We start from the raw sequence: 57671 nt of genomic DNA, 5'->3' as shown, positions 1-57671 counted from the left end.
ATCATGACGCGCTGGCGCTGCCCGCCGGAGAACTCGTGCGGATAACTGCGCATCCGCCGCGCCGGGACGCCCACCGACTCCAGCAGCTCGGCCGCGCGGGCGCGGGCCTGCTTCTCGGTGATCCGGCCGCCCTCCTCGCCGGCCCTGCGGCCGTGCAGCAGGATCGGCTCGACGATCTGGTCGCCGATGGTGTGCACCGGGTTGAGGGCGGTCATCGCACCCTGGAAGACCACGGAGGCCTCCGCCCAGCGCACCGCGCGCATCCGGCTCCAGTTGGCGGTGAGCAGGTCCTCGCCCTGGTAGAGCACCTGTCCTGTGACCTCGGCGGCGGCCGGCAGCAGCCGCAGCAGGCTCATCGCCAGGGTGGACTTGCCCGAGCCGGACTCGCCGGCCAGGCCGAGCGTCTGCCCGGCGTCCAGGGTGAGGTCCACCCCGCGCACGGCGGGCACCGTGCGCCCGCCACTGCGATACGTGACCTTGAGGTCCTTGACCTCCAGCATCGCGTTCAACGTGTCTTCACCGACCTCGGGTTGAGAAGGGTCTCCACGGCGCGGCCGGTCAGGGTGAAGCCGAGGACGACGATCAGGATGGCGATGCCCGGCGGGTACAGGTACCACCAGGCGCCGGCGGTGACGGCGCCGCCGCTCAGCGCCGAGTTGAGCATCGCGCCCCAGGAGATGCCGGTCGGGTCGCCGAGACCGAGGAAGGTCAGGGTCGCCTCGGACAGGATCGCCGAGGCCACCGTCAGGGTGGAGGAGACCAGGATCAGCGGGGTGACGTTCGGCAGGACGTGCCGCAGCATCACCTGCGGTCCGCCGGCGCCCAGCGCCCTGGCCCGCTCGATGAACGGCTTGGCCTCCACCGCGAGGGTCTGTGCCCGTACCAGCCGGGCCGTGGACGACCAGCTGGTCACCGCGATGGCGATGGTGATGGAGGCGGTGCCCTGCCCGATCACCGCCGACAGCGAGATGGCCAGCGGCAGGCTGGGCAGCGCGATGAACCAGTCGGTGAGGTGCATCAGCGCCTTGCCGATCCAGCCGCCGTAGTGCCCGGCGACCAGGCCGACGGCGCTGCCGAGCACCACCGTCAGCACCGTCGCCATCAGACCGATGGACAGCGAGGAGCGGGCTCCCCAGATGACCAGGAGGAGGATGGAGCGTCCCTCCTGGTCGGTGCCGAGCGGATAGCCGTCGGTGGGGGAGTGCAGCGAGGGGCCGTCCACCTTGATGACGTCGAGGTCGTCGCCGGAGATGAACAGCGGCGCGCACAGGGCGAGCAGGCCGAACACGACCAGGATGCCGAGGCCCGCCACGCCGGAGCGGATGCGGACGAAGGACCGGACGAAGCCGGCGAATCCGTTGCGGCGCGGTGTCGGTGCGACCGTCGCGACCGGCGGCGCGGGGTCGGCCCCCGCCTGCGGCGGGGAGACGGCTTCGGTGAGGGGTTCGTGGTGGGTCACTGGGCACGCACCCGGGGGTCGAGGAAGCGGTAGATCACGTCGGCGAGGAGGTTCATGAGGATCACCGACGCGCTGAAGACGATGAACGTGCCCTGCAGCAGCGGCAGATCGGGCACCTTCAGGGCCTGGTAGCTGAGCTGGCCCAGGCCCGGCCAGGAGTACACGGTCTCCACGGTGATGGCACCGCCGAGCACCGTGCCCAGGTGCATGAAGATCATCGTGACCGAGGGCAGCAGCGCGTTGGGCACCGCGTGCCTGCGCCGTACGACGTCGTCACGCAGCCCCTTGGCCCGCGCGGTGAGCAGGTACGGGCTGCCCAGCTCGTCGATGATCGACGAGCGCATGACGGCGACGTACTGGGCGAAGATCACCAGGACCATGGTCAGACAGGGCAGGACGAGGTGTTCGGCCACGTCGAGGACGTGGTCCAGGCCGCCGGTGATCGCCGGGTCGCTCATCCCGCCCGCGGGCAGGAAGCCGGGGATCGGGCCGATGCCGACGCTGAAGGTGATCAGCAGGATCATGCCCAGCCAGAAGGTCGGTACCGACCACAGCGTCAGGGAGGCGCCGGTGGCGATGCGGTCGAGCCAACTCCCGTGCCGCCAGCCGGATCTGACGCCGAGCCAGAGTCCGAGCACCACCGAGATGACGGTGGCCGTGCCCATCAGCAGCAGGGTCGGCCACAGCCGGTCGCCGATGAGGGAGCTGACCGGCTGCTGGAACTCCCAGGAGTCTCCCAGGTGACCGGTCAGGGTGTCGGTGACGAAGTGGAAGAAGCGTTCGGGCACCGACTGGTCCAGGCCGAGCTGCTGGCGCAGCTGGGCCATCTGCGCGTCGCTGGTCGGCCGGCCGCGGGTGATGGACTGCACCGGGTCGGCCGGCATCAGGCTGAACAGCACGAAGCCGATGACGAGGGTGGCCAGGAAGCTGACGGCCGCGGCCACCAGCTTCGTGACCAGGTAGCGTGCGAGTCCGGAGCCGGGCCGGCGCCCGCCGCTCGGGGCGGCGGGCGCGGCCGTGACGCCGGTGGCGTCGATGGTGTCGGCCACGGTCTACTCGCGGTCGTCGGAGGAGGAGCGGCGGCGTGCGATGAGCACTCCGCCCGCGGCCAGGACGACCACCCCGGCCGCCGAAGCGCCGATGAGCGTGCCGGAGTTGCCGCCCGAGGAGGAGGACGAGGCCTTGGCGGGGGTCGCGTTCAGGTACTGGTGGAAGGAGTCCTGCGCGGGGTAGGCGCCGGCGGAGTTCGCCTTGCCGGCCACGATGCCGCTCACGCGGTCGGTGCGGTACGCGGCGAGACCACTGGCGTTGTAGATCATGATGTTCTCGTTGGCCTTGTACAGGATGGCCTGCATCTGCCGCAGCAGATCCGCCCGCTCCGTGTCGTCGAAGGCGCTCTGCTGACGCAGGAACAGGTCGTCGTAGTTCTTGTCGCAGAAGAACGAGTCCGTGCTGCCGCCCTCGCCCTTGCTGTCGGGCAGCGCCGAGCAGGTCTGGATGCCCAGCAGGTACGTCGGGTCGGGACCGGTCGACCAGGAGTCCATCAGGATGTCCCAGTCGCCCTTGGCCAGGTCGGCGTTGAGCTTGGCGGAACTCATCGACTGGATGTCGACCTTGACGCCGATCTCCTTGAACCAGCCCGTGAGGTACGTGGACACCTTGGCGTCGCCGTCGTCGTCGGAGTGGATGCCCAGGCGGAACTCCAGCTTGCGCTTCGACTTCGGGTCGACGCGGATCCCGTCCGAGCCCTTCTTGTAACCCGCCTCGTCCAGCACGGAGTTGGCCTTGGCCGGGTCGAAGCCGAACTTCTCCGCGTCGGAGGGCTGCCACGCGTACTGCGGCAGCGACTGCGGCAGATAGCTGCCACCGACCTCCGCCAGGCCGTTGCGGACCTTCTTCACGATGGTCGCCCGGTCGATGGCGCGTGCCAGCGCCTCGCGCACCTTGACGTCGCCGAGCGCCGGGTGACCGGTGCCGATCTTCTTGCCGTCACGGGTACGGGCGCCGCCGTTGACCTCGATGCCGCTCCAGCGGTTGCCGACCTGCTCGTAGGCCTTGATGCCGGACTGGCCCTTGAGCGCCTGGTACTGGGTGGGGTTGAGACCGCTGACGTAGTCCAACTGCCCTGAGCGCAGGGCCGCCACCGCGGCGTCCGTGTTCTTGAACGACTGCTCGATCATGTGGTCGTACCGGGGCGCGCCGAGCACGAAGTCCTTGTTCGCGTCGAACTTGGCGTACTGCTCGGGCTTGTAGTCCGTCAGCGTCCACGGGCCGTAACCGACGATCGGGAAGCTGTCGTTCTTGTAGGTCTTCAGGTCTTTGACGTGGGATTCCCAGATGTGCTTCGGCACGATCGGGATGCCCGACACCGGGATGCTGACCGACAGCATGGTGGCCTGCGGCTTCTTGGTCTTCACGACCAGGGTGGCGTCGTCCGGCGCGGTGACCGACGCGAAGTTGCTCACCAGGGAGCCGTTGGCGGTGGCCGCCGTGGAGTTGCTCATGATCAGGTTGAACGTCCAGGCGGCGTCCTCGGCCGTGATCGGCTTGCCGTCGCTCCACTTCAGACCCTTGTGGATCTTGAAGGTCCAGGTGAGCTTGTCGCTGGAGGTCGTCCAGGAGTCCGCCAGATACGGCTTGACGGTGCCGTCCTGCTCCACCCTGTCCAGCGCCGGGTAGATGCCGGCGAACACGTCCAGGCTGCCCGCGAAGTAGGCCAGGAACGGGTTCAGGGAGTCGATGCCGATGCCGGTGATCGGCATCCGCAGCGTGCTGCCGCCGTCGTCGGCCACGGCGGCCGGCGCGAGGGCGAGGCCCGCGGCGGCGGTACCGAGCAGCAGTGACGTGGCCAGCGCGGCGGCCTTGCGGCCGATTCTGTGTACGGGGGCGGGCGTGGTCATCGTGAGCTTCTCCTGGAGGTGCCGGCGGCACGGGGCCGCGAAGGGACGGGAGGTGGGACGGGGCCGCTGCGCCGCGGACCCGGGGACGGGCCGTACGGCGCGACGATAAATGCATGCTGCACCTATTGGTCCATGCAGTGGTGTGTGCATTGGTTCATGCATTGGTGCATGCATGCATGTGAACGTGCGTGCGGTGGGACGGTGGGGCTCTGGTGGGTGGGGGAGGGGCCGGTCCGCGGCGCCGTTGCCGGCCCGCGCGGGGTTCAGCGGAGGTGCGCGGCGGTCATCGCTCCGCGGTCCGGGGGCCGGTGCCGGTGCGCAGGAAGTCCTCCAGCACCCGTACGCCGAACTCCAGGCTGCTGACGAGGACCTGCTCGTCGACGCCGTGCACATACCGCCACGCGTCGAAGCCGGGCGGGGTCAGGCCGGGGCCGAAGCCGTAGCACTGGATGCCCAGTCGGGCGAACGCCTTGGCGTCCGTGCCGCCCGACATGATGAACGGCAGCACCAGAGCCTGGGGATCGGCGCGGCGCAGCGCCGCCGCCATCTCCGCGAACTCGGCCGAGGTGTGGTCCGCGAAGACCGGCGCCGCGAAACTGTGGAAGGACCGCGAGACCTTCTCGCCGAGCAGGGCGTCCACGGTCGCGAAGAAGTCCTCCTCCGCGCCCGGCAGGATCCGGCCGTCCACGCCGGCCGTCGCCTCGCTCGGAATGACGTTGTGCTTGTAACCCGCCTTCATCATGGTCGGGTTGAGCGTGTTGGCGACGGTGGCCTCGACCAGCTTGGCCGCCTCGCCCAGCTGTGCGAGGGACGCGGGGTCCGCCGGGTCGATGGTGACGCCCAGACGGGCGGAGAGTCCCTCCAGCAGCGCGGCCACCGCCGGCACGATCCGCACCGGCCAGCGGTGCGCGGCCAGCGCCGTGAGGGTGGCCGCCAGGGTGGCGACGGCGTTGTCCGTGCCGGGCCGGGAGCCGTGGCCCGCCGCGCCGCGCGCCGTCAGGTCCATCCAGGCGCTGCCGCGCTCGCCGACGGCGATCGGGTAGAGCCGGGAGTCGTCCGGCAGATGGACCGAGTAGCCGCCGGACTCGCCGATCGCGGTGGTGACGCCCTCGAAGAGGTCCGCGTGCCGGTCGACGAGGAAGCCCGCCCCCAGCTCGCCGGTGTCCTCCTCGTCCGCGACGAACGCCATCACGATGTCGCGCGCCGGCCTCACCCCGCGGCGCGCCCAGGACCGGGCGGCCGCGAGCATCATCGCGTCCATGTCCTTCATGTCCAGCGCCCCGCGACCGAGGATCGTGCCGTCGCGTATCTCCCCGCAGAACGGGTCGAAGCTCCAGTCGGCGGGTTCGGCCGGAACCACGTCGAGGTGGCCGTGGACCAGCAGGGCCGGGGCGTCGCGGTCCTCGCCGGGGATACGGACCACCGTGCTGGCCCGGCCCGGCGCCGATTCCAGCACGACCGGCTCGTAGCCGGACTCGGCGAGCAGTCCGGCGGTCCACTCGGCCGCCTCCCGCTCACCGCGGGAGTCGCCACCGCCGTAGTTGCTGGTGTCGAAACGGATCAACTTGGCGCACAGCTCGGTGACTTCGGAGGTCAGTGCGGCGTCCTCGGCGGGGGAGAGAGTGCCGCCGTCCTGGTAGAGGGAGGGGTTGTTCATGGAGAGGAACCACGTGCTTTCCCGGCGGCAGGACGCGAGGACGAGGCCTCTGCCGTCGATGGCTCAGCGAGACAGGCTCGCGGAAACGGGGAACAGGCGGGACGGGGAAGGGATGGGGCGGTCACCGCGCGGGCGGGGACTCGTCCTCGGGTACGGCGGGTAAGCCGGACGGGTCCGTGGCGCGGGCGCCGGGAAGCCCGGCGGCGGGCTCCGGGAGATCCGGCGCGCCCCCCGCCTCGCCCGCGTCAGCGACCGACGGCGTCTGGCCCAGGCCGTAGCTGCCCAGGGAGCGGAAGAGCTCCGCCCGGCGTCGGGTGCGGCGGGCCGCCCCCTTGGCGCCCGCGGCGGCCAGAGCCGCCAGCACATGGGCGGCCGCCGCCACCGCCGTCGGCGAGTGGTGCGGCGACTCGCTGCGGGTGTCCACCGCCAGGACGTGCGTGGCGAAGGAACACACCGGACTGGTGTAGCTGTCGGTCAACGCGATCACCGAGGCGCCCAGCGCGTGGAACTCCCGGGCCACGTCCACCGTCAGCCGGCTGTAGTTGCGGAAGCTGAACACGACCAGGACGTCGTCCGCGTGCGCGTCGCTGATCGCGTTGACCGCCGCGCCCGTCGCCGGCGGCACGAGGAACACGTCCCGCATGCTGCTGGTGAGGTCGCTGGTCAGCAGCGACGCGTACCCGGCCGACTTCAGGTCGCCGAGCACCCACCGCCGCCGCGCCCGCAACAGGGCCGCGGCCGCCAGTTCCAGAGCGCCGTTGGCCTGGAGATCGGCCAGTGTGCGTCGGAGGTTGCCCTCCTCCGCGGTGATCATCCGGCGCAGTGCCGACCGCTCCCGCGGCTCGGACTCCGGATCGCGGCTGGTGAACCGCAGATCCGGCTCGGCCAGGCGCAGGCCGCTCTCCCGGGCCGCCAGCAGACGCAGGTCGTCCGTGGAGGCGACCCCGGCCGCGGCCAGCAGTCCGTCCAGATCCGCGGCGCTCGCGTCGGCCGCGCGCAACAACTGACCGGGACGGCGCTCCAGCGAGGCCGGATAGTCCTCCGCCAGCACCTCGAACAGGCGCTGCGCGGTGGGACCGCACAGCTCGGCCGCGGCACGCAGCAGTTCGAGGGTCGGCGTAGGCGCCAGAGGACCGGTCACTGCTCACCCCTCCCACTCAGGACAGCCCACACCCGGGAATCCGGGTCCTGAACTGCATCTCTGCTGACAGTTAAACGGCGGCGTCAGATTGCTTGATCTAAGCGATGCGTGAGTCTTACTGTCGCCGCATGACCTCGTCAAGAGCCACCGGCGCGGAAAACTCCTCGGCCGATCCCCCCGCCTCGCGGCAGAACTCGCGTCGCGCCGCGGACGGTTCCGTACAGCCCGACGACGAATCGGGCGGCAGGGCCGGAAAGACCGACCCCACGGACACCGGCCGAGGCGCGCCGCCCGACAGCGCGGACACCGGTCCTGGCGCCCCGCCCGACCGGGCGGACACCGGCGACGTGCTCGCCGCCTCCGTCGCCAGGGTCCGCCGCGCCGCCGGGCTCACGCTGAGCGCGGTGGCGACCCGGGCCGGCGTCTCACCGGCCTACGTCTCGCAGATGGAGTCCGGCGCCGCCAACCCCACGGTCCGCACCCTCTGCCAGATCGCCGACGCCCTCGGCTCCACCCCCGCCGAACTCCTCGGCGGAACCGGCCCGGTCACCGCCGCGGCCGCCCCGGCCTTCCCGCCGCGCTTCGCCCCGGCACCGCTGCTCGCCCAGGCCGACGGGCACCACGGCATCTGGGACCTCACGGCCCCCGGCGCGAGCCGGATCGGAGCCCGGCTGCTGCACGCAGACCTCGGCGACCACGACCACCCGACAGCCCACTCCGGCGAGGAGTTCGCGCTCGTCATCGCCGGCTCCTGCCGGGTGTCGGTGGGCGGCGTCGTACGGCTGCTGCGCCGCGCCGACAGCTGCCACTTCGCCGCCACCGACGAACACCACTTCACCGACCCCAGCGACGACCTGCTGATGCTGGTCGTCCTCACCGAGGAGTAGCCCCGTGTCCACCGCTCCCTCCCTGCCCGCACCACGCGCGGGGACCCCGCTGCCCGACGGACTGGCCGCGGCCGCCTCACCCGAGACGGCCCCCGAGGTGTGGCCGCTGACCGCCCGCACCGTCGAGGGCCGGCTGCACGTGGGCGGGGTCGCCCTGGACGACCTGGCCGACGCCTGCGGCACCGCGCTGTACGTGGTGGACGAGGCCGATTTCCGCCACCGGGCCCGGCTGTGGCGCGAGTCCGGCGCGGACCGGGTGCACTACGCCTCCAAGGCGTTCCTGTGCGCCGAGATGGTCCGCTGGGTCGACTCCGAGGGGCTGCACCTGGACGTGTGCAGCGGCGGCGAACTCCGGCTCGCCGTGGACACCGGCTTCGACGCCGCCCGGATCGTCTTCCACGGCAACAACAAGTCCGTGGCCGAACTGGAGGCCGCCGTCGCCCACGGTGTCGGCGTGGTGGTCGTCGACTGCCTGGAGGAGATCGACCGGCTCGCCGACGCCGCCGCGGCGGCCGACCGGGTCCAAGAGGTGTACGTCCGGATCGCCCCCGGCGTCGCCGCCGAGACCCACGACTACATGGCCACCGGTGGCGACGACGTCAAGTTCGGCTTCCCGGTCCGCGGCGGCCACGCCGAGCGGGCCGTGCTCGCCGTCGCGGCGCGCCCCTCGCTGCGGCTCGCGGGGGTGCACTCCCACATCGGCTCGCAGATCACCGCCACCGAGGGGCTGACGCTCGCCGCCGAACGGGTCGCCGCCTTCGTCGCCCTGCTCGCCGAGCGGCACGGCATCACGGTCGCGGAGATCGACCTCGGCGGCGGTGCAGGCATCCCCTATCTGCCGGGCCAACCCCGCCTGGACCCGGCCGCGTTCACGGCCGCCCTGCGCGATGGCCTGGAACGGGTGCTGCCCGGCTCGCCGATACGGCTCGCCGTCGAGCCCGGCCGGTCGATGATCGGCACCGCCGGGGTGACGCTCTACCGCGTCGGTGCCGTCAAGGACGGGCTGCGCCGCCGGTTCGTCTCCGTCGACGGCGGCATGAGCGACGCCCTGCGCCCCTCCCTCTACCTCGCCCGTTACACCGCGTGGACCGCCAACCGCCCCGCCGAGGGCGAGCCGGTGCACGCCGTGGTCGTCGGCCGCCACTGCGAGAGCGGGGACATGGTCGTGCCCGACATCGCCCTGCCGGAAGACATCGCCGCCGGGGACCTCCTCGCCGTCCCCGCCACCGGCGCCTACCACCACGCCATGGCCAGCAACTACAACGCCCAGCCCCGGCCCGCCGTCGTCGCCGTACGCGACGGCCGCGCCCGCCTCATGGTCCGCCGGGAGACCCCGGAGGACCTGCGCCGCCGCGACGCCCATGGCGAGCCGGTGCAGTTGACCGCCGGGTGACCCCGGCGGCGCTCGCGTCCGCCTGACCCCGGCCGCCCTCCGCCGGATCAGGCGCACCTGACGCTCACGCGGCGCGCGTACGCGGCTTACGCGGGCGCCGCCGAGCGTCACGCCGGACCAGGGGTCGTCTCCCGGGGGCGGGCGAGCCGTCACGCCGCCCCCGGGACCCTCCCCCAGTCCGGTGACCGGCACCCGCAGGCCCCGCTCACGGCGGCCCGCCGCCGGCACCTCCACCCAACTCCCCGTCCTCTCGTACGCCGCCGAGCCGCCCGGGGACCTTCCCCCGGGCCACCGGCCCTCTGGGACCTTCCCCAGCGGGCCGGTGACCGGCACCCCCAGTCCCCGCCCACGCCCACGGCGGCCCACCGCCCGCATCGCCGCCCAACTCCCCCTCCTCCCGTACTCGGAGTCACCCCATGTCCACCGCGCCCCACCTGCCCTACGGCACCTGGCCGTCCCCGATCACCGCCGAAGCGGTCGCCGAGGCCTCCGGATCCTCCTCCTGGCCTTCCGGGGCCGGCGAAGAGAACTGGTGGTGCGCCTCCGACCCGGCCACCGCGACCGTACGGCTGCTGCGCAACGCCCCGGGCCACGAGGACCCCGTCCCGGTGCTCGCCCCCGGCGTCTCCGTGCGCAACCGCTCCCTCGGCTACGGCGGCAAGCCGTACTGGGTACGCGCCGCGGCCCCGGCCACAGACAGCCATCTGCTGGTCTTCACCGACCACCGCGACCAGCGGCTCTACCGCGCCGAGGTGCCCCGCCTCCGGGTCGGCGAGGACAACGCGTTCCCGGTGCCCGTGCCGCTCACCCCGGCCGACCCGCCCGACCGGGAGACCTGCTGGGCCGACCCGGTGACCGGCCCGGACGGGACCGAGGTGTGGTGCGTGCGGGAGACCACCCGCGCCGCCACCGGACCGCACGACGCCGACCCGGCCCTCCGCACCGTGCGCGAGATCGTCGCCGTACCGCTGTCCGGTGCCGCCGCCGACGACCCCGAGGCGCTGCGCGTGGTGGCCCGCTCGCACCACTTCCTCTGCGGGCACCGGCTCTCCCCGGACGGCGGGCGGCTCGCCTGGATCGGCTGGGACCACCCGCATATGCCGTGGGACAGCTCGGAGTTGATGGTCGCCGAGCTGCACGACGGCGTCGCGGGCGAGCCCGTCCGGCTCCTCGGCGGCAGCCACGACGGCACCGAGGTCTCCGTCTCCCAGGCCGCGTGGGCGGGCCCCGACACCCTCTACGCCATGGCGGACCCGGACGGCTGGTGGAACCTGCACCGCGTCGAACTGGCCACCGGCCGGCCGAGGCCATCCGCGATCACCAACGTCCTTCCCCTCCGGGAGGATTGCGCCGGCCCCATCTGGCGCGTTGGCGCGAGCTGGTTCGCCGTGACGCCGTACGGCGTGGTGCTGCCGCACGGCAACGGCGCGCAACGGCTGTCCCGTTGGTCGCCCGAGGACGGCGAACTGACCGAACTCGCCGACGGCTGGAGCAGCTTCCAGGGCGACCTCTGGTCGGACGGCGAACGGATCCTGGTCCGGGCCGCCGACCCGGCCCTCGGCTCCGCCCTGCTGTCGGTGTCCGTGGCCCCCGGCTCCGGCCCGGCCCGGCGCACAAGGCCCAAGTCCCAGGACCCGCTGGGCCCTTGGCAGCCCCGGCCCGAACGCCGCACCGTCCACGACGCGCAGGGCCGCCCGGTCCACTTCGTGCTGCACCGGCCCACCCACCCCACCGCCTCCGCACCCGAGGGCGAACTGCCGCCCCTGCTGGTGCAGGTCCACGGCGGCCCGACGAATTCCACCGGCGTCACGGCCGACCTGGAGTACTCCTTCTTCACCAGCCGCGGCTTCACCGTCGCGGACGTCGACTACGGCGGCTCCACCGGCTACGGCAGGGCCTACCGCGACCGACTGCGCGGCGAGTGGGGAGTGGTGGACGTCGACGACAGTGTCACCGTCGCCCGCGCCCTGGCCGCCGAGGGCCTGGCGGATCCCGCCCGTACGGCGGTACGCGGTGGCTCGGCGGGCGGCTGGACCACGCTGGCCTGTCTGGTCCACACCGACGTCTTCTGCGCGGGCACGGTCCTCTACCCGATCAGCGACCCGGCACGATGGCGGTCCGAGCAGACCCACGACTTCGAGTCCCGCTACGTGGACACCCTCGTCGGCGTCCTCCCGCAGGACGGGGCTCGCTTCGACAAGATCTCACCCGCCGCGAACGCCGACCGCATCACCGCGCCACTGGTGATGCTCCAGGGCGCGGACGATTTCATCTGCCGCCCCGATCAGGCCACGTGCATCGTGGACAACCTGGCCGAACGCGGAGTGTGGCACCGCTTCCTGCTCTTCGAGGGCGAGGGACACGGCTTCCGCCGCGCCGACAGCGTTCGCCGCTCCCTGCTGGCCGAAGTCGCCCTCTACCGCGAGGTTCTCGGCGCCCACATCGCCCCCGACGTCCCCTTGGACGCCGACGCCCTGTGATCCGGCACGGCCGGGTGACACCCTGTGTGTCCCCGGCCGTAGGAGTGGCCGATGGTCTCCCGGCGGGGTGTGCGAGCCCCGGCCGCACCGGCCCGCGCCGAAGGGCCAGGCGCTCAGCGCTCCGGTCCGGACGGCGTCGACCGCCGGGCGGCGGACAGCCGGGACTCGGCGGTGGTGCGGATGCGGCGGGTGCGGCCGCTCGTGGTCAGAACGTCCAGAACGGACGTGACTGAGCACGTTTCGGCGGTGCGGAGCTGTAGCCAGTTGGAGGCCATGAGGAGGTTCTCGGCGTCCCACGGCTCGTTCAAGGTCATCGCCCGGAGCAAAGTCCACTCATCGAGGCGCCGTGTGGAGAAGTCGTCCATTTCAACGGCGCCAGTCATCTCCAGGCGCCAGGCAGGATAGCCGGGACCCGTGAGCAATTCAGCGGCTCGTCGGTCGAGGTACTCACAGACGGCGCTGTTCGCCATCCCCTTATCCGGATCGGTGAGCACTCGGGCGATGAGGGAAGCCGCATCCGCCGGGGCCACCTCGTCGAACGCTCTCCGGTAACGAGCAAGCCGCACATGTTCGTCCGGGTCCCCGCCAGGATCGTCCGCCGACACGGCGCCGCTCGACACCACCGTCACCCCTCTCAGCTGGTTGGGGAGGGAACCCTGCCACACCCCGATGCCTACCGGTGCCGCATCATGCAACGTCCGCTGCGGGGGTGGTCGGCGACTTCAGCCACGAGGGCCTGCGCATCCTGCTCCGCGAGGAAGGCGTCTCCTTTCAACGCCTGGAGACCTGGAAGGTCTCCCGCACGGATACCTCTCGCCTGCGGATACTGCTCAAGGGGGCCGGGATCAGCGGTCTGAACCCCAAGGCGCTCCTCCTGTACTTCTCACCGTTCCCGCAGTTCATCGACCCTGCCACGGGCTGGCCGGTCGCCGCGCAGACCGGGCTGCTCAGCATGGTGCACCTGACCGCGTGCGCCGTCGCCTACCTCGCCGTCGGCGTCCTGGCCCGCACCTTCTTGAGTACCCGGCCTTCGGCCGCCCGGGCCGTCACCTGTATCAGCGGTGCCATGATGATCGCCATCGGCGTCTTCCTACGGGTGGAACGCCGGGTCGGCTGAGGAACCCGACCCGCCCCGCCCGGCACGGAGCCGACGGAGAGCACGCAGGTGGAAGACCGGATGCAGCAGGAACAGGCGAGCCCCGCGGTGCAAAAGCGTGTCCAGGACAGCTTCGACCTTCAGGGCCTGATGTCCCACCTCGGCGCGCGACTCGCTCACATCGGCCCCGGCCGCGTCCACATCGTGCTCCCGGACCGCCCCGAGGTGACCCAGCAGCACGGCTACGTCCACGCCGGTGCCACCAGTGCCATCGCCGACAGCGCCGGCGGTTACGCCGCGCTCACCCTGTTCGACGCGGACTCCGAGGTCCTCACCGTCGAGTACAAGATCAACCTCCTCGCTCCCGCAGCCGGCGATCACCTCGAAGCGATCGGCACCGTTCTCAAGCCCGGACGCACCCTGACCGTCTGCCTGCTGGAGGTCTACGGAGTCCAGGCCGACGGCGCTCGGAAGCTCGTCGCGAACGGTCAGCAGACCCTGATCCGTGTCAATAAGCGCACCGAATGAGCCCACTACCCGTCTACTTCAGACCAGGTGCCCTGGCTGAAGCGCCGGCAACACCCTGACCGCTACTCCGTGCCGCGCGGCCTGGCCACCCACTACGAGATGACCGCCACGGTCTACCGCGCGAGCGTCCTCATTGCGGGCATCTTCCTCTGGTTCACTCACTGACCGAACAGGTAGCGCGCTCGCGGCCAACAGCGAGGGATGGCCATGTGACGGTGACCTCGCAGCAGCCGTCTACGCTCTGGGCATGCAGCGCAGCGATGTCACGCGGGGCGACGGTACGTGGGTGGGCCTTTCCCTGGACGTGCAGGACCGCCGTCGGCCGGGGTTGGGCGTGTTCACTGCCGGTGCGCGACTGCTGGTCTTCCAGATGTCGCAGACTGTGTTGCTCGCCGTCGTCGACAAGCAGCACGACGGCGTGGACTTCTGGCGCACCGACGGATACCGCTCCTTCGTCCCGCCGTTGCGTGCCGATGCGGGTCGCGCCCTGGCGGGCAGCCCGCGACGGTGGGCCCACCGCTTTGCGCAACACATCATCGACTCGCCGGGCAGCCCGTTGCATGACGGCCGGTGGCTGCTCTCGTGCGAGAGCCCGCTCCGACGCTGGCGCCACGCCGACACCTCGCACGCCGAGTACTGGGGCTCGATGCTTGTCGACGGCCATCCAAACGGATACATCGACTGGTTCCTCCATGGTCATTCGTGGGAGGTCCTGCCGCTGCGGCCGATGCCGGATGCCGACGACAGCCGGGTCAAGGCGTACCGCAAGCAAGCCCGTGAAGGGACGCTCCCGCCGGTCCTGTTGTGGTGGGTCAGTGGCCTGGACTGCCACCTGATCCTGGACGGTCACGCGCGGTTCGCCGCGGCAGTCGCCGAATCCGTCGAGCCTCCGCTGCTGCAGCTGCACCGTACGGTCCCGCGTGATGACCTGGCCATGCGCACCGAGGAAGCTGTGGGCTTCTACGAGGACGAACTGGCACGCTTCGCCGAACTCCGCGCCATCCACGGCCCCGCCGTCCCGGACGGCGCTGCCACCGCCGGCCCACAACTCGTCCGCCTCCTTCACGACCTGAACACCTCGGAACAGCCGACCTGGGCCTGGCCCCTGCCCGGCGGGGAAGAGCAGTGGCGTCGCATCGCCCGCGAGGTGACAGACAGCCAGAACTGGCCCTGCGCCTGACTCCTGCCGATCCTCCCGCCAACGAGTGCCACGACAGCCGCAGGCCGCCGGTCTCTGTCCACTCGCTTGCCCACCCCTCCCGCGATGTCCGGTCGAAGTGCCACCGGGGCACCCGCCAGATGATCGCCGGGACAGGGCTAAGGTTCGTTCCCGCGGATCAAGGCGTCATGGGCTCCAGCGCATGCACAGCACCTTGACGGAGCACGCCCGGTGCCTCTACGGAGACGAGTTCGCGCCGACGCCTGAGTGCGACCTCGACCACCAGGAGCACTACTTCGTCGAGGAACTGACCTTCGCCGACGCGGACTCGATCCTCGCCATGCTCCGCGAGCTCTGCCCGCATGTGGTCGACGGTCGTTTGCCGGTCTGGGTTCGCAACCTCTCCTACCGGTTGGTGCTCCTGCAGCGACCTGATGAGCCGGCGCTGATGCGCGAGGCTGCAGAGAACCTGTGGCTGCACGGTCCGGACTGGGATCGCGTCGCTGCGGACCTGACGACGCGGGCAGACGCCCTGGAGGCCGGCTGAGGTGGGACGCGGTGTTCATGGCGCGAGCCCGAGACTGATCAACGCCGGCCACCAGGCAGGAGTTGGCGGCGCGACGCGCCGTCCGAACGCTCCCCGTCATGTCTCCAGCGTCTGGCAGATGGGTCTTCCCATCGCTACTGGCCGCAAATCTACGACCGTGCGGGTTGGTTGGCGATCAGCAGGGTGACGTCGGCGGGGCGGAAGCCCAGGCGGCGGTAGATACGAGCGACGCTGTCCTCCGCATAGGCGAGAAAGACCGTGTGTACTCCGTGTTCGCGGGCGTGGGTGGCCAGGGCGGCCGTGACAGCTGCCGCCAGCCCTTGGCGGCGAGCGGTGGGGAGGGTACCAACGCCACCGATCTCGGTGGTGCCATCGGCCGGGTGGTAGTGGCCGACGGCGAGCGGCGTGCCGTCCGACGCGAGGGCCGCCATAAGTGTCTTGTGTCCGGCCCGGATGGTCGGGCGGACACTCTCGACTGTGCCGTCCGCGGTCGCTTCCTCAGCCGCCGCCGACAGTTCCGTACGGCCTGCGGAGCCCACAGAGGTTCCCTCCGCGGCGAATGCCAGTCGAGGCAGAGCAAGGACGGCAGGGAGTGCGGGGTCGTCGGCCGTCAGCTCTCGGATCGTGACGCCGTCCGGCAATGGCTGCGGGGGGACAAGGAAGTGCGCGTCGAGGGCCATCAGCGGGCGTTCTGCCACCGGCAGGCCGACGGCTGCCATACGGGCTCGCAGAGCCGGGGCTGCCTCGGCGAGCCACTCGAAGGCTTCCGGCACGCCGAGTTCGCGCTGCCGAGCACGCACCCGCGCGATGTCCGTTGCGGTGACGCTCCCGGCGCTCTCTGCGGTGGGTTGAGCGTGGCTCGGGCCGCCGTAGTACGGGCTTCCCGGCTCCTTTCGTACGAACAACCGTAGCGGTCCGAACTCTTCGGCGTCGGCGAACAGCAGGGGCACGGTGGCGTAGTACTGCTCGATACAAGCACGCAGCGGGTTGCTCATGTGGCGCATCCCACCATGGAGCAGGGGAACACCGCATCCGACGAGACCAGTTCTGGGATCCGGCGCGCGCGTTCAGTAGCATCGCGGCGCCTGGATGAGGTTTCCGTGCGGCGAATCGAGTGAGCCCATGCGTGACGATGTCCTCTCTGTCATTCCGACCGACCCTCACTGGCAGTCCGGGCAGGCGGACGCTGACCGTGCTGCGTCGATCGTGGAGGACCTGACCGCCAGCGGGGACGTGCTCGGACATCAAGCGCAGCAAGTCAGGGCCCACATCTGACGCACATCACCCGGCGAGGAACCCGACATCACGAACTCAAGCTCAGTGGCCTCCCGTTGTGGGCTTGCCGCGCCGACTGATTCATTCGAACCCCGCGGCGGCCGCGAGGACAAAATGTTCGTTCAGCAGATCCCCTCGGAATCAGGCTTGGGCTACCGTGTGGCACCTGACAGAAGGCCCATGTCGGGGGGTTCGAGCTGTGGGCGCAACGATCGACCATGCCGCGAACGAACCGTCCGGCTACGCCATGTCGCTCGCCGACGGTTCCTACGGCTGGTACCGGATGGCAGCGATCAAGGCTCGACGGTTCCATCGTGGCACGGAGACCTTGAACCTGCTGATCTCTTCCGCAGTGCCGGTCAGCGCGGTCGTGGAACCCGGTGACGCCAAGATTCCAGCAGTGCTGGGTGGCTTGGTAGTCGTTCTCACCGGGTTGCGGGCAATGTTCCACTGGCACGACGACTACATCCGTTTCAGCCAGGCACGTGAGGCGGTGGAGACGGAACGTCGGCTCTACCGGACAGGCGCGGAGCCGTATGACGATCCGGACCGTCGTGACCGGATCCTTGCCTCTGCCGTCACCCGCATAGAGCAGCAGGAAATGGGGACATGGGTTCAGCTGGCCGGAACGCGCAGAGAATCCACTGCCTCCACGACATCCGAGCAACCGCGACCAGTGGAATGAATATAACGGCCTTGGGTGGCAACGCAGGCAAACTGTGGAGGCGTTGAGCGCACGATGCACTTACTGGTCGACGGTGTCATCGGGATCGTGGACCTCGCTCTGTTGTTGAAGACCGTCGCATTCTTTCCTGACAACCTCTGGCTCTGGAGGAACGGGCCAGGAATTCTCGCCCACTTGCGACATGAGCAGACCTTCGACGTAGACCGAGTTGAAGCCCACGGTGTTAGATGCGATTTCTGCAAGGTGCGGATCTCGCCCAGACCGCGCACCTCTCTCCGCTACAGCCGCCGCGATATGCCGACCCGTGATTCATCCGGTATCCTGCGTCGTCGGCTGCGCAGCCTCGTGACCCTGATCTTCTGGACTCCGCTGCTCATCGCCTTCTCAGGATCCGCCCTGATCCTGCTGTCAGGTGCTGCTGCGCCATTGTTGCTCGCTCTGGGCACCGCCGAGATCGGAATGCTGGGCTTTCTCACTCTGCTGGCGTCGCTCGTCATCCGATACTCATTGGGTACTTATGATATCTACTATTCCGACATGGGGCGGTACTTAGGCTTCTTCTCCCGTCGTGCGCTCGCGCACGGATCCGCCGCTCAGGCGCACTCGGTCTATCTTGCTGCACTCCTGCTTTTGTCGGTTTCCTGTTATGCGGTCACTTACCATGGAATGTATGCGCTTCGGCCCGGTCTGTTCGCTGGATATTCGGCTGCCGGCTTCCCTACGTGGCTCTATTTCAGCGCCCTGACGGCTTCCACTACGGGCGACAGCGGGATTTACGCCGTCGGAACCTTGAGTCGACTTGTGGTGACGGCACAGACTTCGACGGGGCTGATAGTGCTTTGTTGGGCGATCGGAGTGTTGGCTTCCATCCGTCGCGCTCGCTGAGCACCTTCCCGTCTCCGGTGGGCGCGTGGCGGCGGAGGCGGCGTCCCGTAGTGAACGGAAGCGTTGGGAAGCGCCTCCCAGTGACGGAAGGCCGAAGTTTGGTACACCCGTCCAGGCATCGGTCACATCCGATATCCGCAGATGGCCAGTCCTCGCAGGGCGTAGCAGATCAGTCGAGTGGTGCTCCACCTACTACGGCCGGCCGCACGGGGCTGCCAGTCGTAGTCCACGTAGGCCGCCTCGAGCGCCAGACTTGAGAAGAGGCCGCGGAGATAGCCATGCTGGGCAGAACGGTCCAGGGCGATGGTGGCGACACGGCGTGACACGAGCCGGAAGTCGCCAGTTCCTTCCACCAGATCCACGTTGCAAAGGGTGCGAGCCAACAGGTGGAAGGTTTGGCTGCCGACCCGGCGCACAAGAGCGTCCGACCGCTTGGACCGCCGTCGTGCCACCACTTGTTCGTAGCCGCGAGTGTGGAGTTCGACCATCGGGCCGAGCAGTGTGGTCGGGTGCTGCAGGTCGGCGTCGACGAATACAGCGCAGTCGCCGGTGGACCGGCGAAGTCCTGCCACCATGGCCGCGTCCTTGCCTCGACGGCGATCGAACGACACGCAGATGACGCGAGGGTCGGTCGTTGCGAAGGCACGCAGTGCTTCCAGGGTGCTGTCACGGCTGCCGTCGTCGACATACACCAACTCCCAGTCCAACCCACTGGTACGCAGATCAGACAGGAGCGTGGCGTGGAATGCGGGCAAGACCGCGGCTTCGTCACGGCAGGCAACCACCACCGAGACACGCGGCTGGTGCCGAGTGGTTGGCTGAGGACCGGATGGTGCCGTCACCAAGCCGCTGACCGAATTGCCCCATGGGACCGATGGGGGCGCAGCAGCTTCTGGTGCCGAGGCGCACGCCGGGATCGAGGTCGAGCTGGTCATGTGGAGATGGCGCACAGGGTGCCGTTCTGGCCGCCGACGTAGACGGTCCGACCTGATGTCGTGGGACGGGTGAGAACAGCGCTGCCGGTGTCGAACCGCCAGCGAACACGGCCCGTCGCTGCGTCGAGAGCGCACAGACAGTGATCGTCGCTACCGACGTAAACGGTCGAACTGGCAACTGCGGGCGATGACTGCGCCCACTCGCCTGTGCGTGTTCGCCACCGCTCGCGTCCGGTCCGTGCGTCCAGGGCGTACAGATGGCCGTCGTGCGAACCGACGTAGACCGTGTCTTTGTCAGCGGCGGGTGATGAGCGGACGCGGTCTCCGGTGCGATAGCGCCATAGTTCCTGTCCTGTTGGCGCATCAATCGCATAGAGGCAGGAGTCGTCGCTGCCCACGTAAACCGTCTGGTTGTGCACCGTGGGAGAGGAACGGACGGCGCCGCCCGTACGCAACCGCCACAGCTCATGGCCGGATACGGTGTCGACCGCCCTGAGACACCGATCATCTGAGCCTACGAACACTGTGCCGTTGTGCACCGTGGGAGAGGAGTCCACATCACCGGTGGTGCGGAAACGCCAGCGCTCATGACCGTTGGCCGCACCGAGGGCATACAGGTGATGATCCCGGCTACCCACGTAGACGGTGCCGTCGGCGACCGTGGGTGAAGACCAGATGGCCCCTCCGGTGGTGATCCTCCAGCGCTCCTGGCCCTTGCTTGCGTCGAGAGCGTAGACGTTACGGTCCTGGCTCCCCACATAGACGGTGTGGTCGGCAACCGCGGGTGCGGACCACACTGCGCCTCCGGTTCGGAATGACCACTGCTCGGAGCCTGTCGCGGTGTCAAGCGCCCGCACGTGGCCGTCGCCGCTACCGAAGTAGACCATCTTGCCGAGTACGTGCGGCGAGGACTGCACCAGACCATCAGTCGTCGCCCGCCAGATCTCTTGACCCGGGATCGCGGTCCGTACTCTTACGGACGACGGAAGAGCTGTTGCTTCGTGGGCCTGGGGAGTTGCCGAGACCGGCTCAGGCGACCGCAGTCGCAGCTTTTCCAAGACCAGTTCCGCGAGCTGATCCGGCGTGGTGACGCTTGCGTCGATGTACCCGATGGTCGGGCGGAGCCCGGGCAGTGCAGTGTCGTCGAAACGGACCGGCAGCAGGTAGCCCTCTGGGTCAGCCAACGCCCGGGCCAGCGCACTGCGTCGCTCATGGGTGGTCCACCTCTTGACGGCATATGCTGCCGATACGAACAGCAAACAGAAGAGAGCGGATCTTTCGTAGATTTCATCGAGGTGTTCAGTTAGTTCTTTGCCCCACAGTGATGCTTCGACATTGTTTGCATAGTAATAACGCACCCTGAGGTTCTCCAGGGCGTGGGCAACCTGATCGACGTAGTCCCGCTGTTCGCTGGCGAAGGAAAGGCAGACGTCGTAGCGATAATCGTGCTTGGCTGTGGTGGCGCTCACAGGACCGATGATAGGGGCGATCGCGCCCGTGGATTTCCGGCACCTGGTGTTGCCGGCGCTTTGGTCAACTTCCCAGTTCGTCCTGGACACATCAGGACCATGGTGAAGATCGATCTCCAACAAGTAATAGGCCGGGGGTAGCCAGAGCCTGATCTCGGGTGCGCGATGGACTGGGTCCTCATGCCGGGCGCGGCGGCTTCGCGGTGGCGTCGGGGCAGGTTGTGGCTGGTCCGGCGCGGGTGGTGAGACGTGGGAACCCGCCGGCGGCGAGTCGCGGCGTTGACATCTTTGCGGGCGGTCGCTTTACTCCCGGACAACACCGGAGCCGTGCTCCGGTCCAGAGACACGCCCAGCCGGTATGCAGGCCTCGCGCCCGAGCCCGGCCCAAGTCGCCAGGACGTTCTTACGCGTCCGAGGCGGGGACGTGCCCTCTCCCCCCTTGGAGCTCATTCACATGGGCCGTTTCACCACTCCCTCCCGCAAACTCATGGGCACCGTCATCGGCGCGGCAGCGCTGGTCGGTGCTCTGGTCGTCCCGGCGACCACCGCGCAGGCCGCGTCCGTGCCCCTGCCGCCCCCACACGTCGGCTTCGACTATCAGATCGGCGGCGCCTACACCCCGCCGGCCGGAGTGAAGGTCGTCTCCCGGGACAACGCTGCCTCCCCGGCGGCAGGCCTGTACAACATCTGCTACATCAACGCCTTCCAGGCGCAGCCGGGTGCCGAGAACGAATGGGACTCCGACCTGCTGCTGCGCGACGCGTCCGGGAAGGTCGTGTACGACGAGGACTGGGGCGAGGCCTTCCTCGACATCGGCACCGACGGCAAGCGGCAGCGGATCGCCGGCAAGATCGGAAGCCTGATCGACGGCTGCAGGACCAAGGGCTTCCAGGCGATCGAGCCCGACAACTACGACAGTTACACCCGTTCCGGGAACCGGCTGACGGCAGCCAACGCGCAGGCGTTCATCAAGCTGCTCTCCGCCCGCGCCCACGCGGACAACCTGGCCATCGGCCAGAAGAACACTCCCGAGCTGGCGGGCAACCACACCGCCAACGGGCTGGACTTCGCCGTGGCCGAGGAGTGCGGCCAGTACGACGAGTGCGGCGACTACACCAGCGCCTTCGGAAACAACGTGATCGTGATCGAGTACACCAACTCCGGCAGGTCGAAGGCCTGCAACGGATGGGGCAGCAAGCTGAGCATCGTCCAGCGCGACGTGGACGTCAAACCCGCGGGCAGCAGCGGCTACGTGCGCAAGACCTGCTAGGCCGTGTCCGCAAAGTCGCGCCTGCCCGGCGGCGTCTGGCACGCTCCCCCAAGCTCTTCGAGCAGGGGGCACCCCCCGCCGCACCGGGCGAAGACCCTAGTACGTCCAGTACGAGGGCCTGCGCCCGGCACGCCGAGAGCACGCTCCCCCGAGCTCTCGGCTTCGCTCGAGCAGGGGGGACCCCCATGACGCCGCCGGACCCGCCCTCCGGGCGAACGACGCGACTTTGCGGACACGACCTAGAGCTGCTGGACCGCGGGCCGAGTCGAATCGGCTGTCGGCCTGCGGCGGCTGGGCGCCGTCGTAGGCCGGCAAGGCTCCGCTCCGGGGCTGCCCGGATCGTCCAGTGCTGTCCCGTCGGCGGGACACGTCACGCCGACGCCGGAACACCCTGCGGTCCCTCCGGGATCCTCCCGTCGCAGTGGGGGATCGGTAAGTCAACTCACCTGGCCCTGCGGCCAGTTCACCGAGTCGACCGACAGCTGAAGGGCCGTACGGACTTCGTTTTCCCTCCCGCCCTGGGCATCCTCGGTTGGTCACCCCGCTGGTCGGCCGCATGCGCAACGAGTCCGACGGATCGATGAATCGGCCAGGTCGAACCGACTCCAGCTGCGACAGACGAACGTTGAGGAGTAGCCGATGATCCCGTTGTCCTTCGCTCAGCGCCGGCTGTGGTTCCTGCACCGGCTGGAGGGGCCGTCCGCGACCTACAACATCCCCTTCGCGCTGCGCCTGGAGGGGGAGTTGGACACGGCGGCCCTGGCCGCGGCGGTGGCGGACGTCGTCACCCGGCACGAGAGCCTGCGCACCCTGCTCGTCGAGAACGAGGACGGCATCCCCGAGCAGCGGATCCTGCCCGTCGAGGAGGCGGCGTCGCCGTTCCGGGTCGTCGAGGTGGCCGCGGACGCGGTGGACGACGCGATGCGTGAGACCGCGGCCGAGGGATTCGAGCTGGACAGGGACCTGCCCCTGCGGACCACCGTGCTCCGTGTCTCGCGGCTGGAACACGTGGTGGTGTTCGTGTTCCACCATGTCGCGGCGGACGGGGCGTCGATGGCGCCCTTCGTGCGGGATCTGTTGTCGGCGTACGCGGCTCGCGGGCAGGGCGACGCGCCGGACTGGACTCCGCTGCCGGTGCAGTACCGCGACTACACGGTGTGGCAGCGGCGGATGCTCGGCGACGAGGACGACCCGGACAGTGTGGCCGCGGAGCAACTGGAGCACTGGCGCCGCGAGTTGTCCGGAGTACCGCAGCCGATGCAGTTGCCGCTGGACCGGCCGCGGCCCAGTTCGGCCGGTCACCGCGGCGCGGAGGTCATGTTCGAGTTGGAACCCGAGCTGCTGTCCGGGGTGCGGAAGCTGGCGGCCGAGCACGGCGCTACGGCGCCGATGGTCGCGCAGGCCGCGCTCGCGGTGCTGCTGCACCACCTCGGCGCCGGCAACGACCTCACCATCGGCAGCCCCATCGAAGGGCGCCCCGACGAGCAGCTGGAAGACCTGATCGGGTTCTTCGCCAACACCTGGGTGCTGCGCGTCGACCTGTCGCACAACCCGTCGTTCGGTGATCTGCTGGAGCAGGTGCGGGAGCGGGCCCTCGCCGCCTACGACAACCAGGACGTTCCCTTCGAGCACCTCGTGGAGCTTCTCGACCCGGAGCGCACCACCGCCTACCAGCCGCTGTTCCAGGTGATGCTGGCCTGGCAGTTCGTGTGGCCGGAGATCGAGATGCCGGGGCTGCGGGGCACCCTTGTCTGGCCCGGCACCGAGACCGCGAAGTTCGACCTGTTCCTCAACATCGTCCCGGACCCCTCCGGGCGAGCGTACGGGCGCCTGGAGTACGCGACGGAACTGTTCGACCACTCCACGGCCGAGAGCCTCGTCGACCGCTATGTACGCGTGCTGCGGCAGGTGGTCACCGCTCCCGGGACACGCCTCGGCGGGGTGGACGTGCTCACCGAGGCCGAGCGGGACCGGTTGGCCCGGCTGAACGAGACGAGCGTTCCGGTTCCGGCGGCGACGGTGCCGGAGCTGGTCGCCGCCCAGGCGGCGCGGGCCCCGCACACCACCGCCGTCGTGTCCGGACGTACATCGCTGTCGTACGGACTGCTGGAGGCCCGCGCGGGCCGGCTGGCCGCGGTGCTACGTGAACACGGCGTGGGACCCGACGTGCTGGTGGCCGTGGCGCTGCCCCGCTCGGCCGACCTGGTGGTCGCCCTGTCAGCTGTCCTCAAGGCCGGCGGCGCCTGCCTGCCGGTCGACCCCGCCTTCCCCTCCGCACGCGTCGGCCTTCTGCTGGACACCGCCCGCCCGGCCCTGGTGCTCACCGACCATGACACCGCGCACACCGTGGCCGGCTGCCGTACCCCGCTGCTGCACCTCGACGACCTGGACCTCGACCTGGATCTGGACGGCCCCGTCGTCGACGCCTCCACGGCCGGTATCGGGCCCGACCACCTGGCGTACGTGATGTTCACGTCCGGGTCGACCGGCACCCCCAAGGGCGTCGCGATGACCCACTCCGGTGTCGTCAACGGTGTGCGGGACCTGGCCCGGCGCACCGGGGTCGAGGCGGGCTCGCGGATGCTCGCGGCGACCTCGGTGAACTTCGACGTCTCCGTGTTCGAGATCTTCACCGCGCTGACCTGCGGCGCGAGCGTCGAGATCGTCCGCGACGTCCTCGAACTCGCCGAACGCGACGCCTGGTCGGGCACCACCATCAGCGCCGTGCCTACGGTGTTCTCCGCCCTGCTGGACCAGATTGCCACCGACGGCGGCCCTGGCCTGCGCCTCGACGTCGAAACCGTCGTGTTCGCCGGTGAGGCGCTCGCCGGGGACCTGGTCCACCGAGTGCGGCAGGCCCTGCCCGGCAGCCGCGTCGTCAACGCCTACGGCCAGACCGAGAGCTTCTACGCCTCCGCCTTCACGGTCCCGCAGGAGTGGGCCGGGAGCGGTGCGATCCCCGTCGGCACTCCGCTGGCCAACATGCGCGCCCACGTCCTGGGGCCCGAACTCGCTCCGGTCGCACCGGGCGTGATCGGTGAGCTGTATGTGGCGGGCCCGGTCGCCCGCGGCTACCACCGCAACGGCGCCACCACCGCGGAGCGCTTCGTGGCCTGCCCCTTCGGCCCGCCCGGTGCGCGGATGTACCGGACCGGCGACCTGGCCCGGTGGGACGCCGAGGGCCGGCTCAGGTACGCCGGACGCGCCGACGACCAGGTCAAGGTGAACGGCATCCGTATCGAGCCGACGGAGATCGAGACCGTCCTGGCCCAGCACCCCACCGTCGCCCGGGCCGTGGTCACCGTGTGCGAGGACCCCTCCGGCAGGAGGCGGCTCGTCGGCTACGTGGTGCCGGTGGACGGTGGTGCCGGGGACGGCGACTTCGCCCTGGACGCCGGCGTCTCGGTGGCGGATCTGCGGCGGTTCGTGGCCAAGCGGCTGCCCGACTACATGGTCCCCGCCCAACTGGCGGTCCTCGACCGGCTGCCGCTGACCGCCAACGGCAAACTGGACCGGGCCGCCCTGCCCGAGCCGCAGTTCACCGGTGCCAAGTACCAGGCACCGCGCGGCGAGACGGAGCGGGTACTGGCGGAGGTGTACGCCGATGTGCTGGGCTCGGGGCCCGGGCAGGTGGGTGTCGACGACGACTTCTTCGCCGGTGGTGGGGACAGCATCCGGTCCATCCAGGTCGTGGCGCGTGCCAAGGCGCGTGGTGTCGTCGTCAGTACGCGGGAGATCTTCGAGCACCGTACGGTCGCCCGGCTCGCCGAGCTCGTCGAGGACCGGGCCGACGAGGAGCGCGTGACGCTGGCCGAGTTGGAGGGCGAGGGCGTCGGCTGGGCACCGCTGCCGCCGACGGCGGCGCACGTGCTCGCGTTGGGCGGGGGCATCGGCCGGTTCTGCATGTCCGCGCTGCTGACCCTGCCCGAGGGCATCGACCGTCCGGGACTGATCGCGACCCTGCAAGCCGTCCTGGACAGGCACGACGTGCTGCGTTCTCGACTCGACCGGGAGCGGCCGGGTCTGCGGATGCGGCCGAGGGGCAGCGTGGATGCCGGCGCGTTGGTACGGGAGCTCGCCTTGTCCGGCGCTGATGTGCGGGCCGAGCTGGACGCGGCGGCCGGTCGCCTCGACCCGGACGCGGGCATCATGGCGCAGTTCGTGTTGCTCACCGCCGACGCCGACGCCGACGCCGACGCCGACGCCGACGCCGACGCCGACGCCGACGCCGACACCGACGCCAGCACCGGCACCGGCATGACCATCGACACCGATACCGGTAGCGACGGTGACTCGTACCTGGGCACGGGCAGGCTGCTGATCGTGCTGCACCACCTGGTCGTCGACGGTGTGTCGTGGCGGATCCTGCTGCCCGACCTCGTGGCCGCCTGGCAGCAGGTCGAGGGCGGGCGCCGCCCCGAACAGGCAGGCGTCGACACCTCCCTGCGCCGCTGGACGCACGCCCTGGCCGAGGAGGCCGTCCGCCCTGAGCGGGTCGCCGAGCTGGCCCTGTGGCAGCGGATGCTGGACGGTGACGAACCGACTCTGGGTGTAAGGGAGTTGGATGGCGTACTCGATGTCGCCGCCACCGTGGACACGGTGCGCGTCCGTGTCCCGGCCGATGTCACCAAGACCCTGCTTGACACGGTGCCCGCAGTCTTCCGCGGCGGAGTCGACGACGGCCTCCTGGCCGGACTCGCCCTGGCCCTGGCGCGCTGGCGTCAGGCACGCGGCACCTCCGCGTCCTCGGCGGTGGTGCGGCTGGAGGGGCATGGCCGTGAGGAGCAACTGGTGCCCGGGGCGGACCTGTCCGGCACGCTCGGCTGGTTCACCGCCATGTATCCGGTCCGTCTGGACGTCGTCGGTATCGACCTGGACGAGGCGTTCGCGGGCGGCGCGGCCGCCGGGCAGGCGGTCAAGGCCGTCAAGGAACAGCTGCGGGCGGTACCGGACGCCGGCCTGGGCTACGGACTGCTGGCCCACCTCAACCCCGACACGGCCGCCGTACTGGCCACCGCACGCCGACCGCAGATCGGATTCAACTACCTGGGGAAGGCCTCTCGTTCGGACCTTCCCGAGGAACTGCGAGGCTTGGGCTGGGCCCCGGACACCACGCACGCCGACCTGATCGCCGCACCCGACGCGGACATGGAGGTGCTGTCGGCGCTGGAGATCAACGCGGTGGCCACCGACACCGGCGACGGCGAGGAACTGACCGCCTACTTCGGCTTTCCCACCGGCGTCCTCACTCGCGAGGAGGTCGGCGAACTGGCGGCCCTGTGGGTCCAGGCGCTGACCGCGCTGGCCCGGCACGCCACCACCGACGGCGCGGGCGGACTGACCCCCAGCGACGCACCCCTGGTCACCGTGGCCCAACACGAGATCGACACCTGGGAGGCCCGCTTCGGCAAACTGGCCCGGATATGGCCGGCCACCCCCGCACAGTCCGGGCTGCTGTTCCACGCGATGCTGGCCGGATCCTCCTTCGACGCCTACCACATGCAGTTGGTGTTCCACCTGTCCGGCGAGGTCGACCCGGAACGGATGCGCCGGGCCGGACAAGCACTCCTGGACCGCCACCCCGCCCTGCGCGCGGCGTTCGTCGACCGGACCGACGGCGACCTCGTCCAGGTCGTACCGGAATCGGTGACGCTGCCGTGGCAGCACCTCGACCTGACCGCGACCGACGAGCCGGAGCGCACCGAGGAGTTCGAGCGGTTCCTCGACCGTGACCGGACCACCTACTTCGACGCGGACACCCCACCGCTGATCCGGCTGGCCCTGGCCGTTCTGGAACCCGGCCGCGCCGAACTCGTACTGACCGCCCATCACGTGTTGTTCGACGGCTGGTCCACGCCTCTGCTCATGCGCGACCTGCTGCTGCTCTACGCGGCCGACGGCGATCCGGCCGCGCTCGCCCCCACCAGCGACTACGGCGACTTCCTGACCTGGCTCACCCGGCACGACCACGAGGAATCCGCAGGCGCCTGGGCGGCCGAACTCGACGGTGTGCAGGAACCCACCCTGCTCGTGCCGCGCGCGGGAACTCGGCACGACTCCGCGGGCATCGGCACCATCGAAGTGGTATTCGAGGGCAAGCAGGGCCTGTCCCGACGGGCCGCGGAGCTCGGCGTCACGCTCAACACCCTCGTGCAGGGTGCCTGGGCCGTTCTCCTCGCCCATCTCACCGGGCACTCCGACATCGTCTTCGGAGCCACCGTGTCCGGGCGCCCGCCCGCGGTGAAGGACGTCGACGACATGGTCGGGCTGTTCATCAACACCATTCCCGTCCGGGTGCGTTGTGAGGGGCAGGACTCCTTCGCCGACCTGGTCACCGCGTTGCAGGACCGGCAGGCGGTCCTGCTCGACCATCACCAGCACAGCCTGGCGGAGATCCAGCAGGCGACCGGGCTGAGCGCACTGTTCGACACGATGGTCGTGTTCGAGTCGTATCCCATCGACCGGGAAGCCATCGGCGAGGCCAACTCCTCAGCCGGTGTCGCCATCACCGGGCTGCGCCCGTTCGCGGGCTCGCACTACCCGGTCATCCTGGCCGCCGCTGCCGATCCGCAGCTTCAACTGGTCCTGCAGTATCAGAAGGACCTGTTGGACCATGAGGCCGCAGCGGACGTCGTCGCGCGGTTCGTGCGGGTCCTTGAGCAGGTGGCCGCCGCGCCCGGGGCCCCGCTCAGCTCGATCGAGGTGCTGGGGGAGGAGGAGCGGGACCGCCTGGTAAGGCGGATCAACGACACCGGCCACCCGGTGACAGGGACCACTCTGCCCGACGCGTTCGAGGCCCAGGTCGCCCGCACCCCCGACCGCGTCGCGGTGGTCGGCGAACACGAGAGCCTGACCTACGCCGAGTTCAACCGGCGCGCCAACCAGCTCGCGCACTGGCTCATCGAGCAGGGCGCCGGCCCCGAGCAGCTGATCGCGGTAAAGATCCCCCGCTCGGTGGACCTGCTCGTCGCGGTGTACGGGGTGGTCAAGGCGGGTGCCGCGTATGTGCCGCTGGACACCGAGCTGCCCGCCGAACGCGTACGCCATGTCCTGGCGAGCGCCAAGCCGCTGCTCCTTCTTGAGGACACGCTGCCCGACGTCTCCGCTTGCCCCGGCACGGACCCCGTGCGGGACCTGTCGCCGGACAACGCCGCCTACGTCATCTTCACCTCCGGTTCCACCGGTGGCCCCAAGGGCGTGCCGGTGGCGCACCGTTCGATCACCAACCGGATCGAGTGGGGGCTGGAGCACTTCGGGGTCACGGTCGAGGACCGGATCCTGATGAGCACCTCCGCCAGCTTCGACGCCTCGGTGCCGGAGATGTTCTCCAACCTGCAGATGGGCGCCAGCGTTGTCGTGGCCAGCGCGGAGGGCCGCCGCGACCCCGCCTACCTCGCCGAGCTGATCCGGCGCGAGCAGGTGACCGCCGCGTTCTTCGTGCCCTCGCTGCTGTCCGCGTTCGTCACCGAACCCGCCGCGGCGAACTGCACCAGCCTGCGCTGGATCGAGGTCGCCGCCGAGGCCTTCCCGCCCGCGCTGGCCAACCGCTTCACCGACCTGCTGCCCGGCTGCACCGCCAACAACCTCTACGGCCCCACCGAGGCCACCGTCGAGGTCACCGGCTGGCAGCACGTCCCCGGCACCGACCGCGTCCCCATCGGCACCCCCATCTGGAACAACCAGGTCTACATCCTCGACGCGGCGCTGCGCCCGGTCGCCCCCGGCGTCGCCGGCGAGCTCTATCTCGCCGGGACCTGCCTGGCCCGCGGCTACCTCGGCCAGACCGGACTGACCTCGGAACGCTTCGTGGCCTGCCCGTTCGGACCGGCCGGCGCGCGGATGTACCGCACCGGCGACCTGGTGAAGTGGAACAGGGACGGCCAGGTCGAATACCTCGGACGCACCGACTCCCAGGTCAAGGTCCGCGGGTTCCGTATCGAACTCGGCGAGATCGACCACGTCCTGAGCGGACACCCCTCGGTCGCACAGGCCGCGGTCGTGGTCCGCGAGGACCAGAAGGGCGACCAGCGCCTGGTCGCCTACATCGAACCCGATCCCGACGCCGCCGTCCCCGACACCACCGCCCAGATCGAGGAATGGCGCCACGTCTATGACGACACCTATACCGCCTCAGCCGACGGGACGTGGGGAGAGGACTTCCAGGGCTGGAACTCCAGCTACACCGGCGAGCCGATCCCGCTCGAACAGATGCGACGGTGGCGGGACGCGGCGGTGGCCCAGGTACTGCGGTACGCGCCGCGCCGGGTGCTGGAGATCGGTGTGGGTTCCGGTCTGCTGCTGGCGAAGATCGTCGGCGAGGTCGACGCGTACTGGGCCACCGACATCTCGCCGACGGTCGTCGACCGCGTCCGCGCTCAGGCGGCGGAAGCCGGCCACGGCGACCGGGTCCACCTCGCGGCCCAGGCGGCCGATGACCTCTCGGGGCTGCCTCAGGGCACCTTCGACACCGTGATCATCAACTCGGTGACGCAGTACTTCCCGAGCGCGGCCTACCTGGACCGGGTGCTGAGCCAGTCGATGCGGCTCCTCGCTCCGGGCGGCCGGATCATCGTCGGCGACGTCCGCAACGCCACCACCCTCAGACTCCTGGCCACCGCGGTGCAGGGCGCGGCGCACCCCCACGCGTCCGCGAGCGAGGTGCGGACGCTCGTGGAGCAGGCGCTGCTCGCCGAGCGGGAACTGGTGGTCGCTCCGGAGTGGTTCGCCGAGTGGGCGCGCGAGCATGCCGGTGCTGTGGACATCCGGCTGAAGGCGGGGCAGGCGCACAACGAGCTGACCCGGCACCGCTACGAGGTCGTTCTGCACAAGGAGCCGGCCGACGTCCTCGATCTTTCCGGTGTGCCCGCGGTCGCGTGGGGCCGGGAGGTGTCCGGCCTGGCCGGTTTGGGAGGCCGTGTGGAGAGGGCGGGCGGGGGCCCGGTGAGGGTGACCGGGATACCCAACGCCCGGCTGACCGAAGAGGCCGCCGCGGCGACCTCCATCGGTGCCCGGGGGACCGTCGCTCCTGCCGGCGTTCCGCTCGATCCGGAGGACGTCGTCGTCTGGGCAGGCACGCAGGGGCTGGACGCGGTCCTCACCTGGTCGGGCGAGGCGGTCCACACCTTCGACGCGATCCTCCTGCCCGAACGGGAGGACGGGCGGCGGGCCCTGTCCGGAGGGTTCGTTCCCAGTGGCGCCGCCGACCGTGTCCGGGTGAACACCCCGGCGCTGGCCAAGGCGATCGGCCCGTTGCTGGCCGAGCTGCCCGCGTACCTGCGCGAACGCCTTCCCGACTACATGGTTCCGGCCGCCTTCGTACCGCTCTCGCGGCTCCCGCTCAACCCGGCCGGAAAGATCGACCGGCGGGCACTGCCCGCGAAGCACACGACCACCGTCAGCAGCGGGCGACCGCGCAACGCCCATGAAGAGAAACTGTGCGGCCTCTTCAGCGAGTTGCTCGGTCTGGAGAGGGTCGGTATCGACGACGACTTCTTCGCCCTCGGCGGGCACTCGCTCCTGGCCACCAGGCTGATCAATCGCGCCCGCGCCGAGATGGGGATCGAGATTCCGATCCGTACGATCTTCGACCTGCCGACGGTGGCCGCGTTCGCCGAGTGGTCCCGGAAGGCGGCCGCTCCCCGCCGCCTCCGGTTCGAGCCGCGTGATCGCACAGAGGTGGACGCCGGGACCGTGCTGTCCTTCGCGCAACGCCGTATGTGGATCCTGCACCAACTGGATCGTGGCGCGGCGACCTACAACATCTCCCCGACCTTCAGGCTCACGGGGCCACTGGACGAGGCTGCGCTGGTCGCCGCGATCGGAGACGTGGTCGGGCGGCACGAGATTCTGCGCACCACGTATGTGACGGACGGCGATGGCGAGCCTCAGCCGAGAGTCCTGTCGGCGGCACAGGCGACGGTGCGGGTGCCCGTGATCGAGGTGGCGCCCGAGGACGAGTCCCGCGCGATCGACGAGGCGGCCGGTCACGGCTTCGACCTGGCGGCCGAAATCCCTATGCGGGCCACCCTGTTGCGACGCTCCGCTCACCAGCACGTCCTGGTTCTGGTCATCCACCACATCGCCACGGACGGCAGTTCCGGAGCGCCGCTGGCACGCGACCTGGCCGAGGCCTACGTCGCGCGCCTGGAGGGCCGGGCGCCGCGGTGGGAGCCGTTGGCCGCGCAGTACGAGGACTACGCGCTGTGGCAACGTGAGTTGCTCGGCGACGTGGCGGACCCGGAGAGTCTGGCTGCCGCGCAGACCGCGTACTGGCGCGAGGAACTGGCGGGGGTGCCACAGCCGTTGAACCTGCCGTTGGACCGCCCGAGGCCCAGGGTGAGGAGCTCGGAGGGCGACATGGTCGACCTCGTCGTCGAACCGGACCTGGTGGCCGGGCTGCGGAGACTCGCCGACGAACGGGGGATGACCATGGCGATGGTCGTCCAGGCCGCGCTGGGCGTGCTGCTGGGCAGGCTGGGCGGCGGCGAGGACGTGCCGATCGGCAACCCGATCGCCGGCCGCACCGACGAGGGGCTGGCCGACATGGTCGGGTTCTTCGTCAACACCCAGGTGCTGAGGGTGGACCTCTCCGGCGACCCGTCGTTCGCGGACCTGCTCACGCGGGTGCGGGACAAGGCGCTGGCGGCCTACGAGCACCAGGACCTGCCGTTCGAGATGCTGGTCGAGGCCCTCGGCCTCGACCGCTCGGCCGCGTACCAGCCGCTCTTCCAGGTGATGTTCGCCTGGCAGAACTTCGAAAAGCGGGCACTCGAACTCCAGGGCCTCAAGGTGGAGTTCGAGCAGCACCTCACGTCCACCGCCCAGGCCGACCTGATGTTCACCCTGGCCGAGGACGGTTCGGGGGCACTGCGAGGCGAACTCATCTACGCGACCACCTTGTTCGACAGGGGAACGGCCGACGCCATCGCCGCCGGGTTCGTGTCGGTGCTGGGCCAGTTGGCCGCCGCCCCGCAGTCGCCGATCAGCGCGATCGAGGTGCCGGAGGACCGACGAGTACGGTCCACGCGGCCCACGGCCACCGAGAGCAGCCCTGGTCCGCGCAAGTCCCCTGAGGGGAACCCGAGCAGCCGTGGTTCGCGCAACTCCCATGAGGAGAACCCGAACGGCCGGGGGCCGAGCAACGCGCACGAGGAGAAACTGTGCGCCCTCTTCGGCGAGTTGCTCCGCCTGGACGAGGTCGGCGTCGACGACGACTTCTTCGGGCTCGGCGGGAACGCGGACCTGGCCACCCGCCTCGGCGCCCGCATCCGCGAGGAGTTCGGCATCGACCTGCCCCTCAGGACGATCACCGACCATCCCACGGTGGCCGAGCTGGGCGGTCTGGTGATCGTCGGCGGTACACCGGACGACGAGAGCGATTCGTACGGGGTCGTGCTGCCGCTGAACAGAGATCCCGGTACGGGCAAGCCGCCGCTGTGGTTCTTCCACGGAGGCGGCGGCCTGGGCTGGGCGTTCTTCACCTTCGCGCCGTACGTGAAGGACCGGCCCGCGTACTCCTTGCAGTCCCGCGGCTCCAACGGCATGGACCCGCTGGCCGGTTCGGTGGAGGAGATGATCGACGACTACCTCACCCAGATCCTCGCCGTCCAGCCGGAAGGCCCGTACCACCTGATCGGCTGGTCCTTCGGCGGCCCGGTCGTGCACGCCGCCGCCGCGGAGCTGGACCGGCGCGGCCACCGCGTCGGCCTCGTCGCCGTCCTGGACGCCCCACCGGCGACGACCGCCCCCGACAGCCCGTTCAAGCAGGTGGCCGGCAGGACCGCGGCGATGTACCGGGGGGATGTCGAGGAGGTCTTCGGCCAGTACATGAACACCGACAACCTGGACGGTTTCCTGGAGGACATGTCGAAGGTGGGTGCCAACAACCTCAACGCGATGGCCGTCTTCGCCTCGCCGGTCTACCGCGGCGACCTGCTGTACTTCAACGCGAAGTCGGACAAGACCGGCGGTCTGTCGTCGTACGGGCCCGGATGGCGGGCGTACGTCCTCGGTACCGTCGAGGAGTACGACGTGGACGCCTCGCACCACGACCTGCACATGCCCCAACCCGCGGGTCAGATCATGGAGGTGATCGCCCGCAAGCTGGCACAGTGACCGGGGAGACTCAGTGCTCGCAGAGCGAGAACTCTCGTTCGTAGAGCTGCTCGTTGTGTTCGTCGACGAAGAACTTGCGTTCCTGCATGAGCTGTTCGCGGTAGCCCTTGGCCTCGTCGAGCGTCATGGTCGAGGTGTCGGACCATGGTTGCTGCGGTGGCACATCGGAGGTCGAGGCGATCTCTTCCGACGGGTCGACCAGGAAGAAGGCGAGAATTTTGCGATGTCCCGGGCGGGTGTCGTCCATGAGCCGGAATGAACCGACGCGGTGTTGCAGGATGTTCGGGAACGCCAGGCAGCGCCCCGCCGGGGTCGATGCCGATCCCAGCACCTGGTTCAGTGCGTCCTCGTCCTCCAGGCCGTAGACCTCACGCACCCCGTTGTCGTCACTCTGTTCGTAGTTCGGGTCGTCGAGTGCCGTCCGGAAGCTCAGCCGGCTCTCGGTGATGTTCTCGCTGTCCCAGTAGTAGATGCCGGTCGAGACGATCCGCTCGTTCAGCATTCCCTCGACATGCCAGGAACCGCCGGGGTACTCGGGCTTGTCCGGCGTGAGATGAATGGTGGCGAGCTTGACGATGACCTGGAGACGGCGACCGCGCAGGTCGACTCGGGCGGATTCGTCAGGTGACTCGGGCGCGGTGAAGGCCGGGGCGTCCGGGATGGTCGGGCGGCGCGTCTCCCACCAGAGGTCATGGGCCTCGCTCCACACACGGACGGCTTCTTCGTAGGCCTCACCATCGCTGTAGGAGGACTTGTCCGGATACTCCGGCTCCCGCGTCTCGTACCACCCGTAAGGATCGGCCTCGATACGCAAGGGCCGCGGATGACGCAGATCGGTGAGCACGTTCTCCAGCAGCGGTCGCATGCGGGCGAACAAGTCCGGTAGGACGGAGGCCAGTTCGCGATGCGTTTCTGGGTTGACGTTGTTGACGTACGAATGGAAGGTGGCATCGCCGTCGTCACTCACGTCGACGTTCGTGGGCAGCCACTGGAATTTCTCCGAGAACTCGTACTTCGAGTAGCGGTTCGTCGGGTTCTGCCAAGCCTGATCGGGTCCGCCACTCACCCCTTTCACCAGGCAGAACAGCGAGGGATGAACCAGATCCAGTACCTGGCCGTCGGATCCGGGATGCCAGTCCTTCTCCGCTTCGGGGACCTGTTCCAGAACCTGAACCGCTTCGCGCAGTCGGGCTCCGAGCTTGTCGTCGACCAGCGTGTCCGACTGCCACACCCCGTCGACGGCGGACACCTCGACGCCCGTGCGTCCGTCCCGCAGCGCGGCGTAATGCGCGAGTTCGGCAAGCACGTACGCGACTTGCGCTTCGGTGAGGCCCTGGGCGACCGCCTCCTGCGTCCACCGGGCCACGATGTCGGCGTCATTCATCTTGTCGAACCACGCCGGCTTCGCCCGAATGTGGGCGCTGCACTGAATTATCTGCAGTTCCCGCAGCGTTCGCGGTGTCGCGAACGACAGGGAACGGGAAGCGTGAAAGGGCAGTGGGAAAGCGGTCAGGCCGGTCAATTCTCTCGATCCTCCCAGGTGGTGTGTGGTGGCGGGAAGGATACTTCAGCGGACTGACACCGCGGCCGTGGAGGAATCGGGTCGCAGGGTGCGATGGTGCGCTGTGCCGGCGTTCCGTCGAATTTGGGGGAGCCGGGCTGGAGCGGTAGGGGCGACAGGTCAGCCCCAGAGAATGATGAGCGAGGCCAACAGGTGGGTGAGGGCGGCACCGGTTGCGGCAGCGCCCGGGACGCGTAACTATCGGTCATCGGCGGATGGTTCTGGATCGTAGGGCTCGAATTCGATGTACTCGAAGGGGTCCTCGTCGCGGCGTCCGAGCGGGGGCAGGCCCTCCGTCGCGAACCGGCCGCGCAGCCACTCCAGCAGGGTTCCGGTGAGGTCGGTGTGGAGCGGTGGGCCCTGGTCGGCATGGCGCGGTACAACGATCAACGGCCAGTCGTCCGGGTGGGCACCTTCGGTCAGCCAGCACAGTTGGTCGCCGTCGATGGAGTCGGCGAAGGGCAGGAATCCCCCGGGCTCGGGATGGACAGCCAGGGGGTGATACTCAGGGAATTCGGCTCGCAGTTCCTGGTAGGTCTCCGCGTACCACTCGGCCCACGGTGCTAGCGCGTACTGGTCCTCGCCGAAGGGGATGTTGAAGCGCAGCCAGCCGCACCAGGAGCCGGTTCCGTACCGCTCCATCAGTCGTACGTACTCGCCGGGCAGGCGGGTGCCCAGCCGTTCGAACAGCCAGTCCCAGTCGTGCTTACCGAGTACGGGTGTCTCCGGCGGCGGGACGAGCGTGATCAGAGTCTCCAGCCCGCTTCCTGTGGTGAGCGCCGCTCGCTGATGAGCGGTTGGCTCCGGTCGCCGGGGCGGCGGTGTCCACGGGGTGTGCTCCAGGTCGGATTGCATGCCGCTCCGGGCGGCCACCGGGCGCATGCCGTCGGCCACGAGCTGGGCCAGCGTCGGCACGAGAGGGGTCGCGAAGCGCCGCCAGGGGTCGCGGCCCGCGTTCTCGTCGTCCTGACAGTGCATGACGACCGGCCACTTGTCGGGGTCGTCGGATGCTGTGGTGTCCCAGTAGAAGGTGTCGGCGGTACGGGTGGCGCCGAAGGGAAGGACGCCGGGGGCGCGACGCCGGGTCTGCTGTACCCAAGCCCCATAGTCGAACCAACCGCGGTGGACGCAGGGGACGTGAAGCCAGAGCCGGGCGCCGACGTCGAGTGGGCCGTACGCGGTGGCGATGGCCTTGTAGTCGGGGGGAAGGCTCGTCCCCAACCAGGCCTCGACCGCCGCCCAGTCGACAGGGACGGCGAAGTCGGCCGGCGGATCACCGAAGATCTCGGCGAAGGCGTTGACGTGCGGGTCTGAAGCGTTCACGGGTCTCTGGACCTTTACCGGGAGCGAACGGATGCTGACGGGAGGGCGGGAAAGCACAAGAGCGCCCTCCAACCTGCCTCAAGAACAGGGTGGTTGGCGGATCATGCGCGTCGGCCAAGGCGGTTGGGGAACCGGGGGGAACTGCGCCGCCGTATCGCTGGGCTGACGCCGACTCAGTTCCCCAGCGACGACAGGGCTGCCGCCACCCGTTCGGCAGCCTCCGGCGGGGTCGAGGCGTGCGGGGACAGCCGGAGCGAGTCGGCGCGCACGGTCGGGGTGACGCCCTCGGCGTGCAGAGCCTTCGCGACCACGGACGGATCGTGGTCCGGCACGGTGAAGGAGAGGATGCCAGCGCGCCGTGCCGGGTCGGCGGGGGAGAGGACGCGGCCGCCGTGTTCCCTGATGAGTTCGGTGAGTTCGGTGATCCGCTCGGCGACGGCGGCCTCGATCGCCGCGACGGTGTGCCGCTCGACGAGGTCCAGAGCGGCCGCGAACGCGGCGGCCGTCACCGGGCTGAGGTTGGTGATCGACCAGCGCCGCGCGTCCGCCGCGGGCGGGTGTTCCGCTCCGTCGAACAAGCCGACGTCCTCGACGCCCGTCCAGCCGGTGAGGACCGGTTCCAGGGACTCCAGCGCGCGGTCGGACAGGGTCGCGAAACCGGTCGCCCACCCCGCCCGCAGCCATTTCTGACCACCCGCCACCACCACGTCGGCCGCGCTCCAGTCCATCGCGGCCACACCGAACGCCTGGATGGCGTCCACGATCAGCAGCCGGTCCGGTCCGATGGCCTCACGCAGCGCCGCGAGGTCCGTGCGGAATCCGGTGCGGAAGTCGACCGCGCTGACGGAGACCGCGACGACCTCGTCGGTCAGTGCCGCGCGGACCAGCTCCGGGGTGACTCCGCCACCGGGCGCCGGATCGAGCCAGCGGGGCGTGGCCCGGCCCAGGTCGGCGGCGCGGCGCCACGGATAGTGGTTGGCGGGGAAGTCGGAGCGTGGGGTGAGGACCACGCCTGTGCGGATGCCGAGGGCGGCGTGGAACAGTCCGGTGGAGGCGTTGGGGAGCAGCACGGTGTGCCGGCTGTCGGTGCCCGCCAGACGCGCGGCCGTGTCCCGTGCGAGCGCCTCCGCGCGCATCAGCCCGTCCACGGTGGTGTGATCGGCGCGGGCGGACTCCTCCATGGCTCGCGCGGTGGCGGCCACGGCGTCCCGCGACGGCGGGCCGAACCGGGCGAAGTCGAGATACCCGGCGGGTGTGTCGAAGTGGGCTGCGTACGACGTGAGCACGGGGCTCGTTCCTCCGAGACGGTTCGGGACGGTGCGGCATGGATGCGGGGCAGTTTCAGGACGGCGCGCGTCGGTCGGGCGTTACGGCGGGTCCGCCGGGTGAGCGGTGCCGTGGCGTGACGCGCCCGGATCGCCGATCCTCGCTGTCCCGGGCGCGTTTCCACCCGCCTGCACGGTACGCGTCGCGCTCCGCACGGACCGGCCCGGGGGTCGCCCCCGGGTGTCGGCTGGGGGGTCGGCCCAGGGTGTCGACCCCACAGGGAAACGGGACGGTCGGGCACCCCCTGGGGAGTGCCCGACCGTCCCGTTCACCGCAGCCGCAGCCGCAGCCGCAGCCGCAGCCGCAGCCAAAGCCGAAATCGAAGCCGAAACCGAAGCCGCTGACGAAGGCCGAGGCCGAAGCCCGAGCCGTTCACCGCAGCCGAAGCCATGGCCGAAGCCGTTCACCGAACCCGAAGCCGTTCACCGATGCCGCCTCCGATGGCGGCGCGCACGGCCTCGGCTCAGTGTCCGGCGGAGTCCTCGGGGCGCGCGTGGCGCGGCAGGAGGAACGCGAGCAGGAACGTCAGCGCCAGCATGCCGTCGACGATCCAGAGCACCGTCTGCATGACGGAGCCGAAACCGCTCCGGAAGGCCGATGACGCGGTGGCCTGCAACGCGGCGGGTATCCGGGCGCCGTCCTCGGGCGAGGTGACGGCGGACCGGGTGTCCTTCTCCAGGCGCGCGCAGGAGGCCGGGGTTTCGGCGGGATCCTTGGCCGTGGCACGGTCCGAGGTGCAGGTGCGCAGGCCGGACACGATGCGTTCCTGGTCCGCGGGCGCGACATGCGCGGCGGTCAGCTGTCCCCGCAGGCCGTCCGAGCGGTGGTCGACGGCGGTGGCGATCCCGCCGCCCAGCAGACCGAAGAACGCCGTGCCGAGGATGGCCACGCCGAAGGCGCCGCCGAGCTGCTGGACCGCGGTCATCGTGCCGGACGCCGACCCCGTCTCGTGCTGTTCCACGCTGGCGAGCACGATGTCGAAGAACGGAGCCATGAGCAGGCCCATCCCGATGCCCGTGACGAGCAGTGAGGGCAGGAGCTGCCAGGGGCCGACGCCGGACCCCACCTGGTCGAGGGTCAGCCACACGCCGAACACACCGAGCGCCATGACCAGCGCGCCCGCCTGGAGCACGGTCCGGCCGAACCGGACGACACCCTGGGCGATACCGAAGCCGACGATCATGCCGCCCGACCAGGGCACCATGACCAGGCCCGCCTTGAGCGGGGAGTAGCCGAGGCCGATCTGGGTGTAGAGGTTGAAGACGAGCATGAAGCCCTGCATGGTCGAGAAGAAGACCAGCCCGAGGATCATGCCGCCGCTGAAGCCGCGCTTGCGGAAGAGGCTGGGGACGACCAGCGGGTCCAGGCCGGCCTTGCTGCGTCGCGACTCGTACACGGCGAAGGCGACGAAGACGACGACGGAGGCGGCCATCATCACGAACGTCCACGCGGGCCAGTCGTACTCACGCCCCTGGACCAGCGGGAAGATGATGAGCAGCGCGGCCAGGGAGATCAGGATCATGCCGGGTATGTCGAGGCGCGGCTTGCTGTCGGACCGGCCCTTCGGCAGGTAGCGCACGGCACCGAGGATCGCCGCGGCGCCCAGCGGCAGGTTGATGATGAAGATCATGCGCCAGCCGGTACCGAAGTAGTCGGCGTCGACCAGCCAGCCCGCCAGGATCGGCCCGCACACCGCGGACAGGCCCATGACCGGGCCGAACATGCCGAAGGCCTTCTGCGATTCCTTCGGCGGGAACATCTCCTTGATCATGCCGAGGCCCTGCGGCAGCATCACGGCGCCGAACAGTCCCTGGACGACCCGCGCGCCGATCAGCATCCCGGGGGAGACGGACACCGCGCACAGCAGTGAACCCGCCGTGAAGCCGGCGGCTCCGACCAGGAACATCGTGCGGCGCCCGTGAATGTCCCCGAGCCGTCCTCCGGTGACGAGCCCGACGGCCATCGAGAGGGTGTAGGCGGCGGCGAGCCACTGGAGTGTCGAGGCACCGCCGCCGAGGTCGGCCCGCATGGAGGGACCGGCGATGTTCGTGACGACGGCGTCGAGGAGATCCATCACCTCGGCCGCGAGGATCACGAACAGCGCAGCCCAGCGCCACCGGTAGGGCGCTGGTGAGTCGATGGGCGTCTCGGCGGACGCGACACCGGTGGTGGACATCGCAAACTCCTCGCGAAGAGGCCGCGCCGGGGTAGGGCCGGGGCGCGGTGGGGCGGATGGTGTGGCTGCCCGGCTCGCCGTCACGAGGAGAAGCAGGGGACGAGACGCCGGTGAACGCTGTTCACCCTAACAGAACAGTGCTCTTCAGGAGAACGGCGTTCATTAAGATATAGCGCAACTCGGCGGCGAGGACAAGATATATCGCGTTGTGCGGTGGTGAACGCCGCTCTCCAGGGGAGAACGCTGATCTCCGGCGCCTAGACTGGCGTCATGAGCGACGCGGCCGCCGGCACCCCCGAATCACCCCCGCCGTCCCCCTGGGAGCGCGAGCGCCCCGCCCGCGCCCGCGTCGCCCCGGCGCGCGCGCCGCTGTCGCGCGAACGCATCGTTGGGGCCGCCTTCGTCGTGCTGGACCGCTCCGGACTCGACAAGCTGTCGATGCGTCAGGTGGCGGCCGAGCTGGAGGTCGCGGTCTCCGCCCTCTATGCCTACGTCCGCTCCAAGGACGACCTCCTGGAGCTGATGTACACCCGGCTCTTCGCCAGCTTCGAGCTGCCCGAACCCGACCCCGAGCGGTGGCAGGAGCAGGTGCGGGACTACGCGCGCTCCTGGCGGTGGCGTCTGCTGTCCCATCGCGACATGGCCAGGATCTCCATGGCGCACGTCCCCTTCACCGCCGAACTGCTGCCGTACGTCGAGTCGTTGCTCGCCATCTTCCGGACCGCGGGGCTGCCCGACCGCATCGCGGCGGAGGCCGGTGACCTCATCTCCACCTACATCGACGGGTTCGTCCTGGAGGAGGGCATGTGGCAGGACCGCGCCGCCCAGCAGACCGGCGGCGGCTCCCTGGCCCGTCCCGACTGGCGTGAGATGGCCGACGAGATGCAGAACTACTTCGCGTCCCTGCCCGAAGAGGACTTCCCCCATCTGCGGGCGCTGTCGGGGACGATGGTGACGGACTCCTCCGACGAGAGGTTCGACATCGGTCTGGAGATCATCCTGCGTGGCCTGGCGAGCTACCTCCCGGACCGCGAGGCCTGAGCCCGGGGCGGGCCGCCGTGGACCGGCACCGCCCCTCCCGGCTCAGTTGTTCCAGCTCTCGTCGTACGGATCGTGCGGCGTCGGGACCGGCTTCGCCGAGCTGACGTCGAGGTACGGGATGAGGCCGCCGTTGACCGGGTCCTTCGTGCGCTCGGGCGTGTAGCGGCCGGTGACTTCGAGCCAGGTGTCGGGCCGCAGGACGGGCGGAATCCGTCCGGACAGGCCGATCTTGACCGGCTGGGCGTCGGCGGCACAGCAGTTGAGGGCCATGCGGACGAGATAGGGAGCGCCGGCACGGTCGAGCGCGACGAAGCCGGTGATCTTGACCTGCCGGCCGCCGAGCGAGCGGCCGTGGCCGTACGCCGCCCTGCTCGCGTAGTCGACCAGCCCGAGGGGGACCGGGTCGCCGGCGGGCAGCTTGGCGTAGCCGAAGGGTGCCTGGAGCGCCGTACCGGTGCGCATCGCGCTGTAGGAGCCGAGGGCGGGCGGGGCGACCAGGATGAGCGCGAGCAGCGGGAGGACGAGGAGCCACGAGATCCGCGGCTCCCGATGCGCGTGTCCGTGTTCGTGCCCCGGTTCCTGTCCTTCTTCCTGTCCGACTCGCTGTCCCGGTTCCCGCCCCGGTTCCCGCCCGGGCCCGTGCTCGTCGTCGTGTCCGTCGCCGGACCGGTCGGCGGAGGCCTTGCGGTGCTCGCGTACCTCGTACCAGACCGTGGCGAGGGCCGTGACGATGAGCACCGCACCGGCCGCGAGCAGCAGGGGCCGCAGCCCGGCCTTGACGTACCGCAGATAGAGATCCGTGACGCTCGCGTGCAGCACCGCCGCGCCGACGAGGAAGAGCACGGCCGCCTGGGCCTGCCGGTTCACAGGAGCACCGCCCCGATCAGTACGGACATGAGGATCGCCAGGGCGAAGGTGGTGGGCGCGAACCGTGCCGCGAATCCGCGGCCGAACGTGCCGACCTGCATGGCGAAGAGCTTCAGGTCGATCATCGGGCCGACGACGAGGAACGCCAGCCGGGCGGTGAGCGAGAACTGGGTCAGCGAGGCGACCACGAAGGCATCGGCCTCGGAGCAGATCGACAGGAGCACGGCCAGGATCGCCAGGGCCAGGACGGACACCACCGGGTTCCCGGCAGCGGCGTGCAGCCAGCTCGCCGGCACGACGGACTTGAGCGTGGCGGCGGCCATCGCGCCCAGCACGAGGAACCCGCCCGCGTGCATGACGTCGTGCCGCACCGAGTCCCAGAACGCGGCCCCCTTGCCGCGGCCCTCGTGCGCGGGGCGGGCCGGTGGCCGCAGCCAGTCGGTGCGGCCGAGACGCTGCCAAAGCCAGCCCATCGCGCAGGCCACGAGGAGGCTGGCCACGAAGCGGGCGAGCACCATCTCGGGGTTGCGGGGGAAGGCGACGGCCGTCGCGGTCAGCACGATCGGGTTGATCGCCGGGGCGGACAGCAGGAACGCCAGGGCCGCGGCCGGAGTGACCCCACGGCGCACCAGCGCCCCGGCGACCGGTACGGAGGCGCACTCGCAGCCGGGCAGGATCGCCCCGGCCATCCCCGCGACCGGTACCGCGAGCGCCGGCCGCTTCGGCAGCGCGCGGGCGAAGAACGACGGCGGGACGAACACCGCGATGACCGCGGACAGCAGGACGCCGAGGACGAGGAAGGGCAGGGCCTGGACCACCACCGCGACGAACACGGTCATCCAGCTCTGCATCACCGGCGCGGACAGGGCTCCGCGGATCGGCCCCTGCGACGCGACGACCAGCAGCAGGAGCATGGTCAGGGCGAGCGGGGAGTTGAGGTGCCAGCCCTGCCGGCCCGGTTCGTCCGCGTCCTGCCGCCGGACCGGCGGCGGGGCTTCCTTGGTGACGGTCATGCTCGCGGTACCTCCGGTCGGGGAAGGGCGCGGCTGAGGATGCCCTCCCGCCCTGAATACGCCGGTCCGGCCACAGCTTCTCACCGCGTGACGAGGGGATTGCCCGCGCCCGGGGGTTTCTTGACCTTCACCGGACCGGCGGTGCCGGTGCGCGCCCCGCGTCGCGGTCGTTGTCACAAGTCTTTACGTGGCTGTCATGGACCTGTAGCTTCCGGGCCGCAAACCCTTTCAGGAACTTGCCGGTTCTTCTTGCAAGGCAACTCCCCTTCCCCACACCCGCATTGGAGCCGCACCCATGAGCCGCAGACGCCAACGCCCGCCATGGAGAGTGCTCATGGCGCTCCTGGCGGTGACCGGACTGTTCGGACCGACCCCGCCGGACACGGGGGCCGTCCCGATGCAGAGCACGGCCGCCACCTCCACGACGGCGACCGTCTTCTACTACACGAAGACCAAGAACTGGCCGGCCACCTACCTGCACTACGCCCCGGACGGCGGTTCCTGGACCACCGTGCCGGGAACGCAGATGGAGGCGGCCTGCACGGACTGGGTGAAGAAGACCGTCGACCTCGGCTCGGCCGCCGGGCTCCAGGCCACCTTCAACAACGGAAGCGGCACCTGGGACAACAACGGCGGCAACAACTACGCGCTGGGCACCGGCACCATCACCGTCAAGGACGGTGTGATCGCCCACAGCGACCCGTGCGCCGACACCGGTACGGGCAGCGGCAACCAGGCCGCCGTGTACTACTCGACCGCCACCTCCGGCTGGACCACGGCCAACATCCACTACGCGCCCACCGGCGGCTCCTGGACCACGGCCCCCGGCGTCGGTATGGAGAGCGCCTGCACCGGCTGGTGGAAGAAGACCCTCGACATCGGCACGGCGACCTCGCTCAAGGCGGCCTTCAACAACGGCAACGGCGTCTGGGACAACAACAACGGCACCGACTACGCGATCCAGGCCGGGACCACGACCGTGAAGGACCGGACCGTCACCGCCGGCGCCAAGGACCCGTGCGCCGTCGTGGAACCCGACACCGAGGCACCGACCACGCCCACGAAGGTCACGGCGACCGCCACCAACACCTCGGTGGTCGTCGGCTGGGACCCGGCGACCGACGACACCGCCGTGACGAAGTACCAGCTCACGCGCACGGGCGGCACCAAGGGAACCGTCGTCACCGACGTCGGCTCGACGGTGTACTCCGACACGGGACTCGAGGAAAAGACCCCGTACACGTACACGGTGAAGGCTCTCGACGCGGCCGGAAACACCTCGCCCGCCTCCGCCGCGGCCACCGTCACGACCGGGGAGAAGGCTCCCGCACCGGCCTCGGGGACGCCACTCGGCACCGACCCGCGCAAGGACCCGATCTACTTCGTCCTCACCGCCCGCTTCTACGACGGTGACAGCTCCAACAACCGCGGCGGCAGCCAGGACGTCAAGTCGGGCAACGCGGCCAACAACGACCCCATGTTCCGCGGGGACTTCAAGGGTCTCGTCGGCAAACTCGACTACATCAAGGCGCTCGGATTCTCGGCCGTCTGGATCACCCCGGTCGTCCTCAACCGCTCCGACTACGACTACCACGGCTATCACGGCTACGACTTCTACAAGGTCGACCCGCGGCTGGAGTCCGCCGGAGCCTCCTACCAGGACCTGATCAACGCTGCCCATGCCAAGGGCATGAAGATCTACCAGGACGTCGTCTACAACCACAGCTCCCGCTGGGGCGCCAAGGGCCTGTTCACCCCGACGGTGTACGGCGTGCGGGACACCCAGTGGAGCTGGTACTACGACGAGAAGAACGAGGGCTTCGAGTACGACGGTCTGAGCGTCGAGCCCAAGTCCGGGAAGTCGTACTACAACGGCGACCTGTGGTCGACCGCCGAACCCTCCGGCAACACCTGTCTCAACTGGGGCAAGCCCACCGGGGGCAAGAGCGCCGAAGGCTACACCGTATACAACTGCCAGTGGCCCAGCCCCACTTCGGGCATGTTCCCGAAGGCGTACTACCACCAGTGCTGGATCGGCAACTGGGAGGGCGAGGACTCCCGTTCGTGCTGGCTGCACGAGGATCTCGCCGACTTCAACACCGAGAACGCCACCGTCCAGAACTATTTGATCGGCGCGTACGACAAGTACATCGACATGGGCGTCGACGGATTCCGCGTCGACACGGCCGTCCACATCCCGCGTGTCACCTGGAACCGCCGCTTCCTGCCCGCCATCTACGACCGGGTAACCCAGCGGTTCGGCACGGACGCGGCGAAGAACTTCTTCGTCTTCGGAGAGGTCGGCGCCTTCGTCAACGACAAGTGGAACCGCGGCTCGGTGAACCACTCCGCGCAGTTCTTCACCTGGAAGGAACGCAAGGACTACAGCGCCGACGACGCGACGGCCGCCATCGAGCAGTACAACTACGAGGAGCAGCTCGGCACCGGCAACCAGCCGACCTCGGCCAACGCCTTCCTGAGCGGGAACAGCTACCACACCCCGGACCGCAGCCAGTTCTCCGGCATGAACATCATCGACATGCGCATGCACATGAACTTCGGCGACGCGCAGAACGCCTACAGCAACGGCAAGGACTCCGACGACTCCGTCAACGACGCCACGTACAACGTCGTCTACGTCGACAGCCACGACTACGGACCGAACAAGTCGAGCACGCGCTACAGCGGCGGCACCGACGCCTGGGCCGAGAACATGGCACTGATGTGGACCTTCCGCGGCATCCCCACGCTCTACTACGGATCGGAGATCGAGTTCCAGGCGGGCAAGCAGATCGACTGCGGGCCGACCTGCCCCCTGGCGACCACCGGGCGCGCCTACTACGGCGACCATCTCGCGGGGAGCGTCACGGCCTCCGATTTCGGCAAGGCCGACTCCGCGAGCGGTGAGGTCGCGACGACCCTCGCACAGCCGCTGGTCAAGCACCTTCAGCGGCTCAACCAGATCCGCCGGGCGATCCCGGCCCTCCAGTCGGGGCAGTACTCGACGGACGGCATCAGCGGCTCGATGGCCTTCAAGCGCCGCTACACCAGCGGGTCGACCGACAGCTTCGCCCTCGTCACGGTCACCGGCGACGCGACGTTCACCGGCATCCCGAACGGCACCTACACCGACGCCGTCACCGGCACGGTGAAAACCGTCACCGGCGGCACGCTCTCGGTGGCCGCGCCCGGGAAGGGAAACCTGCGGGTCTACGTGCTGAACGGGCCCGGGAAGATCGGAACGGACGGCCCCTACCTGAAGTAACCCGCGACCGGCGGACACGTACGGAGGCGGCGGTCACTCCGGTCCCGCCCGGGCGCCCCACGCCCGGGCGGGACGGCCCGACCGCCGCCACCGAGGACGGAGGGGAGCCAGGATGAATGGCGTGCGGAGCGTTGGGTACGCGACCGTCGACACGCTCGGGAGCCAGACCGGCCCGGGTGGCCGCCCGCCCGCCACGATCCGGGGATCTGCCATGGACACGCCCTTGAACAACAACCACCCCACCGCACCCGCGTCGACGCCCGCCCAGGAGGCGCTGGACACCCTCGCCGTGGACACCGACGACACCGCCGCGCTGGACACCCTCGCCGGCAGCGACGTCCTGGTGCCCGTGCCGGACGACGCCTCGGACGAGGACATCGCCGACCCCCACGCCGTGGCACTGCCCGTCCTGGACGATCCGGAAGGCGGGCAGGTGGTTCCGGTGTTCACCTCGGAGCTGGAGCTGGCCGAACTCCTGCCCTCCGTCTCCCGCTACCGCCTCGTGCCGCTCTCGGCGCTCGCCTCCCAGTGGCCCTCGGGCGATCTGGACCTCGTCATCGACGCCGCCTCACCGCACGGACTGACGCTCACCTCCGAGGGCGTACGCACGCTGCTGGCGCGATAGCGCAGGACGGCGGCCCGGTGACGCCGGCCTGCGAAAGGGCCCGCACCATCCGGGCCCACGGGCCGTGCGCACCCACCTCGACTGCGCGAACCCGCCGCTCGACCCGGCTACGGACGCCCCGGCCCTGCAGGCCGGGGCCGGCAGGCTGCCCGGCGGAGCGGAACGCGCGCCGTGGCGAGTGCGTGGGTGAGCCGCGCGGAAGGGCGGGGCGGGCGGATCAGCCGTTCAGCATGCGGGCGAGCGCGGACCGCTGAAGGGGGAGGACCTCGGCGTGCAGCTCACGGCCCTTCGGGGTGAGGGCGACCCACACTCCGCGGCGGTCCTCCTGGCAGATGGTGCGTTCCACCAGACCGTCCTTCTCCAGCCGGCCGATGAGCCGGGACAGCGCGCTCTGGCTCAGATGGACCCGGTCCGCGATGTTCTGTACCCGGCAGTGCTCGCCGGGCTCGGTGACCGTCTCCGAGACGAGGATGTCCAGGACCTCGAAGTCACTGGCTCCCAGGCCGTGCGGATGCAGCACCCGGTCGATCTCGCACATCGTGCGGGCGTGCACCGAGAGGATGTCCCGCCACTGGTCCTCCAGCCGGGAACCGGGCGTCTTCGTTGCCATAACTGAACGGTAACAGAGATCGGGCCACTAGTTGAGTGTGCAATTAGTGTGCCTGCATCCAGTTCCGCGACACCCCTGACGCCCGTACCACCCGCGCCGCCCGTGCCCCCTCTCAGGTGGTGGGGTCCTCGATGAGCCCGTACTGGTTGCCCTCCGCGTCCTTCACCGACGCGACCAGCCTGCCGTTGCCCACGTCCTGGACCTCCTGGAGCGTCTCGGCGCCCGCTTCGAGCAGGGCCGCCAGGGTCGTCTTGATGTCGTCGACATGCCAGAAGGGGACCGGGCCGGTCAGGCCCTTGGAGTGGCCGTTCGGGTCGAGGCCGACATCCTGGCCCGCGTCCTTGAAACCGACGTAGTACGGCTCGTCCACATAGGGCTCCACCCCGAGCAGCAGGGTGAACAGGGCCTTCGCCTTCGCGATGTCCTTGACGGGGTAGATGATGGTCTTGACTCCGGCGGTCATCTCGACTCCTGTGCGGTGCGTGGCGGCCGTGTCGGCCGGCTCCGGTGCCGTCGGTGATCCGGCGGCCCCTTCACGCTAAGCCGGGGCGGGCGGGTACGGCTTCTCGAATCCTGACCGGTGCGGTCCTCAGGTGGACTCGCGGCGCACCAGCTCCGTCGGAAGGATCACCGCCGCGGGATCCTCGCCGCCGATCTGGGCGAGGAGGACCCGGACCATCTCGGAGCTGATGCGGTCCCAGGGCTGCCGGATGGTCGTGAGCGCCGGGGTGGCCGCCGTCGCGGCGGGGGAGTCGTCGAAGCCGCCGACCGCGACGTCCTCCGGGACCCGGCGGCCCGCCTTGCGCAGCGCGGCCAGCACGCCCTGGGCCATGAGGTCCGAGGCGACGAACACGGCGTCCATGTCCGGGGCACGGTCGAGGAGCCGCTCGGCGCCCGCCTCCCCGCTGGCGCGGCTGTAGTCGCCGGAGGCGATGAGACGGTCGTCGGCCTCGACGCCCGCCTCGGCGAGCACCTCCCGGTAGCCGGCCAGCCGCTCGACACCGCCGGGGGTGTCCAGCGGGCCGGTGACCATGCCGATCCGGCGCCGCCCGAGGGAGAGCAGGTGCGTGACCATGTCCCGGGCGCCGTCGCGGTCGTCGGCGGCCACGTAACTCACCTTGGAACCGAGGCCGATGGGCTTGCCGCAGGCGACGAGCGGCACGCCCGCCTCGCGCAGTTCCTCGGCGACCGGATCGCCGGAGTGGCTGGAGACCAGCAGCACCCCGTCGACATGTCCGGCCGTGATGTACCGCGTGATGCGCCGCCGCTCGTCCTGGGTGCCGGCGAGCATCAGCAGGAGGGGCACGTCGTGCGCGGCGAGTGCCTGGGTGCAGCCGCGCAGCAGGACGTTGAAGTTCGGGTCCTCGAAGAACCGCTCCTGCGGCTCGGTCAGCAGGAAGCCGACCGAGTCGGACCGTCCGGTGATCAGTGAGCGGGCGTGCCGGTTCACGACGTAGCCCGTCCTGCGGATGGCCGCGTTGACCGCCTCCTGTGCCGAGGGGCTGACGTAGTGCCCGCCGTTGAGCACGCGGGAGACGGTGCCCCGCGAGACACCCGCCTCACGCGCGACGTCGTGGATCGTCGGCGGCCTGCGCCTGCCCCCCGTGTTGCCCATGGTCACGACTTTACGGCCCCGGACAGCAGGTCCAGGCTCCAGAAGCGCTGGATCACCAGGAACAGCGCGACCAGCGGGATGATCGCGAGCAGGGCGCCGGTGATGACCAGGGTGTACAGGGCCGGGGTGTTGGAGCCCTGTTCGAGAAGCGTGAACAGGCCGAGGGTGATCGGGAACTTCTCGTCGTCGCTGAGCATGATGTAGGGGAGCAGGAAGTTGTTCCACACGGCGACGAACTGGAACAGGAACACCGTCACCAGGCCGGGCACCATCATCGGCAGCGCGACCCGGGTGAAGATCCGCCACTCGCCCGCGCCGTCCATCCGGCCGGCCTCGACCACGTCACCGGGGACGGCCGCGGCGGCGTAGATCCGGGCGAGGTAGACGCCGTACGGCGAGAGGACGAGCGGCAGGAGCACGGAGGCGTACGAATCCGTCAGGTCCGCCTTGGCGAGGAGCAGGTACTGCGGGATCGCGAGGATCACCGGTGGCATCAGCACGCCCGCCATGAGCACGCTGAAGATGGTCTCGCGGCCCCGGAAACGGTAGATCGCCAGGGCGTAGCCGCTGATCGCCGAGACGCCCGTCGACAGCAGGGCGCCGAGACCGGCGTAGAGCGCGGAGTTGCCCATCCACGTCCAGTAGATGCCGTCGCGGTAGGCGTTGAGGTCCGTGACGTTCTGGGTGAACCCGGTGCCCGGCAGGAACGTGAACGTCGAGAACAGCTCGCGGCCCGACTTGGTGGCCGCGATCACCACCCAGGCCACGGGCAGGAGACAGTAGAGCGCGCCGAGCAGCAGGGTGAGGGTCGGGACCAGGGCGATCCCGGCGCGCGGGGGCGGGCCCTGGGCGGTACCGGGGGTCGTGCCCGCGGCCGGAGCGGCCTTGCGGACGGCAAGAGAACTCATCGTGCTTCCTCCTGCTTGGTACGGGAGTTCGCGGCGCGCAGGAAACCGAAGGACAGGACCAGCGTGGCCACGGCGATGATCACTGCCTCGGCGGCGGCCGCGTAGATGTCACCGGTGTTGAACGCGTCCCGGTAGACCTTCATCAGCGGACTCCAGGTCGTGGAGACGGAGTTGGTGAGGGGCTTGAGGGTGGTCGGCTCGCTGAACACCTGGAGCGTGGCGATGATCGAGAAGAAGAAGGTGAGCACCAGGGAGGGTGCCACCATCGGGATCTTGATCCGCAGCGCGGTCTGCAACGGGGTGGCGCCGTCCAGCTTCGCCGCCTCGCGCACCTCGGCCGGGATGGCCTGGAGCGAGGTGTAGATGACGATCATGTTGAAGCCGGTGCCGCCCCAGACCGCGATGTTCGACAGCGCGAGGTACAGAGGGCCGCCGTCCAGCAGGTCCGGCTGCGGCAGGCCCAGTCTGTCGAGGACGAAGTAGAAGGGGCTGACGTCCGGGAGGTAGAGGAACCCCCACAGCAGGGCGGCCACGACGCCGGGGATGGCGTACGGCAGGAAGATCGCGAGCCGGGTGAAGGGGGCCAGGCGTACCTTCTCCGCGTCGAGCATGAGCGCGAAGACCAGCGCGAGGCCGAGCATCACCGGCACCACGATGGCGCCGTAGCCGGCCACGCGCAGGGCGCCGTCGACGAGCTCGCTGTCGGTCAGAGCGTCGGTGTAGTTCCCGATGCCCGCCCAGACTTCTTTGCGGGCACCGGCGCCGAGGCCGAGGCCCTTGACCTGGACCTTGTGCAGGCTCAGCCAGATCGCGTAGCCGATGGGCAGCGCGAAGAAGAGGACGAAGAGGATCGTCGCGGGGAGGAGGAAACCGTACGGGGCCCCCTTGACCCCGTACGGCTTCCGGCGTGCGATGGTCACTGGGCGACCCCGAAGCCCTGCTTCTTGAGGTCGGCGACGGTCGCGTCCTGCATGGTCTTCAGGGCGGCACCGAAGTCCGACTTGTTCTTGGCCGCGGCGCCGAACGCGTCGTTGAAGGTCGTGTAGGCGACGTTCACGTTCGGGCCCCACGCGGACGGGGCGGTGGTCTTCGCGATCTCCGAGGCCTTGGTGTAGAAGTCCGGCTGGTTGGAGAAGAAGGCCGGCGGCTGCGCGAACGCGTCACTGGTCTGCGCGCTCGTGGACGCCGGGTAGATGCCGCTCTCCTTCGCCAGCGCGGCCACCGCCTGCGGGTCGGTGTTCAGCCAGGCGGCGAACTTCGCGGCGGCCGCCTTGTGCGGGGAGTCGGTGGTGACGGCCGTCGAGGAACCGCCCCAGCTGCCGGTGACGTTCTCGCCGGCCGACCACTGCGGCAGCGGGGCCATCGCCCACTTGCCCTTGGTCTGCGGGGCCGCCGTGGTCAGGGTGCCGGGTGCCCACACCGCGCTGACCCAGGCGATCTCCTTGCCGGTGTTCAACGCCTTGTTCCAGGCCGGCTGGTACATCGGCTGGTTGTCGATGGCGCCCTCCTTGACGAGACCGCCCCAGAAGTCGGCGACCTTCTGGGTGGCCGCGTCATCGATGCCGACCTTCCACTTGTCGCCGGAGGCGGTCCACCACTTGGCGCCGGCCTGCTGGGCCAGACCCGCGAAGAGACCGGAGTCGTTGGCGGAGAAGGTGGTGAGCGCCTTGTCCGGCGCCTTCTTCTTCAGCGCGCGGGCGGTCTCGGCGAACTGCTCCCAGGTCGTGGGAACGGTCAGGCCGTACTTCTTGAACAGGTCCGCGCGGTAGTAGAACATCATCGGGCCGATGTCCTGCGGGATCGCGTAGACCGCGTCCGTCCCCAGCGTCGTCTGCTGCCAGACGCCGTCGGCGAACTTGGTCTTCGCGTCCTTGGACTCGGCGGCTATGTCGGCGAGCGCGTCATTGCTGACCAGCGTGGGCAGCGCCTGGTACTCGGCCTGGACCAGGTCCGGTCCCTTCTTCGCCTTGTGCGCGGTGAGGATCTTGGTGATGAGCGAGTCGCCCGAGGCCTGCTTCTTCACCTCGACGGTGATCTGCTGCTTCTTCCCCGGCCCCTTGTTCCAGAGGTCGACGACCTTGTCCATGCCCGGCGCCCAGGTCCAGAACGTCAGTGTCGCGGGACCGGACTGGGATTCGCTCTTGTCGTCGTCGGACGAGCCGCAGGCGACGAGTGAGGTGGCGCCGAGGACGACGGCGATGGTGCTGGCCACGAGGCGGTTGTGCTTCGTGTTGGGCATGGAACGTTCTCCCCTGACCTGGGCCTCCGCCTGCTGCGGAGGCCTGCCCTGTTCTTGCGCGGTTCGCTTGCGGGGGTGCGCCGGCCGGTACCGGTGACCGCGGGCGCACGCCGGGCTTTGAGGCCCTCACGCGCTCGCTTCCGACACCTGAGCGCCCCTTCGGCTCACTCGCGGTGCTTCTGTGAGCGTTCACAGTAGAGAAACATCCCGGACACTTGTCAATGGTTGTTGCTGTGCGGTTATGTTGGACTCACGCCGCTGGCGTTGTGTGTGCACGTTCCCAAATGATCGATTACATGGGAGAGATCCATGCCGGAGACCAACCCCAAGGGCCTCACCGGGCTCGCCTTCGGTGGGGACTACAACCCCGAGCAGTGGCCGGAACGGATCTGGCCCGAGGACGTCCGCCTGATGCGGGAGGCGGGCGTCACGATGGTGAGCGTCGGGATCTTCTCCTGGGCCCTGCTCGAACCGGCCCGGGGCACCTACGAGTTCGGCTGGCTGGACCGCGTCCTCGACCTGCTCCACGAGAACGGCATCCGCGCGGACCTGGGCACCCCGACCGTCGCACCGCCCGCCTGGTTCTACCGCGAACACCCCGAGGCGCTCCCCGTGGCCGCCGACGGCACCCGCTACGCCTTCGGATCACGCGGCGCCATCTGCCACAGCAACAGCGACTACCGGGCGGCCGCCGCCTCCATCACCACACGGCTCGCGACCCGGTACGCCGACCACCCCGCCCTCGCCCTGTGGCACGTCCACAACGAGTACGGCGTCCCCGTCTCGGCCTGCTACTGCGACTCCTGCGCGGCGCACTTCCGCCGGTGGCTGACCGGCACCTACGGGAGCGTCGACGAGCTCAACGAGGCCTGGGGGACGGCCTTCTGGGGACAGCGGTACGCCGACCTCGACCAGGTCGACCCGCCGCGCGTGACCCCGACCGTCGGCAATCCGGCCCAGGCGCTGGACTACAAGCGGTTCGCCGACGCCACCATGCGCGAGAACTTCGTGGCCGAACGGGACATCCTCCACCGCCTCGCGCCGGGCATCCCCGTCACCACCAACTTCATGACGGCCCTCAGCCAGTGCGACTCGGTCGACTACTGGGCCTGGGGCCGCGAGGTCGATCTCGTCACCAACGACCACTATCTGATGACCGACGGCCGGCGCACCCACGTCAACCTCGCGATGGCCGCCGACCTCACCCGCTCGGTCGCCGGCGGCGCACCCTGGCTGCTCCTCGAACACTCCACCTCGGGCGTGAACTGGCAGCCCCGCAACCCCGCCAAGGCGCCCGGCCAGATGGCCCGCAACTCGCTGTCCCACGTGGCCCGCGGCTCCGAGGGCGCCCTGTTCTTCCAGTGGCGGCAGTCCCGCAGCGGCGCCGAGAAGTTCCACTCCTCGATGCTGCCGCACTCCGGCACCGACTCGCGCGTGTGGCGCGAGGTCGTCGAACTCGGCGCGTCCGTCGACTCGTTGGCCTCCGTCAAGGGCACCCGCACCGTCGCCGACGTGGCCGTCCTGTGGGACTGGCAGTCCTGGTGGGCGCAGAGCCTGCAATGGCGCCCGAGCGAGGACCACGACGCCCGCGAGCGCGCCGACGCCTTCTACGAGGCCCTCTACGACCGTCACCTCACCGTCGACTTCGCCCACCCCGAAGCCGACTTGTCGGCCTATCCCCTTGTCGTCGTACCCGCCCTCTATCTCATGACCGAGGCCGCGGCGGACAACCTCAGGGAGTACGTCGACAGCGGCGGCACCCTCCTCGTCTCCTACTTCTCCGGCATCGTCGACGAGCACGACGCCCTGCACGAAGGCCCCCATCCCGGCGCCCTGCGGGACGTGCTCGGCCTGACCGTCGAGGAGTTCTCCCCGCTGCTCCAGGGGGAACTCGTACGGATCACCGGGCCCGACGGCTCCGAACTCACCGGTGACGTGTGGACCGAGTTCGTGGTGCCGCGCGGTGCCGAGACCGTGTGGACGTACGCCGACGGGCTCACCGCCGGGCATCCGGCGGTCACCCGGCACCGGAGCGGCGCGGGATCGGCCTGGTACGTGTCCACGCGCCTGGCGGCCGAGGGACTGGACGCCCTGATCGGCTGGGTGTCCGACGACGCGCGCATCGCGCCACGCGCCGATCTGCCCCGCGATGTCGAAGTGGTGCGCCGTACCGGTGAGTCCGGCACCTACGTCTTCGCCGTCAACCACACCGGGTCCGACGCCAAGGTGCCGCTGGACGCGCACGGCACCGAGCTCCTCACGGGCGAACGTGCCGCCGGCCGGCTCGCGGTCCCGGCGGGCGCGGTACGGGTCGTACGCCTCGACGGCTGACCGGGGCACCGGCCGCGGGGTTCGTTCTCCCCGCGGCCGGGCCCGACCGGCTCGCTTCACACGAACCTTGACCGGGCTCCCGCGCAACGGGGGAGGGTTCGGGCCTCACATCCCGGGCCCAGGGGCGACCGGCCGCTCGGGGTACGGGCCTACCCCGGGGATCGGATCAACCGGCCTTCGCCGCACGGGACATGCCCGGGCTCGGGCCGCACGGCCCGCCGGTCGCTTCAACCGCCGCCCGTGTCACGGCACTCGGCGGCGCACCGACCCCCCTCCGTCCGTGTGAGCCGTGAAGCCGCGGGCGGAGGGGTTCGCCCCGGGATCCACCCCCGGATCCGCCGGGGCACCTCTCCCCACCACGTCGAAGGGACGACGGACGATGATGTTCCATCCCAGACGCACACTCAGGGCCCTGCTGCTGCCGCTGGCGGCCGGGCTCGCCCTTGCCGCGCTTCCCGCGCAGACCGCGCAGGCGGCGAGCACCCTGACCAACGCCGGGTTCGAGGCCGACGGGGCAGGCGTCGCCGTGCCCGCCGGCTGGTCGGAGTCCGGCACCACCGCCGCCTCGTACGTCGAGGCCGGTGGCCACGGCGGGAGTTACCGCCTCAGCCACTACTCCGCCTCGGCCTACAAGGTGGAGACCTACCAGACCCTCACCGGGCTGACCAACGGGAACTACAAGCTCACCGCGTGGGTGCGCTCGGGCGGCGGGCAGAACTCCGCCTACCTCGCCCTGAAGAACTGCGGCGGCACCGCCCAGCGCACCGATCTGCCGGTCTCGGCCGCCGGGTGGATCCATCTGGTCGTGCCCGTCTCCGTGACGGGCAACCAGTGCACGGTCAGCGTCTACTCCGACGCCAACGCCGGAAACTGGATCAACGTCGACGATCTGACGTTCACCTCCGGCACCACCGGACTGGCCGTCAAGGGCTCCGACATCTCCTCCCTCGCCAAGAGCGAGGCCTACGGCGGGGTCTACAAGACCAGTTCCGGTACCACCGGTGACGCGCTCGCCATCCTGAAGTCCTCCGGGATGAACTACGCGCGCCTGAAGGTCTGGGTGAACCCGGCCGACGGCTACAACAACAAGGCCCGCGTCCTCGCGATGGCCAAGCGCGTCAAGGCGCAGGGCATGAAACTCCTGGTCGACTTCCACTACTCGGACACCTGGGCCGACCCCGGCACCCAGACCAAGCCGGCCGCCTGGGCCGGACACTCGTACAGCCAGCTGAAGACGGACGTCTACAACCACACGTACGACGTCCTGAACGCCCTGAAGGCGCAGGGCACCACGGCCGACATGGTGCAGATCGGCAACGAGATCAACGGCGGCATGCTCTGGTCCGAGGGCTCCACGGACAACTTCGCGCAGCTCGCGGGACTGCTCAACTCCGGCTACGACGCGGCCAAGGCGGTCAGCTCCTCGACCGTCGTGGCCCTGCACCTCGCCAAGGGTGGCGATCTCACCGGTACCCGCTGGTGGTTCGACACCGCTCTCGCCAACGGCGTGAAGTTCGACGCCATCGGCCTGTCCTACTACGGCTACTGGCACGGCTCGCTCTACGACTTCCAGACCACCCTGGACGACGCGGCCGCCCGCTACGGCAAGCCGGTCTTCCTCGCCGAGACGGCCTACCCCTTCCGCCTCGACAGCGACGACGCGCTCACCAACCAGATCGACACGACCGCCGAACTGGTCTCCGGCTACGCGGCCACGACCACCGGGCAGTCCAACTGGCTGCGTGACGTCATGAACGTCGTGGAGGCCGTGCCGAACGGCCGCGGTCTCGGCGTCTTCTACTGGGAGGCCACCTGGACGGCGGTCACCGGCAACGGCTGGGACCCGGCCGACGCGACCTCCGGCAACGGATGGGAGAACCAGGCCCTGTTCGGCTTCGACGACAAGGCGCTTCCGGCCATGTCCCTGTTCAGTCACCGCTGAGCGGCGACGGGGCCCGGCCGCCGGTGCGGCCGGGCCCCGTGCGTCTTCCGGGCCGTCCGGCTCCGGCCAGGGTCGCGGGAAGCCCGTGCGTGCCACCGCCGGCTGCGGGACAGTGGCGGGAGACCGTCACGACGGAGGGGGACGAGATGCTCAAGGGGCCCGCCGGCGGCCAAAGACTGGACATCCTGGAGTGGTTGCGCGACCCCGTGGCGCACTTCCCGCACCGGCGCCGCGCTCACCTCGTCGAGGACGGCGTCAGCCCCGAGGCCCTCGCCGTCAAACTCGGAGTGAGCCGGGCCGTGGCACGCACCCATCTCGACCTCCTCACCGGAGTCGGTCTGCTTCGGGCCAAGAAGGTGGGGCGACGGACCTACTACCGCCCTGACGAGTACCGTATCGCCGAGGTGAGCCACTACTTCGAGAAGGGCTGGTAGGCGCGTGGGAGACGGGTCCGGCACGGCGGCGGTCACTGCCCTTTCGCCCCGGCGCGCGGTGGCGCTCGGCGGCCGCGGCCCCGAGGACGTGGTGGCCGACTCCCGGGGCGGGGTGCTGACCGGTCTGGAGGACGGCCGCATCGTACGCGTCGAAGGCCTCGGCGACCCCGACCGCACCGGTGTCCGCGTCGTCGCCGAGACGGGCGGCAGGCCGCTGGGCCTCGAACTCCTCCCGGACAACGCTCTGTTGGTGTGCGATGCCGAACGCGGACTGCTGCGGGTCGGGCTGGAGGACGGAGTGGTCCGCGTCCTCGCCGACCGGGTCGCCGGGGTACCCCTGCGCTTCTGCAGCAATGTCGTCGCCCTCTCGGACGGCACCGTGTACTTCACGGTCTCCAGCCGGAGTTACCCCCTGAAGCAGTGGATCGGCGATCTCGTCGAACACACCGGATCCGGCCGTCTGCTGCGCCTCGCGCCGGGCGAGACGGAACCCGAAGTGCTCCTGGAGGGGCTGC

The 57671-nt window shown here is 70.0% G+C and carries 41 protein-coding genes (2 of these 41 only partly in view); 19 read left to right on the top strand and 22 right to left on the bottom strand.

From position 1 onward, the window contains the following. From ACF07B_RS36985 to ACF07B_RS36960, 6 genes are all read right to left on the bottom strand, one after another. Window positions 1-500 carry the 5' end (the start) of an ABC transporter ATP-binding protein gene (locus ACF07B_RS36985; protein ID WP_392182136.1) on the bottom strand. The gene continues 541 nt to the left of window position 1, outside the view, so 500 of the gene's 1041 nt are visible here — the first part of the coding sequence; its start codon is at window positions 498-500; its stop codon lies beyond the left edge, outside the window. Between the two features lie 5 nt (window positions 501-505). Next, window positions 506-1459 (bottom strand): ABC transporter permease, encoded by a 954-nt coding sequence (locus ACF07B_RS36980; RefSeq protein ID WP_369481894.1) that lies wholly within the window; start codon window positions 1457-1459, stop codon window positions 506-508. Further along, on the bottom strand, window positions 1456-2508 hold the full coding sequence (locus ACF07B_RS36975) for an ABC transporter permease (RefSeq protein WP_362396665.1): 1053 nt from the start codon (window positions 2506-2508) through the stop codon (window positions 1456-1458). Before ACF07B_RS36975 ends, ACF07B_RS36980 begins: the two co-directional genes overlap by 4 nt. A gap of 3 nt (window positions 2509-2511) precedes the next feature. After that, window positions 2512-4359, bottom strand: coding sequence for an ABC transporter substrate-binding protein (locus ACF07B_RS36970; protein ID WP_392182135.1), 1848 nt, complete (start codon window positions 4357-4359; stop codon window positions 2512-2514). Between the two features lie 283 nt (window positions 4360-4642). Continuing rightward, window positions 4643-6016 (bottom strand): M20/M25/M40 family metallo-hydrolase, encoded by a 1374-nt coding sequence (locus tag ACF07B_RS36965; RefSeq protein WP_392182134.1) that lies wholly within the window; start codon window positions 6014-6016, stop codon window positions 4643-4645. A gap of 121 nt (window positions 6017-6137) precedes the next feature. Further along, on the bottom strand, window positions 6138-7157 hold the full coding sequence (locus ACF07B_RS36960; RefSeq protein WP_392182133.1) for an SIS domain-containing protein: 1020 nt from the start codon (window positions 7155-7157) through the stop codon (window positions 6138-6140). Between the two features lie 128 nt (window positions 7158-7285). Here ACF07B_RS36960 and ACF07B_RS36955 point away from each other — a divergent pair, with 128 nt between their 5' ends. The 3 genes from ACF07B_RS36955 to ACF07B_RS36945 all read left to right on the top strand — a co-directional run bounded on the left by ACF07B_RS36955 (window position 7286) and on the right by ACF07B_RS36945 (window position 11917). Beyond that, entirely contained in the window at window positions 7286-8044 is a 759-nt protein-coding gene (locus ACF07B_RS36955) for a helix-turn-helix domain-containing protein (RefSeq protein ID WP_384238117.1), read from the top strand. A gap of 4 nt (window positions 8045-8048) precedes the next feature. Continuing rightward, window positions 8049-9437, top strand: coding sequence for a diaminopimelate decarboxylase (gene lysA, locus ACF07B_RS36950; protein WP_392182132.1), 1389 nt, complete (start codon window positions 8049-8051; stop codon window positions 9435-9437). Window positions 9438-9853: 416 nt separating this feature from the next. Then, the gene (locus tag ACF07B_RS36945; RefSeq protein ID WP_392182131.1) at window positions 9854-11917 is read left to right on the top strand and encodes a prolyl oligopeptidase family serine peptidase; all 2064 of its coding nucleotides are present in this window, start codon (window positions 9854-9856) and stop codon (window positions 11915-11917) included. Window positions 11918-12030: 113 nt separating this feature from the next. Here the strand turns inward: ACF07B_RS36945 and ACF07B_RS36940 are convergent, their stop codons facing one another. Continuing rightward, window positions 12031-12546, bottom strand: a complete 516-nt coding sequence (locus ACF07B_RS36940; protein ID WP_392182130.1) for a hypothetical protein — start codon at window positions 12544-12546, stop codon at window positions 12031-12033. Between the two features lie 149 nt (window positions 12547-12695). On the opposite strand from ACF07B_RS36940, the gene ACF07B_RS36935 reads away from it, so the two are divergent. From ACF07B_RS36935 to ACF07B_RS36915, 5 genes are all read left to right on the top strand, one after another. Further along, a complete protein-coding gene (locus ACF07B_RS36935; protein ID WP_392182176.1) occupies window positions 12696-13034 on the top strand; it encodes a LysE family translocator in 339 nt (112 codons plus the stop codon). A gap of 60 nt (window positions 13035-13094) precedes the next feature. Then, the gene (locus tag ACF07B_RS36930; protein ID WP_392182129.1) at window positions 13095-13541 is read left to right on the top strand and encodes a PaaI family thioesterase; all 447 of its coding nucleotides are present in this window, start codon (window positions 13095-13097) and stop codon (window positions 13539-13541) included. Between the two features lie 27 nt (window positions 13542-13568). Beyond that, window positions 13569-13706, top strand: coding sequence for a hypothetical protein (locus ACF07B_RS36925; protein WP_392182128.1), 138 nt, complete (start codon window positions 13569-13571; stop codon window positions 13704-13706). Window positions 13707-13788: 82 nt separating this feature from the next. Further along, on the top strand, window positions 13789-14721 hold the full coding sequence (locus ACF07B_RS36920; protein WP_392182127.1) for a hypothetical protein: 933 nt from the start codon (window positions 13789-13791) through the stop codon (window positions 14719-14721). Between the two features lie 181 nt (window positions 14722-14902). Beyond that, window positions 14903-15247: a hypothetical protein gene (locus ACF07B_RS36915; RefSeq protein WP_392182126.1), complete on the top strand. Its 345-nt coding sequence runs from the start codon at window positions 14903-14905 to the stop codon at window positions 15245-15247. Between the two features lie 149 nt (window positions 15248-15396). On the opposite strand, the gene ACF07B_RS36910 is transcribed toward ACF07B_RS36915, so the two are convergent. Then, window positions 15397-16251: a GNAT family N-acetyltransferase gene (locus ACF07B_RS36910; protein ID WP_392182125.1), complete on the bottom strand. Its 855-nt coding sequence runs from the start codon at window positions 16249-16251 to the stop codon at window positions 15397-15399. A gap of 470 nt (window positions 16252-16721) precedes the next feature. Here ACF07B_RS36910 and ACF07B_RS36905 point away from each other — a divergent pair, with 470 nt between their 5' ends. Next, a complete protein-coding gene (locus ACF07B_RS36905; RefSeq protein ID WP_392182124.1) occupies window positions 16722-17207 on the top strand; it encodes a DUF4231 domain-containing protein in 486 nt (161 codons plus the stop codon). 15 nt (window positions 17208-17222) lie between these two features. Further along, window positions 17223-18092 (top strand): hypothetical protein, encoded by an 870-nt coding sequence (locus ACF07B_RS36900; protein ID WP_392182123.1) that lies wholly within the window; start codon window positions 17223-17225, stop codon window positions 18090-18092. Between the two features lie 122 nt (window positions 18093-18214). Here ACF07B_RS36900 and ACF07B_RS36895 read toward each other — a convergent pair whose 3' ends face one another. Both ACF07B_RS36895 and ACF07B_RS36890 read right to left on the bottom strand, forming a co-directional pair. Next, the gene (locus tag ACF07B_RS36895; protein WP_392182122.1) at window positions 18215-19027 is read right to left on the bottom strand and encodes a glycosyltransferase family 2 protein; all 813 of its coding nucleotides are present in this window, start codon (window positions 19025-19027) and stop codon (window positions 18215-18217) included. Continuing rightward, a complete protein-coding gene (locus ACF07B_RS36890) occupies window positions 19024-20496 on the bottom strand; it encodes a PQQ-binding-like beta-propeller repeat protein (protein WP_392182121.1) in 1473 nt (490 codons plus the stop codon). Before ACF07B_RS36890 ends, ACF07B_RS36895 begins: the two co-directional genes overlap by 4 nt. A 454-nt stretch (window positions 20497-20950) precedes the next feature. Between ACF07B_RS36890 and ACF07B_RS36885 the strand changes: the two genes are divergently transcribed. After that, the gene (locus ACF07B_RS36885; protein ID WP_392182120.1) at window positions 20951-21766 is read left to right on the top strand and encodes an endo alpha-1,4 polygalactosaminidase; all 816 of its coding nucleotides are present in this window, start codon (window positions 20951-20953) and stop codon (window positions 21764-21766) included. Between the two features lie 639 nt (window positions 21767-22405). Next, on the top strand, window positions 22406-33880 hold the full coding sequence (locus tag ACF07B_RS36880; protein WP_392182119.1) for an amino acid adenylation domain-containing protein: 11475 nt from the start codon (window positions 22406-22408) through the stop codon (window positions 33878-33880). A 10-nt stretch (window positions 33881-33890) separates the two neighbouring features. Here ACF07B_RS36880 and ACF07B_RS36875 read toward each other — a convergent pair whose 3' ends face one another. From ACF07B_RS36875 to ACF07B_RS36860, 4 genes are all read right to left on the bottom strand, one after another. Continuing rightward, window positions 33891-35402: a DUF4246 domain-containing protein gene (locus tag ACF07B_RS36875; RefSeq protein ID WP_392182118.1), complete on the bottom strand. Its 1512-nt coding sequence runs from the start codon at window positions 35400-35402 to the stop codon at window positions 33891-33893. Window positions 35403-35639: 237 nt separating this feature from the next. Beyond that, window positions 35640-36764, bottom strand: coding sequence for an SMI1/KNR4 family protein (locus ACF07B_RS36870; RefSeq protein ID WP_392182117.1), 1125 nt, complete (start codon window positions 36762-36764; stop codon window positions 35640-35642). A 173-nt stretch (window positions 36765-36937) separates the two neighbouring features. Then, the gene (locus ACF07B_RS36865) at window positions 36938-38050 is read right to left on the bottom strand and encodes an aminotransferase class V-fold PLP-dependent enzyme (RefSeq protein WP_392182116.1); all 1113 of its coding nucleotides are present in this window, start codon (window positions 38048-38050) and stop codon (window positions 36938-36940) included. Window positions 38051-38553: 503 nt separating this feature from the next. Continuing rightward, window positions 38554-40266 (bottom strand): MFS transporter, encoded by a 1713-nt coding sequence (locus tag ACF07B_RS36860; protein WP_392182115.1) that lies wholly within the window; start codon window positions 40264-40266, stop codon window positions 38554-38556. A gap of 270 nt (window positions 40267-40536) precedes the next feature. Between ACF07B_RS36860 and ACF07B_RS36855 the strand changes: the two genes are divergently transcribed. After that, window positions 40537-41307: a TetR/AcrR family transcriptional regulator gene (locus ACF07B_RS36855; protein ID WP_392182114.1), complete on the top strand. Its 771-nt coding sequence runs from the start codon at window positions 40537-40539 to the stop codon at window positions 41305-41307. Between the two features lie 42 nt (window positions 41308-41349). On the opposite strand, the gene ACF07B_RS36850 is transcribed toward ACF07B_RS36855, so the two are convergent. Together ACF07B_RS36850 and ACF07B_RS36845 are read right to left on the bottom strand one after the other, a co-directional pair. Then, window positions 41350-42174: a TIGR03943 family putative permease subunit gene (locus ACF07B_RS36850; RefSeq protein WP_392182113.1), complete on the bottom strand. Its 825-nt coding sequence runs from the start codon at window positions 42172-42174 to the stop codon at window positions 41350-41352. Next, entirely contained in the window at window positions 42171-43187 is a 1017-nt protein-coding gene (locus tag ACF07B_RS36845; RefSeq protein WP_369484818.1) for a permease, read from the bottom strand. Before ACF07B_RS36845 ends, ACF07B_RS36850 begins: the two co-directional genes overlap by 4 nt. Window positions 43188-43482: 295 nt before the next feature. Between ACF07B_RS36845 and ACF07B_RS36840 the strand changes: the two genes are divergently transcribed. Together ACF07B_RS36840 and ACF07B_RS36835 are read left to right on the top strand one after the other, a co-directional pair. Then, on the top strand, window positions 43483-46452 hold the full coding sequence (locus ACF07B_RS36840; RefSeq protein ID WP_392182112.1) for a carbohydrate binding domain-containing protein: 2970 nt from the start codon (window positions 43483-43485) through the stop codon (window positions 46450-46452). 211 nt (window positions 46453-46663) lie between these two features. After that, on the top strand, window positions 46664-47077 hold the full coding sequence (locus tag ACF07B_RS36835) for an SseB family protein (protein WP_362396719.1): 414 nt from the start codon (window positions 46664-46666) through the stop codon (window positions 47075-47077). 217 nt (window positions 47078-47294) lie between these two features. Here ACF07B_RS36835 and ACF07B_RS36830 read toward each other — a convergent pair whose 3' ends face one another. From ACF07B_RS36830 to ACF07B_RS36805, 6 genes are all read right to left on the bottom strand, one after another. Further along, the gene (locus ACF07B_RS36830; RefSeq protein ID WP_384238145.1) at window positions 47295-47687 is read right to left on the bottom strand and encodes a MarR family winged helix-turn-helix transcriptional regulator; all 393 of its coding nucleotides are present in this window, start codon (window positions 47685-47687) and stop codon (window positions 47295-47297) included. 112 nt (window positions 47688-47799) lie between these two features. Continuing rightward, the gene (locus ACF07B_RS36825) at window positions 47800-48150 is read right to left on the bottom strand and encodes a VOC family protein (protein WP_329298148.1); all 351 of its coding nucleotides are present in this window, start codon (window positions 48148-48150) and stop codon (window positions 47800-47802) included. 126 nt (window positions 48151-48276) lie between these two features. Further along, entirely contained in the window at window positions 48277-49308 is a 1032-nt protein-coding gene (locus tag ACF07B_RS36820) for a LacI family DNA-binding transcriptional regulator (protein WP_362396726.1), read from the bottom strand. Further along, window positions 49305-50210, bottom strand: a complete 906-nt coding sequence (locus ACF07B_RS36815) for a carbohydrate ABC transporter permease (protein WP_369484820.1) — start codon at window positions 50208-50210, stop codon at window positions 49305-49307. The genes ACF07B_RS36820 and ACF07B_RS36815 overlap by 4 nt, the downstream gene beginning before the upstream one ends. Continuing rightward, window positions 50207-51130 (bottom strand): sugar ABC transporter permease, encoded by a 924-nt coding sequence (locus ACF07B_RS36810; protein WP_362396732.1) that lies wholly within the window; start codon window positions 51128-51130, stop codon window positions 50207-50209. The genes ACF07B_RS36815 and ACF07B_RS36810 overlap by 4 nt, the downstream gene beginning before the upstream one ends. After that, window positions 51127-52449: an extracellular solute-binding protein gene (locus ACF07B_RS36805; RefSeq protein WP_392182111.1), complete on the bottom strand. Its 1323-nt coding sequence runs from the start codon at window positions 52447-52449 to the stop codon at window positions 51127-51129. The genes ACF07B_RS36810 and ACF07B_RS36805 overlap by 4 nt, the downstream gene beginning before the upstream one ends. 309 nt (window positions 52450-52758) lie before the next feature. On the opposite strand from ACF07B_RS36805, the gene ACF07B_RS36800 reads away from it, so the two are divergent. The 4 genes from ACF07B_RS36800 to ACF07B_RS36785 all read left to right on the top strand — a co-directional run. Beyond that, window positions 52759-54780 carry a beta-galactosidase gene (locus ACF07B_RS36800; protein WP_392182110.1) on the top strand — a complete coding sequence of 674 codons (2022 nt, stop codon included), beginning with the start codon at window positions 52759-52761 and terminating at the stop codon, window positions 54778-54780. A gap of 382 nt (window positions 54781-55162) precedes the next feature. Continuing rightward, window positions 55163-56722, top strand: coding sequence for an arabinogalactan endo-beta-1,4-galactanase (locus ACF07B_RS36795; protein ID WP_392182175.1), 1560 nt, complete (start codon window positions 55163-55165; stop codon window positions 56720-56722). A 146-nt stretch (window positions 56723-56868) separates the two neighbouring features. After that, window positions 56869-57156, top strand: a complete 288-nt coding sequence (locus tag ACF07B_RS36790) for an ArsR/SmtB family transcription factor (RefSeq protein ID WP_369484832.1) — start codon at window positions 56869-56871, stop codon at window positions 57154-57156. 4 nt (window positions 57157-57160) lie between these two features. Continuing rightward, a protein-coding gene (locus tag ACF07B_RS36785) for an SMP-30/gluconolactonase/LRE family protein (RefSeq protein ID WP_392182109.1) crosses the window boundary here: on the top strand, window positions 57161-57671 show its 5' portion. 470 nt of this gene lie beyond the right edge of the window; 511 of the gene's 981 nt are visible here — the first part of the coding sequence; its start codon is at window positions 57161-57163; the stop codon falls past the right edge of the window.

This window comes from Streptomyces sp. NPDC015532, assembly GCF_043078065.1.
GTDB lineage: Bacteria > Actinomycetota > Actinomycetes > Streptomycetales > Streptomycetaceae > Streptomyces.
The sequence above is the reverse complement of the archived record's forward strand: the minus strand, read 5'-3'. Positions and strand labels throughout refer to the sequence as shown.

Excerpts from the sequence above, each read along its gene's own strand:
- ACF07B_RS36970 (WP_392182135.1), bottom strand. The coding sequence starts at position 4,359 with ATGACCACGCCCGCCCCCGTACACAGAATCGGCCGCAAGGCCGCCGCG.
- ACF07B_RS36965 (WP_392182134.1), bottom strand. The coding sequence starts at position 6,016 with ATGAACAACCCCTCCCTCTACCAGGACGGCGGCACTCTCTCCCCCGCC.
- ACF07B_RS36955 (WP_384238117.1), top strand. The coding sequence starts at position 7,286 with ATGACCTCGTCAAGAGCCACCGGCGCGGAAAACTCCTCGGCCGATCCC.
- ACF07B_RS36945 (WP_392182131.1), top strand. The coding sequence starts at position 9,854 with ATGTCCACCGCGCCCCACCTGCCCTACGGCACCTGGCCGTCCCCGATC.
- ACF07B_RS36930 (WP_392182129.1), top strand. The coding sequence starts at position 13,095 with ATGCAGCAGGAACAGGCGAGCCCCGCGGTGCAAAAGCGTGTCCAGGAC.
- ACF07B_RS36920 (WP_392182127.1), top strand. The coding sequence starts at position 13,789 with ATGCAGCGCAGCGATGTCACGCGGGGCGACGGTACGTGGGTGGGCCTT.
- ACF07B_RS36915 (WP_392182126.1), top strand. The coding sequence starts at position 14,903 with ATGCACAGCACCTTGACGGAGCACGCCCGGTGCCTCTACGGAGACGAG.
- ACF07B_RS36910 (WP_392182125.1), bottom strand. The coding sequence starts at position 16,251 with ATGCGCCACATGAGCAACCCGCTGCGTGCTTGTATCGAGCAGTACTAC.
- ACF07B_RS36895 (WP_392182122.1), bottom strand. The coding sequence starts at position 19,027 with ATGACCAGCTCGACCTCGATCCCGGCGTGCGCCTCGGCACCAGAAGCT.
- ACF07B_RS36885 (WP_392182120.1), top strand. The coding sequence starts at position 20,951 with ATGGGCCGTTTCACCACTCCCTCCCGCAAACTCATGGGCACCGTCATC.
- ACF07B_RS36880 (WP_392182119.1), top strand. The coding sequence starts at position 22,406 with ATGATCCCGTTGTCCTTCGCTCAGCGCCGGCTGTGGTTCCTGCACCGG.
- ACF07B_RS36860 (WP_392182115.1), bottom strand. The coding sequence starts at position 40,266 with ATGTCCACCACCGGTGTCGCGTCCGCCGAGACGCCCATCGACTCACCA.
- ACF07B_RS36855 (WP_392182114.1), top strand. The coding sequence starts at position 40,537 with ATGAGCGACGCGGCCGCCGGCACCCCCGAATCACCCCCGCCGTCCCCC.
- ACF07B_RS36845 (WP_369484818.1), bottom strand. The coding sequence starts at position 43,187 with ATGACCGTCACCAAGGAAGCCCCGCCGCCGGTCCGGCGGCAGGACGCG.
- ACF07B_RS36840 (WP_392182112.1), top strand. The coding sequence starts at position 43,483 with ATGAGCCGCAGACGCCAACGCCCGCCATGGAGAGTGCTCATGGCGCTC.
- ACF07B_RS36835 (WP_362396719.1), top strand. The coding sequence starts at position 46,664 with ATGGACACGCCCTTGAACAACAACCACCCCACCGCACCCGCGTCGACG.
- ACF07B_RS36830 (WP_384238145.1), bottom strand. The coding sequence starts at position 47,687 with ATGGCAACGAAGACGCCCGGTTCCCGGCTGGAGGACCAGTGGCGGGAC.
- ACF07B_RS36825 (WP_329298148.1), bottom strand. The coding sequence starts at position 48,150 with ATGACCGCCGGAGTCAAGACCATCATCTACCCCGTCAAGGACATCGCG.
- ACF07B_RS36815 (WP_369484820.1), bottom strand. The coding sequence starts at position 50,210 with ATGAGTTCTCTTGCCGTCCGCAAGGCCGCTCCGGCCGCGGGCACGACC.
- ACF07B_RS36805 (WP_392182111.1), bottom strand. The coding sequence starts at position 52,449 with ATGCCCAACACGAAGCACAACCGCCTCGTGGCCAGCACCATCGCCGTC.
- ACF07B_RS36800 (WP_392182110.1), top strand. The coding sequence starts at position 52,759 with ATGCCGGAGACCAACCCCAAGGGCCTCACCGGGCTCGCCTTCGGTGGG.
- ACF07B_RS36795 (WP_392182175.1), top strand. The coding sequence starts at position 55,163 with ATGTTCCATCCCAGACGCACACTCAGGGCCCTGCTGCTGCCGCTGGCG.
- ACF07B_RS36790 (WP_369484832.1), top strand. The coding sequence starts at position 56,869 with ATGCTCAAGGGGCCCGCCGGCGGCCAAAGACTGGACATCCTGGAGTGG.